Below are 57,671 nucleotides of genomic sequence, written 5' to 3'. Positions count from 1 at the left end.
GGTCAGGATGAGCAGCGGGCCCGAGCTGACCAGCGCGCCGGCCAGCGAGGCCAGGGCGAAGACGGCGAGGGCGATCAGGAAGACCTTGCGGCGGCCGAGCAGGTCCGCGGTGCGCCCGCCCAGCAGCAGCAGGCCGCCGTAGCCGAGGACGTAACCGCTGACCAGCCACTGCAGGGTGGAGGTCTCCAGGTTGAGTTCGGTACCGATGGAAGGAAGGGCGACGCCGATCATCGACACGTCGAGGCCGTCCAGGAACAGCACGATGCAGAGGGTGATGAGCATGCCCCAGAGCCGAATTGGCCACTGCGAGGAATCAGCGGCGACCGCTGATGGGCGGAAGGTCTCGGTGGAAGTCACGAGAGAGGACAGTACATGCGCACGCATCAAATGCACAAGCATTTAATGCGCTTGCATGATTTGCGGTGACGCACTAAGATGGCGGCCATGCCGAAGTCGACAGCGCCTGTCGCCTCGTCCGTGGATCTCACGCATCCCACGGGCCTGGTGAGTGAGTGGCGCGATCTACTGGCCCGGCACGCGACGACCTCGTGCGCTCTCGAAAAAGAACTGCAAGGACGCCACAACCTCGGGCTCAGCGAATTCGAGACCCTGGACCGGCTCATCGATGCCGGCGGGGAGAACTACAAGATGAGCGATCTCGCCAACGACATCCACCTCAGTCAGAGTGCGTTGTCGCGTGCGGTCGCCCGCTTGGAGAAGGACGGGCTGGTGGCACGTTCGCTGTGTACCAACGATCGCCGCGCGATCTTCGTCTGCCTCACCGACAAGGGCCGGGAGCTGCACAAGCAGGCCGTGCCGACGCATCGCTCCGTACTGGAGCAGGTACTGCACTGAAAGCCGCAGGGGCCGAGGGCGATTGCCCCCGGCCCCTGCGCTTCGGTCCTACACCGACGCGCGGATCGTCTCGATCATGGGCAGCGCGTCCACGGCGATCGAGGTGACCGCGGTGAAAGCCTCCCGGTAGCGCTCCACATCGGGCTCCTTGTCGAGATACGACGACCCGGTGAGCGCCTCCACGTACACCACCGGCGGTTCGGTGGGATGGCCTGCGGCGCCGGGGAATTCGAGCAGCACGAAGCGCCCGGCATCCATGCCGTGGTGATACCCGCAGTCCGCCGGGACGATGCGCAGCCGCACATTGGGCAGCTCGCCCAGCCGGCGCAGCCGCTCCAGCTGCCCCACCACCACCTCGTCGCCGCCGATGCGATGCCACAGCACCGCCTCGGAGATCACCACATCCACCTGCAACGGCGAATCCGGCCGGGACAGCAGGGCCTGGCGCGCGGTGCGCACCCGCACCCGGCGGTCCATCTGCTCGGCAGTGATGCCGGGGTACGCGCCCGCCAGCACCGCGCGCATATAGCCCTCGGTCTGCAGGAGTCCGGGAATCAGCTCGTTCTCGTAGGTGGTGAGCCGGGCCGCGGCCTCCTCGAGACCGATATAGACCTCGTAGCCCTCGTCGATCACATCGCTGAACTCGGTCCACCAGCCACGCGCCTTGGTCTCCCGGGCCAGCGCGGTGAGCGGGGCGATGGCGTCCTCGGGCGCGCCGTAGATCCGGCACATGGCCTCGACGTCCAGGCTGCGCAACGACGTCTGCCCGGTTTCGATGCGCCAGATCTTGGCCTCGGACCATTCCAGCCGCTGGGCGGCGACCCGCGTCGTCATGCGTGCGCGATTACGCAGGTCACGCAGTTGCCGGCCGAGCTGTCGCCGCGGCATGGTGGATCCGGTAATCCCCTGCGGTAGTGCCATCAATCCCCCTGATACCAGTGTGCGATTCGCATTGTTGCACAGGAGAACTCAGCGATCCATGCACGCGCGAAGCAAACCAGTGGATATGATGCCCGCTTTGCGTACCCTTATTTCCGGGACGACCGGCGGCGGAAGCGCCAGAACTGCACCGCCTGAACGTCTTTGGACAACTGATTGACAGGTTCCGCCACATCGGAAAGCGCCTGGAAGAGATCGTCGGCCATATCCGAGATGTGCTCCACCCGGGAAGCCAGCCGGGAGGCGTTCAGGACGAATTCCAGCAACAGGCGCACCACGGCGGCGATGGTCAGCCCCAGCGGGATGGCGAACACCACCGCGAACAAGATGCCCAGCACCATCGAAACCCGCCACAGCAGTACGGTTCCCGTGATCGGGATCGCGAAAGCGCCTGCCAGACCGAGCAGATAGGCCAGCGGCAGCAGCGTGCGGGTGGCGGAGCGGTGGAACTGCACATCCAGCAGCGCGCGGGCGGCGTCCACGCTCCAGGATCCGAAAGCGCCTGGGCTGGCGAAGGGTTCGACCGGGGTCTCCTCCTCTTCACCCTCCTCGGCGGCGCGCCGGGACATGCGCCGGGTCGCGGATTCCTTGAAGGCGGCCCACCGGCCCTCGGCCTCGAACTCCTCGAACTCCTCGAGTTCCACTGTGTTCCCGCCCGATTGGTCGGTCATGCCGACGCGCTCCTCTCCCACAGACCTTTTCGGCCGTGTGCAGTCTCACCGGTTCCGCCGCACGGCGGCAGAGTGGCGCGGTGTGTTCTAGAACACTTCCCGGATTCGCCGGGCCCAATCGCGGGCCCGCGCGGCGCGCGCGTCCCGCTCGCCCGGGCGCGCGTTATCGCAGGCAGCGGGCGCCGCGCAGCGATCTCGGCGCAAATGTGACACCGACCCGAACGGGTCGAGCGGTCTGCAAGATGTCTCGACATGCCACGCAATCGGACTGATTTGAAAAAGAACGTGTAACGCTCCGAACCGCTCGTACCGATACCCCGCACAGAGCAGGACAAAGATCTACCGGGGAATGGAGAAACCAGTGCGTACGACGCTTTCGTCAGCCGTCAAGGAATCTGCGCAGGAGTACATCCAGCGTGGCTGGACGGTCAACGAAACCGCCAACGGCATCTGCCTGATCACCGACGAGCAGATCTCGGGCATCGAGGTCACGGGCGACACCGCCGCCTTCATCCGTCGGTTCCTGCGGGCCAACGACCTCACCGGTCCGATCATCGAGATTCCGGGCGCCGAGCGCCGCGAGATCCACCTGGTGACCGGCCTGAGCAAGGCCGCCATGGCGATCGAGGCGCTGCGCGCCGCAGGGGCTGTTGTGCACACCGACGGCGCGGGCATCCCGCTGCCGCCGACTCAGCTCTCGGCCGCCGGCGCGGCCTGCTGGGGCGTGGCCCCGCACGAGGCCCGCTGGGTGCCTCCGGTCGTGGCGATCGCCGCGGCTGTCCGCGCTGCCGCCAAGGGCGCTCCGCAGGCGGCTCGTATCGCCTCCTGATCTCCAGCTCTGAATAAGCGATAAAAACCGCGAGTGCTCCCCGGCACCCGCGGTTTTGTCGTATCCGATCGAAAACGTTGCGAATTCATGGACTTTGCACATGAATTCGGAACGTTTGTTTTCTCATGCGCTGCGCAGCACGCGCAGGGCGCGAGAGTGCGGTTGCGCGACGGCCCTTCTCGGAGCGCGCGCGGCGGGCATCGGCGTATGGCCGAGGACGCGCGCTCGGGCCGCGCGGCGGTTGGCGACGCCGAGCTTGCGCAGGATGGCCGAGACGTGGTGGTCCACGGTGCGCACCGACAGCACCAGGTAGTCGGCGATCTCCGCGTTGGTGAGGCCCGCGCACACCAGATCCAGCACGTCCTGCTGGCGTTCGGTGAGTCCGGGCAGCGGGCGGGCGGAATCGCCGTCCGGGGCGGGCCCGGCGACCCGCACGAACAGTCCGGGTTCCCCGCCGATGGTCAGCGCCACCACCGATCCGGTGCCGGCCGCGACGTCCGCCCGGGCCGTCCGCAGTGCGTCGAGTGCTTGTGTCCGTTCCAGAAACCGCATACGGCAAGCCTGGTCGCGACGGCGGCCGGGGTCTGTTCGCGCCGACACGCGAAATGTGTCAGCACGCCGACACTTACCCGGCATTGATGCGGAAGTGTTTCACCTCCGGGGCCGACGCGCGATCATTGGTTATGACCCATGCCACGGACAGCAGCCGGAACCTGCTGCGCACCTGCCCGCTGTGCGAGGCGGTGTGCGGGCTCGAACTCACCCTGGACTCCGGCGACCACATCAAGTCGATACGCGGCGACCACGCCGATCCGTTCAGCCGGGGGTTCATCTGCCCGAAGGGAGCCACCCTCGGACACCTGGACGAGGACCCGGATCGACTGACCGCCCCCATGATTCGCGATCGTGCGAGCAATACCTGGCGGGCCGTGAGCTGGGACGAAGCCTTCGGGGTGATCCGCGAGCGGCTGCCGCAGGTGAGCGCCGCGTACGGGAATCAGGCGGTCGGGCTGTACCTGGGCAATCCGAACGCGCACACCATCGCGGGCGCGCTGTACGTGCCGCTGCTCATCCGCGCGCTGGCGACCCGAAACCTGTTCTCCGCCAGCACCGCCGACCAGATGCCGAAGCAGGTGTCCAGCGGGCTCATGTTCGGCGATCCGCTGACCGTGGCGGTGCCGGATCTGGATCGCACCGACTATCTGCTCATGCTGGGCGCGAACCCGCTGGAATCCAACGGGTCACTGTGTACCGCACCGGATTTCCCGGGCCGACTGAAAGCGCTGAAACAGCGCGGCGGCCGTTTCGTGGTGGTCGACCCGCGCCGCACCCGCACCGCCAAACTGGCCGACGAGCACCTGTTCATCCGCCCCGGCAGTGACGCCTACCTGCTCTTCGGCATCGTCCACACGCTCTTCGCCGAGAACCTGACCACGGTCCGCGTCGGCGTCTCCGGTCTCGACGAACTACGCGCCGCCGCAGCGCCTTTCACCCCGGAGGTGGTGGCCGGGCGCACCGGCGTGCCCGCCGAGACGGTGATCCGCCTGGCCCGCGAACTCGCCGCCGCCCCGACCGCGGCCGTGTACGCCCGCATCGGCACCTGTACCGCGGAGTTCGGCACGGTCGCGCAATGGCTGGTCGACGTGATCAATGTGCTCACCGGCAATCTGGACTCCCCGGGCGGCGCCATGTTCCCGACCGGCGCGGCGCTCGGCATCGTCCGCACCCGCCCGTTCCGCACCGCCCGCTGGACCAGCCGCGTCCGCGAACTACCCGAGGCCATGGGCGAATTCCCGGTGGCCACCCTGGCCGACGAGATCCTCACCCCGGGCGAGGGGCAGATCCGGGCCATGGTCACGGTGGCGGGCAATCCGGTGCTGTCCGCGCCCAGCGGCGCGCGCCTGGACGCCGCCTTCGCCGACCTCGAATTCATGGTCAGCGTGGACCGCTACCTCAACGAGACCACCCGCCACGCGGATGTCATCCTGCCCCCGCCGCGCATCCTGCAAGCCCCCCACTACGACTTCGCCCTGCTCAATTTCGCCGTCCACAACTACGCCCGGTACTCCCGCCCCCTGGTGCCGCTGCGCGAGGGTGAGATGTCGGAGGCCGAGGTGATCGCCCGCCTGGCCCTCGCGGTCTCCGGCCAGGAACCCCAGGAGGGCCTGGATCCGCTCACCGTCGTCGACGAGATCGTCATCGCGGGCACGCTGCACAAGGCCGGACTCTCCGACCGCCGCGCGGAACTGCTGGGCGAGAACACCACCGAACAGCGCATCGATCTGATGCTGCGCCTCGGCCCCTTCGGCGAATGGGCGGGCGGAGCGCAAGGCATGGCGGCGCGGGCCCTGAACGAGACGCCGAGCGACGCGGCGGGCGATGGAACGCTGCCGGGCGGCCTCAATCTGCAAGTGCTGCTGGACAATCCGCACGGCGTGGATCTGGGCCCGTTGCAGTCCCGGTTGCCGGGCGTATTGTTGACGGCATCGCGGCAGGTGGAGCTGGCGCCGGCGCAGTTGCTGGAAGACGTTGCGCGGCTGCGGGATCGGCTGGCGGCGGAGGCTCCGGAGATGGTGTTGGTGGGACGGCGGCAGCTGCGCTCCAACAACAGCTGGCTGCACAATGTGCCGCCGCTGGTGGGCGGGTCGAATCGGTGCACGCTGCACATCAATCCGGAGGACGCGCTGCGGCTGGGATTGAACGGCCTGGCCGTGGTGAAGTCGGCGGCCGGAACGGTGACGGTGGAGGTGGAGCCGACGGCGGACATCATGCCGGGCGTGGTGAGCCTGCCGCATGGCTGGGGCCACGGCGACAGCACACAGCAGGTGGCGCGCGCCCACGCGGGCGTGAACGCCAATGTGCTGACCGATGATTCGCTGGTGGACGCGCCGTCCGGGAATGCCGTGTTCAACGGCGTGCCGGTGACACTCTCGCCCGCCTGAACCAACCCGATCAGGGGGAGACGAACGCATGTCGGCGATTCGGGTCGCGCTGTGGGCGGTGCATGTGGCACTGCCCGCGGCGGGTCTTTGGCTGTTGGTGTCGCATCCGGATCTCGACCACGAGTTCCAGCATCGCGGCCTGCATTTCTGGTTGATCCTCGGTGCGGCCGCGGTCTCGCTGGCGCTGGGCATCCTGCTGCTGCGCGCGGCCCGCGCCCACCGGGATATGCGCCTGATCCTGGTTTCCCTGGTGTTCCAGCTGAATTCGGGTTTCCTGGGCCTGCACGCGCTGGCCACCCCCGGGGTCATCCTGTCGACTCCGAACGTGGGCTTCACGGTTGCGGTTCCGGTCGGTATGGTGCTGGGCGGGCTGGCGGCATTGGCTTCGGTGGTGGAATACGGGCCCACCGCGCGGGCGCACCGGTTCACCGAACTCCTTGCCGCTCTGCCTCTCACCTTGATGACGGTCTGGGCACTGCTGTCCCTGACCAGGGTGCCGCCCTTCGACGCGGTCCCCGACCCGTCGGAGGCCCAGGGCCCGCTGATCGCCGCGGCTTTCGTCGGCGCGGCCTGCTACCTGGTCGCGGCCGGTTGCTACATCTGGATCTACCTGCGCAACCGGGCCACGGTCCTGCTGTCGGTACTCACCGCGTTCATCCTGCTCGCCGAGGCCCTCTTCGCCGTCGGCTTCGGCCGCAGCTGGCGGGTGTCCTGGTGGGAGTGGCACGTCCTGCTGGGCGTCGCCTTCGTCCTGATCGCGGTCAGCGCCCACCTCAGCTTCCGCCGCGAAGGCTCCGCCCGCGGCCTGTTCGACAGCATCACCCAGCGCAGCACCCTCGCCGCCATTCAGCGCGATTACGCCCGCGCGCTGGAGGAAATGGTGTCGGCCCTGGACCAGCGCGCCACCGGCGGCATCGCGGCCGAAGATCCGCTCGGCCCCGCCGCCCAGCAGCTGGCTCGCCGTTTCGGCCTCACCGAACGCCAGGTGGCCGTCCTGCAGCAGGCCGCCCAAGCTCTCGGCAACGAACGCGAGCAGGTGCGGCGACTGGGCGCGCTGGTGGCGGTCGGCGAGCGCGCCAACGTGATTCGCGGCGAGAACCAGCTGCTCGCCGAGATTCAACGCCTGGCCGGCTTCGCCTTCGACCAGGACGTGGTCCGGATCGGCGTCATGCGCGGCGGCCACCTGGTCTTCGCCGACGGCGGTTCCCCCAATCCGGCCGCGTTCGCATTTCCGCTGCTGGTCAAGGGAATCCAGACCGGCATCCTGGAACTGGCCCGCCCACCCGTCGGAACGCTGGGCCCGGCGGAGCACGCGGTGGCGCGATCGTTCGCCGCCCAGGCCTCGGTGGTCCTGGAGAACGCCCGGCTGTACCAGCAACTGGACGGCCTGTTCCGCTCGTACATGTCCCCACAGGTCGCGACCGCACTATTGGCCGACCCCTCGCAAGCCGGACTGGGCGGCGAGGTGCACGAGGTCAGCGTGCTCATGGCGGACCTGCGCGGTTACACACCGTTCGCGGAGAAGGCCGGACCGGTACAGGTCATGCGCATGCTCAACACCTACTACGGCGCGATCGTCCCCGAGATCCTCGCCGAGGGCGGCACCGTGGTGCAGTTCGTCGGCGACGCGGTGATGGCGATCTTCAATGCCCCGGTGCGCCAACACGATCACGCCCTGCGCGCGGCCCGAGCCGGCCTGGCCCTGCAACGCGCGACCGCCGCCGTCCGCGAAACCGCCCACGGCGAATGGCCCATGTTCCGGGTGGGCGTGAACACCGGCCCCGCCATCGTCGGCAATGTCGGCGCCCGCGAGATGCGCAACTTCACCGCCATCGGCGACACCACCAATCTCGCTGCCCGCCTGGAGGGTTTGGCCGAACCCGGCACGGTGGTGGTGGGCCCGCTGACCAGGCACCGCCTGGGCCCCCGAGCCGAGGTGGAGAACCTGGGCGACTTCGACATCAAGGGCAAGAGCCGCCCGGTAACCGTGTACCGCCTCACGGCCCTGCGGTGAAGGGAGGACACCCGTAATGGAATTCGAACTGCTGGAAGGCCTTTCACCCCAGGAACGCCGCCAGTTCATCGCCGCCTGCACGCCGCGCAAGTTCCGCCGCCGCGACATCGTCTGCCACGAAGGCGACCCCGGCGACTGCGTCCACCTCATCACCTCCGGCCGCCTGGTGGTCCGGGTGACCACGCCCCTGGGCCACACCGCCACCCTCACCATCCTCGGCCCCGGCGAAATGTTCGGCGAACAAGCGCTTTTGAGCCCCGACGCCCGCCGCACCGCCACCATCGTCGCCGTCACCGACGCCCAGACCCTCACCCTCAACCGCACCCAGCTCGAACGCCTCCGCGCCGAACACCCCCAAGTGGAACGCTTCCTCACGACGTCCTTGGCGGCCCAGGTCCGCCGCCTCTCCGCCGCCGTCCTGGAAGCCCTCTACCTCCCCGTGGAAACCCGCGTCCTCCGCCGCCTGGCCCACCTGGCCCGCGTCTACGGAGACGAGAACGGCGCCCCACCCGAAGTCCGCCTCACTCAGGAAGACCTAGCCTCCATGGCCGGCACCACCCGCGCCACCGCCAACAAAGTCCTCCGCGACCTGGAAGAACTGGGCATAGTCCGCCTAGGCCGAGGCACCATCTACGTCCTCGACCAACCCCGCCTGAACCGCCGAGCCCGCTGACCCCCCTCCCCGGTTGCCTCGGCTCGAAAAGTCGACAACGGCCGGAACGACGCCGGAAGGCGAGGTAACGGCTCCCAACTGGGGGACCACAGTCGGGGACGGCAGGCGAAACGACCCCACTATTTCGATTCATCCCCCAGGGTGCGATATCCGGGGTGCACACCCGGCGTGAGCTGCTGCGCCGCAGCAAGTTTGGTGAGCAGCGCCGCGAACTGATCGTATTCGGTATCGGTGAGACTTTCGAAGAGTGCGGCTTCATGAGCCAACGCCACAGCGGCCAGGCTGCCGAGCTTCTTGCCACCTTCCGGCGTCAGATGCAGCTCATGATTACGCCGATCGGTGGCGCTCCGACGACGTTCGATCAGCCCCTGCTTATCCAGCGGATCGATGAGAGCGACCACCCGGCTCGGAACCACTCCTAGTTCAGCCGCGAGCGAGCGCTGACTACGCCCCGGCTCGGTGGCGATCATCCGCAGAATCCCGACTTCCGGTGGCGTGAGCCCGATTTCCGCGACGCGTTCGGCGAACCGCTGCGCCGCGAGTCCCCCGAGCTGCGCGAGCTGGAAGGCCGCCGCGCGCATAGGCCGATCCGGTTGCGGCGCACCCGGTTCCACCGGCGGCAGCCAGGCCGGCCGCTCCGGATGCGGGTTCCGGACCCCCTCTTGCTCAGCTTCGGTCACGGGATTATCGTACACATCAGGAAATCGTTCACTCAACAGAACGATTCACTTCTGAGAATGGATAGCCATGGCCATCACAGCCGCATCCCCGCTCGAACGCCCCGCCCGCTCCCTCGAACCACCGCTCGGCGCACCCGGTGCGGCGGCGGCCGGGCTGTTCGTCGCGGGACTCGTGATCAGCACTGTTCGCGCCGGTGGGAGCCCGTTTCCGTCGCCGTTCGGCACGGCGGGAGACGCGCTCGTCTATTTCCGGGATCACCCCGCTGCCGTTCGGACCGGCGCGGTGCTGCAATATGCGGCCGCGATTCCACTGGCCCTCTACGTGGCGGCGGCCGTCACCCGGCTGCGGCGCTATGGCGACGACTTCGGCACGGCGCTCGCCACCATCGGCGGCGTACTCGCGACGGTGTTCCTGCTCGCCTCGGGCGCGGTCAGCTGGGTGCTCACGGTGCCCGAGGTGACCGCGGACCTGAGCACGGTGCGCGCTGTCCACACCCTCGCCTTCCTGCTCGGCGGCCCGGCCAATGTGATGACCACCGGCCTGCTCATCGCCGGGATCGCCATCGGCGCTCAGGCCCGGAACATGCTCGGCCCGTGGCTGATCCGTATCGGGTTGGGGATCGCGTTCGTTGCCATGCTGACCACCATCGCCCTGACCTTCACCGGTGCCGCTGTCCTGCTGCCCATCGCCCGCTTCACCGGCATGGCGTGGCTGATCGTCGCCGGATTCCGGCTTTCCCGCGCGTAATTCCCTCCCCCACAGCACCATTCAGGAGTAGTCATGAACCTCGATCTGACCGCCAAGATCGTCCGCTTCCAGAAGCCCGAACTGTCCCTGCCGTACTTGAACGGAATCGACGAAGCGCACCTGGCCGCACTGTTCGGCTTGGAGGCCGACGAGTACCGGGCGCTGCGCGCGGAGCTGGATGCCCAGGTGCGCGCCGCGGCCGCCGACCTGCTCACCGAACCGGAGTTCGCCGAGCTGGTGGATCGGCTGCCGTTCGCCCCCGGCGCCCGCGTGGTGGCGCTCGGCGAGAGCAGCACCGCGGATCGCCTGTCCTGGTTCGAGGTCCTGCGCCATCTGCTGGAACTGCGCCGCCCCGGCGACCGCATCACGCTGACCAATCTCGCCGTTTCCGGAGCCACCACCACGCAGGTTCTCAAGTCCGCGGGCGCGCTCGGCTTCCATCGACCCGACTGGGTGCTGTGCCAGCTGGGCGGGAACGACGCGCAGCGCCTCGGCCCCGACGGCCCGCGCGTGGTCAGCGCGGACGAGACCGCACGCAATTTCGGGCTGCTGCGCGCCCAGGGCGGCGACGCCCGCTGGGCCTGGCTGACCCCGACCGATATGGACGAGGCGCTGATCGCGGAGTTCCCGCCGTTCCGGGCGAACGGAATCAGCTGGCGGGCAAAAGATCACGAGGAGACCGCGGCCGCGCTCGACGCCCGGCCCGAAGTCGTGATCGATACCTTGACCGTCACCCATCCGGCACCCGAGCACCGGCTGTTCGAATCGGACGGCGTACATCTCACCCCCGCCGGGCAGATCGCCGTGGCGCGGGTCGTCGTGGCCGAACTCGCGCTGCTGGACTGAGGGAAAACCGATGCGAATCAAAGCGATCGCCCTCGGCGCACTGATCGCGGCGGGCGTCTGCGCCACCGCCACGGCGGCCCCGCCCGAACCGAGCACAGCCGCCGGCCCCGGCATCGGCTTCACCGCCACCACCATCGGCGATACGGCCATCATCACCCTCGATGCGGGCGCGATCGAGCTACACGACGACGTGCTCACCCTGGAGACCGCCGGCCACCGGGAACTGGCGCGCGCCGAAATGTCCTTCCGGGTGGACGATTTCACCTTCCCGATCGCGGCCGAGATCACCGGCCGTACCGCCACCCTCACCCCGCTGCTGGATCGCGAACACGCCGTCTACTCCCCTGTCGCGCTGCCGTTCGAGGATTCGGCGGGATTCCAGACGCCGTATCAGCGCGAGACCGCCGCCTGGAATCGCCTGATCGGCACCGTCGGACTGGGTGTTTCGATGGGCGCCCTGGTCGGCGGGCTGGGCGGCGCGGCGGTCGGCTGCGTGCTCGGCGGCATCGCGGGCGCGACGGTGGCGGCCGGCACCATCGTCGGCCTGTTCGGCCCATTCCTGCCCGCCGCGGTGGCGGGCTGCCTGGGCGGCATCGTGGCCGTCGGCGCATTGGGCACGGTGGCGGGTCAATTACTGGTGGCGGCGCCGGTCGCGGTGCTGGCCGCGGTCCAATACTTCGCCACCATTTCCGCGCCCATGTGAGTGATGATCGACGTTCGCTAGGGGGATGACACCCGGCAACATCCGGACAAAGTATGCAAAAAGGACTTTCCAGGATTGCGAAAACGCCCCGCCCCCTAGGGAACTCACCGACCCCGTGCCCGAACTGGTCGGCAGCATCCCCATAGCTAAGCGACGAAGGTCCCTTGTGAAAGATTTCATCCGGGAGGATCCTCGCTCGGGAAGCTTGGACCTTCGCCAGTCGACCGCCCCCTCACCAGGGACGATGCGACGGTTCACGCATTCGCCACACGAAAATAGTTAAACCGTATAGCATTTCGGATGGCCGAGATTCGTGGCCGAGCCTCTTCCATCTGGTGTTCAGCTACCCAAGGGGTGCACGATGCCCGGTCTCAGAAACGGCAGCGACGGCGAACGCGAACTTCAGCAGCGTTACGGCACCGAAGAACGGGCGGAACGCTTCTATCAAGATCAAGTCCGGGAACGCCTGAACGAGCACATGATCGAATTCATTCGCCGGATGGATATGGCTTTCATAGCCACCGCCGACAAACACGGTGAATGCGATTCCAGCTTCCGCGCCGGCAAGCCGGGTTTCCTGCACGTCATCGACGAGCGCACCGTCGCCTATCCGGAATACCGGGGCAACGGCGTGCTCGCCTCGCTGGGCAATCTGCTCGAGAACCCGCACATCGGCATCCTCATGATCGACTTCGTGCGCGATCTCATCGGCCTGCACATCAACGGCACCGCCCGCATCGTCGACGACACGCTCATGCGCCGCTGCGTGCCCGACCTGCCGCCCGACGAACGCGGGCGCATCCCCGAACGCTGGGTGGTGGTGGATGTGGAAGAGGCGTACATCCACTGCCGCAAGCACATCCCGCACCTGGTGCCCGCCCAGCGCGAGAGCCGCCAGTGGGGCACCGACAATGTAAGGGCCAAAGGCGGGGACTACTTCCACGCGAAGGAAGAGTCCCGCACCCTCGTCGACTCCTGACCCACAACGAACTCATGCCCCCGCCCAGGGGCGGGGGCATGTTCTCGCATCGACGGAGTCAGTGGATCTTGAAAATCACAGCCCGCTGGACGATGAAGTTGATCACGGTGGCGGTGCCCTGCGCGACGCAGAAGGCCAGCCAGATCCGCCACCATTCATCGGGCAACGCGTAGTAACAGACCTGGTTGATGCCGACCTGGATGGCGAAGGTCACCGCATAGAGAATGACGACGGCGATGAACCGCTTCCGGCTCGGCTCGGCCTTGAACGTCCAGCGCCGATTGATCAGATAGGCCGTCGTCGTCCCCGCGATGAAGCTGATGGCCTTCGCCACCGGCAACGGCACGCCGAAAACCTTGAAGAGCAGCGTGTACAGCCCGAAGTCCACAATGGCGGATAGCCCGCCGGTGACGCCGAACCGAATGATCTGGGTCTTCAGATCGACATCCGTACCACCCGGCTCGTCGACGAGGGGCAGCTCGGGCGGGAGGGGCAGATGCGGTTCCGCGGTCACAAACTCCAGAGGGTAGCGCCCTGGACCAAGCACACAAGCCGCGGAACGGTTATGCCTGTAGCCTCTATCCCGATGTCCACGAAAGCTCAGACCACCACGGAAGCCGCCGCTAGCCCGGCGAGCGATGGTGCGGACTCAGCGTCGACCGGCTCCTTCGAACTGCCGACGCGGACTCGCACGCTGACCGGATGGGGTCGCACCGCACCCACCACGTCCGAAGTCCTCTCCACCAGCGACCCCGAGCTGATCGCCAAGGCGGTCGCCATGGTCGCGGAGGACAACGACTCCAAGCCCGCGCACCTGCGTCGCGGCGTCATCGCGCGCGGCCTCGGCCGCTCCTACGGTGACCACGCGCAGAACTCGGGCGGCCTGGTCATCGACATGCCCGCGCTCAACCGCATCCACCGCATCGACCGCGATTCCCGCCTGGTCGACGTGGACGGTGGCGTCAGCCTGGACCAGCTCATGAAGGCGGCGCTGCCGTTCGGGCTGTGGGTGCCGGTGCTACCGGGCACCCGCCAGGTCACCATCGGCGGCGCCATCGCCTCCGATATCCACGGCAAGAACCACCACTCCGAGGGCTCGTTCGGCAATCACGTCCGATCCATCGATCTGCTGACCGCCGACGGCAAGGTGCAGACGATCGGACCGAAGAAGAACGCCAAGCTCTTCTGGGCGACGGTCGGCGGTAATGGCCTGACCGGCATCATCCTGCGCGCCACCATCGAAATGGCGCCGACTGAGACCGCGTACTTCATCAACGACGGTGTCAAGACCAGCACGCTGGACGAGACCATCGCTGCGCACAGCGACGGTAGTGAAGCCAACTACACGTACTCCAGCGCCTGGTTCGATGTCATCAGCCCGCTGCCGAAGCTGGGGCGCGCCACCATTACTCGCGGCCGACTGGCCAAGGTGGACGAGTTGCCCAAGAAGCTGCGCAAGCGACCGCTGAAATTCGATGCGCCGCACCTCATGACGGTGCCGGATATCTTCCCGAACTTCACCATGAACAAGCTGACCCTGTCGGCCGTCGGTGAGGCGTACTACGCGATGGGTGGCAACTACACCGGCAAGGTGCAGAACCTGACGCAGTTCTATCACCCGCTCGACATGATCTCGGAGTGGAACCGGGGCTACGGCTCCAACGGTTTCCTCCAGTACCAGTTCGTGGTTCCCACCGAGGCGGTCGATGAATTCAAGCGAATCATCATCGATATCCAGGCGTCGGGCCACTACTCGGCACTGAATGTTTTCAAGCTGTTCGGCCCGGGTAACCCGGCTCCGTTGAGCTTCCCGATGCCGGGCTGGAACATCTGCGTGGACTTCCCGATCAAGCCGGGTCTCAACGAGCTGGTCTCCAATCTCGACAAGCGGGTGCTGGAATTCGGCGGCCGGCTGTACACCGCGAAGGATTCCCGGACGACCGCGGAGACCTTCCACAAGATGTACCCCCGGATCGACGAGTGGATCAAGATCCGCCGAAGTGTCGATCCCACAGGCGTTTTCATGTCCGACATGGCGAGAAGGCTGGAGCTCCAGTGATCAATGCGGTAGGGAACCCGCAATCCATTCTGCTGCTGGGCGGCACCTCGGAGATCGGTCTCGCGATCTGCGCCGAGTACCTGAAGAAGGGCCCCGCGCGCGTCATCCTGGCCGCGCTGCCGGGTGATCCGCTGCGCGAGGACGCCGTCGCCACCATGAAGGCGGCGGGCGCGTCCGAGGTGCAGGTCGTCGACTTCGACGCGCTCGACACCGAGAGCCATCCGAAGGTCATCGAGCAGGCGTGGGCCAGCGGCGATGTGGATATCGCGGTGGTCGCGTTCGGCATCGACGGCGACGGCGAGATCTTCTGGCAGGACCAGCGCAAGGCCGTCATGATGGCCGAGATCAACTACACCGCCGCGGTTTCCGTGGGCGTGCTGCTCGGCGAGAAGATGAAGGCGCAGGGGTACGGCCGGATCCTGGCCATGTCCTCGGTCGCCGGTGAGCGGGTGCGCCGCTTCAACTTCGTCTACGGCTCCACCAAGGCCGGCCTGGACGGCTTCTACCTCGGTCTCGGCGAGGCGCTGGCGCCGTTCGGCCCGCGCGTCACCGTGATTCGCCCCGGCATGGTGCGGACCAAGCTGTCCGCGCACGCCAAGGAGAACGGGCTCACCGTCGACAAGGAAGACGTGGCGGCGATGGCCGTGGCGGCGTCGCAGAAGGGCAAGGAGATCGTCTGGGTCCCCGGTCCCATCCGCTTCGTGATGGCGATCCTGCGGCACGTGCCGCGCCCGATCTTCCGGCGGCTGCCCGTCTAGGCGGAATACGACAGCAATGCAGAGCGGTGGCCGACCGGCCACCGCTCTTCGCATATCCGGGCCGCCCGCGCCGCTGCGGGCAGACCCGGTATCCGGGGTGCGCCCGGTTAGGCTTCGCAGCGGCAGACGGTCCATCGAAGCGAATCCGGAGGCGGAGAGCGAATGAGCGAGCGGGAATCGGGCGGCCGGGCGGCGGTGCTGATGCGGCAGGCCGGCGGGGCGCTTGGTGAGGCCGTGCTCGCGGCCGTCGTCGCGGCGGTGGTGGCCGGGATCGGGCTGGTGGCGTTCGGGCGGGTCGATTGGCCGGCGTTCAACTCCTCCAATGTGACTCGCGCGCTCACCACGGTGGGGCAGGTGGCCGCGCTCGCCATGCTGGTGGGGGCGATCGTGCTGATCCGGCTGCGAACGTGGCCGTGGCTGGCGAAACTGCTGTCCTGGGGCGGGATTTCGGCCTTCGTGACCGTCACGCTGGGGATGCCGCTGGCAGCCACCAAGCTCTATCTGTTCGGTATGTCCGTGGACCAGGAGTTCCGGACGCAGTACCTGACGCGGCTGACGGACTCCGCCGAACTGCACGACATGAACTACGTCGACCTGCCGCCGTTCTATCCGGCCGGCTGGTTCTGGTTCGGCGGGCGCTTCGCGAGCCTGACCGGTATGGCCGGCTGGGAAGCCTTCAAGCCCTACGCGATCCTGGTGCTCGCGGTCGCGGCCGTGGTGGCACTCGTACTGTGGTCCAACCTGATTCGCGCCGACTGGGCGGTCGCCGTGGCCGCCGCCACCACCGCCGTGACGCTGGCCTACGGTGCGCCCGAGGCCTACAGCGCCGTACTGGTGCTGCTGCTCGGACCGGCGCTGCTGCTGGCCTGGGGCGCACTCTACCGGCCCGCTGAACTGGCCTTGCCGACCGTGCTCGCCGCGCCCGGCGTCGACGCGCCCGAATCCGCACGAGGCGGCGAACGGGCCACCGCGGGCGGCTGGGGTGCGGTCATCGGCGCGGGCCTGTTCCTGGGCGTGGCCGCGACCTTTTACACGCTCTACTTCGGCCTGGCCGTGTTCACGGTCTGCCTGATGGCGATCATCGCGGCCGGGCTCATGCTGCGCGAACGCGTGGGAGCGCTGCGCACGCAACGGCATCGGGATGCGGCGGCGCGCAGCACCGCGGGCGGGCAGACCGGCGACGCGCTGACACCGGGTGTCCGGGTTCCCGGGGTGTGGGCGGTGCTGCGGCCGATGCTGGCGCGGCTCGTCGTGATGGGCCTGGTGGCCGGGCTGATCTCGTTGACGGTGTGGACGCCGTTCCTGCTCGATTTCCTCAGCGGCAAGGCGTCTTTCGCGGGCGGGTCGGCGTTCCACTATCTGCCGGAGTCGGGTTCGCGGCTGCCGCTGCCCATGTTCGAGTTCTCGCTGGTCGGGGTGTTCTGCCTGGTCGGGTTGATCTGGCTGGTGGTGCGGGCGGGGAGTTCGCGGCGGGCACAGGCGCTGGGCATCGGGGTGCTGGCCGTTTATCTGTGGTGCCTGCTGTCGATGCTGGCCACCGCCGCGGGGACCACGCTGCTCGGGTTCCGCCTGGAGGCACCGCTGTACGCGCTGCTGGCGGCGGCCGGGGTGTTCGGGTTCGTGGAGGGCGCGCGGGCGATCTACCAGGTGCTGAACGAGCCGGCTCGATTCCGGGTGGCTGCGGCGGCGGTGGCCGTGGTGGGCGCGGTGGCGTTCGCGCAGGAGATTCCGCACGTGCTCACCAACGAGATCAATACCGCGTACACCGACACCGATGGCAATGGTCAGCGCGCGGACAAGCGGCCGCCGTCGGCGGTCTCGCACTACGCGGCCATCGACGCGAAACTGCGGGAGCAGACCGGGCGGCCGCGGGACGAGACCGTGGTGCTCACGGCCGACACCAGCTTCTTGGCCGTCTACCCGTACTACGGATTCCAGTCGCTCACTTCGCATTACGCCAACCCCCTCGCGGACTTCCCGGGCCGGGCGGCGGAGATCAAGCGCTGGTCGCAGCTGAAGACGCCCGCGGAACTGGTGGCGGCGCTGGAGCATTCGCCGTGGCGGGCCCCGGACGCGTTCCTGTTCCGGCGCTCCGGTGACGAGTACACGCTGCGGCTGGCCGAGGACGTGTACCCGAACGATCCGAATGTGAAGCGGTACACCGTCGCTTTCCCCGAGTCGCTGTTCGAGGACCCGCGCTTCACCGCGACGGAGATCGGTCCGTTCACCCTGGTGGTCCGCAAGTGAACACGAAAGTCTCGACGAGATAACGAGACAAGGATCACTTATCCCCAGATTTCGGTCGATTTCTGGGGATAAGTGCAAGTTTCTGTGGATAACTCAGACACTTACCAGCGCAATCTCAGTGGAACCCGGTAGCGTGGGCCGCTGGTTGTAACGGCAAGGAGTTATTTGTGACACAGGGGTGGGAGGCCGACCGCGTCGAAACCGACTCGGCGGTAAAGGTTCTCGATCGAACCATAACAACGGAAACCTCACCCCCACGGCTCAACACGCCGCAGCGGGTGCTTCGGCGCGTCCGGAGCGCCAGAACCGACCTGATCATCGCCACCGGCTATCTGTCGCTGGCCGTGCTGGTGCTGTCCGGCCAGTGGCTGCACACCGACCGCGGCTATCTCATCAAGAGCGGCCAGGACCAGACCATGTGGGAATGGTTCTTCGCCGTCACCGCGCACCGCATCGCGCACCTGGAGAACCCGCTCGGCACCGTCCTGCAGAACTATCCCGACGGCGTGAACATGATGGCCAATACCGCCATGTTCGGGGTCGGCGTGCCGCTCACCCCCGTCACCCTGCTGTTCGGCCCGACCGTCACCTTCGTGCTGGTGCTCACCCTCGGCCTGTTCGGCACCGCCTTCGCCTGGTACTGGCTGTTCTCCCGCGAGGTCGTGCAGTCGAGGTTCGCGGCGGCCATCGGCGGCCTGTTCTGCGGGTTCGCGCCGGCCATGATCTCGCACGCCAACGCGCACCCCAACTTCGTGGTGCTGATGCTGTTGCCGCTGATCGCGCTCCAGGTCATCCGGATGGCCAAGCGCGCGGGCACGACCCCCGAACGGCGTAAGGCGCGGCGCAATCGCGATGCCTTCATCCTGGGCCTGCTGGTCGCCCTGCAGATCGCGCTGGGCGAGGAACCGCTGCTCATCTTCGCGCTCGCCTTCGGCCTGTTCGCGATCGTCTACTACCTGCACGCCCCGCGCGCCGGGCTGCGCGCGCTGCGCACCATCACCCCGACCGTGCTGCTGGCGGCGCTGATCACCATCGCGTTCACCGAGATTCCGCTGTGGTGGCAGTTCTTCGGGCCGCAGTCCTACCGTTCCATCGACCACGGCCCGATGGGCAACGATCTCAAGGCGCTGTTCCAGTTCCCGTCCGAATCCCTCGGCGGGCTGGTCTCGCACGGCCAGAACGTGAGCATCAACGCCACCGAGGAGAACTCCTACTTCGGCTGGCCGCTGCTGCTGGTGCTGCTGGTCACCACCGTGCTGATGTGGCGTGTACGCGTGGTGCGGGCCGCCGCCGTGGTGATCGTGTTCTTCACGGTGCTGTCGCTGGGCTCCACGCTCATGATCGGCCGGCACGATACGAAGTTCGCGCTGCCGTGGAAGTGGCTGGAAGAGGTGCCGCTGCTGAATTCGGTGCTGGAGTCGCGGTTCACCATGGCGGCCATCCCGGCCATCGCGCTGATCCTGGCGGTGGCGACGCAGCGGGCGCTGGAGTACTGGCGGGCCTCCGCCACGGACTGGCGGCCGCTGGCGTGGTTCGCCGCGCTGGCGTTCACGCTGCTCACCATCACGCCGACGATTCTGCCGGTGGTGCAGCGCGCGCCCACCCCGGACTTCTTCGCCGACGGCACGGTGCGGCAATACGTTTCGGGCGGATCGGTGGTCATCGCGCCGCCGCCCACCCCGCCGGACGCGCGGGCGCTGCGCTGGCAGGCCGACGCCGACTTCCAGTTCCCGCTGGCCGGAGGGTATTTCGTCGGGCCGACGGGGGTGGACAAGAAGGGGCGCTACGGTCCGGACGACCGGCCGACCGCCAGCCTGCTCATCAAGGCGCAACAGGCCAATCGGGTGCCGGTGATCGACCAGGCCGCCAAGGATCAGGCGTGGGCCGATCTGCGGTACTGGCGGGCCGACGTGGTGGTGCTGCCGCCCACCGACAACCGCGACACGCTGCGGCTCACCGTCGACCAACTGCTCGGCTTCCCCGCCAAATACGTTGACGGCGTATGGGTGTGGGACGTGCGCGGGCAGATCTAGACGGTCGAGTGGCACATGACCGTGGCGACACGCCGTCGCGGCCCACGGTCATGTGCCACTCGCTATTTCAGCGGGGCACGGGCCAGCCAGTCGGTGAGGACGCTGTCGATGGTGTGGCCGGGCCAGCGGAGCAGTACCACGAAGCGGGAACGTGGATCGCCGTCCGGGAAGGTGACGGCGGTGTAGATGCGGCGGGCTTCGTTGTCCTGGTCGGTGGCCGGGTTGACCGCCGGGGTGGTGGTGAGGGTCAGTTCGCCCGCCACGTCGGGATGGGTGCGTGTCTGAGTGGCGGCGTTGCCGTTGAAAAACAGGTCCGCGACGGATCTTCCCGGCCGAGTGCCGAAATCGTAGAGGTCGTAACGCATTTGGCCGCTGTTGTCGTCGGCATTGCAGACGACGCGGCGGGAGCCCTGGGTCGCGGGGGCCTCCGTGGTGGCGGGATCGCGTTTCTGACAGGTCGCGCCCTGCCAGCCGACCGAGCGGCCCGCCGCGGAGAGCTGGCCGACCAGGCTGGGGAAGGCCTGGGCGATGGCGTCGTGGTCGCCCCAGGACTTGGCGACGTCCTCGGCGTGGGTGTACGTGATCAGCCCGCTCACATCGGTTTTGCGGCTGAGGCGGCCGTCGGACAGGAAGTTGAGGGTGGTGGGGGCGTTGGCGCGGCAGGCGTTCGCCGGTTCGCGGGTGACGATCTGCGATTGGCCGATGAGGACGCGGTCGCCTTCCGACGGGACCTGATCCAGGGGCGCGGCGAACTCGCAGTGGAACGGGGAACCGTTGGGGAGTACGCCGTCCACGATGCTGGACATGATGGAGTCCTGGGGTTTGCCCTGCTGGACCGTCAGGCGGTAGTTGGTCTGGCCTTCGGTGGCCAGCCAGGTGCCGAGGAACTTTTCGGGGACGGCCCCGCCGGCGGGGGTGCTCGTGGTGTCGCGCTGGGCGAGCGCGATGCCGACACCGGCCGCGATGACCGCCGCCGCGACGACGGGGATGAGCGCGCGACTGCGGAACAGGCGCTGCCAGCGCGGTTTCCGGCTGCCGCCGATGGACCAGGCCGAGCCGGGGCGCGAGGGTGTGGGTGGAATGAAGCGGGCGGGTGCGGTGACCGCGACCGCCGGATCGGAGTAGTAGGCGGCCAGGGCGGCGTCGGTGAATTCCACGCAGGTGGGATAGCGGTCCTCCGGGTCCTTCGCCATGGCGCGGGCCAGGATGGGGTCCAGGGAACTGGGTAGCTCGGGGCGAACTTCGCTGACACGCAACGGATCTTCCTGCGTGTGCGCGTGCACCCAGCTCAGCGGGTTGTCCGCCTTGAACGGCCGGTGGTCGGTCAGCAGCACGAAAAGCGTGCAGGCCAAGGAGTATTGGTCCGAGCGCGGTCCGACCGGCTTACCCGACACCTGCTCCGGGGACGCGAAAGCGAAAGTGGCGGAGATATTTCCGGTCTGGGTGAGCTTGGTGGTCTCGTCGCGCAGGCGGGCGATGCCGAAGTCGGTGAGCAAGGCCCGCTCCGGCCGACCGCTGTCCGGTTCCGCCACAAGGATGTTGGACGGTTTCACATCGCGATGCAGGACGCCTTTGCCGTGCGCGTAGTCCAGCGCGCCCGCTATCTCACCTCCGATCCGCAGCGCCCGGTCTGCCGAAATCCCGTGCAGGTCAGCGGCATCCACCCCGTCGATGTACTGCATGGATATCCACAGCTGATCCTCGGCGACCCCCCGGTCGAAGATCTGCACGATATTCGGATGGTCGAAGTGCGCGGCGATCTCCGCCTCGCGCTCGAAGCGACGCCACACAGCCTCTTGACCTGTGTATTCATCGCGTTTCAAGATCTTCAACGCGGTTAGCCTCGGCAGGCGTGGATGCCGCGCCGCATACACGACGCCCGAACCCCCGGCACCAATCCGCCGCTGAATCACATACCCGGCAATAACTTCGCCGGGACGCAGCTCGGTCATGGTTCCTCTTCGTCTTCCGGCCCGGCCCCTCGCCCAGTACGGATACCAACCATCCTGACGGACATCCGCCGGGACGGCCACCGCCCGTCTGCAGAACGGGAAGGAAAGCTCGGGGGCAGCCCCCGAACCCCCGGCAGGGATTCGGACCCAGCTGGACAACTGATCTCGTGAGATGCGGGTAACTCACCGGGTACGCCCGAAATCGGCGTCGCGCGAAAACGCAGGCACGCGTGCGAAACCGGCCACGCCACCCGGCCGTGCGCAAGAGTCGCGGAGAGGCGGATTAGTGTCGGTGCTCGTGCGCGAAGACACCCGAGCGTTTCACCGACTCCGCTTCATCGCCCTGGTATCCGGGCTTCTCGGATTCCTGCTGGCGGTGATCACGCCGATTCTGCCGGTCGAGCAGGATCGGCCGGTCTTGACCTGGCCGCAGGGGGATTCGGCCAGTGTGGAGGCGCCGCTGGTGTCTTATGTGCCGCTGGACCTGGAGGTTCGGCTGCCCGGTTCGATGTGGGCGGGGACGGATCCGGCGAAGAGCACGACGGTGTTCTCGACGGTGCCCGCCGCTTCCGGCAAGGCCATCGACAAGGGGCTGGTGGTCAAGCTCGAGGACGATCCCAAGCAGGGGCGGGTCGTCTCGGTGCTGGTGCGCAATATTCCGCTGCTGTCGGTGCCGACGGCGAAGATGCAGGACGGCGCGTGGCTTTCGATCACCTCGGATTCGGCGCGCACCCGGGTCGAGGCGGCCGGGGTCGCGGGTGAGCCCGATGCCGTCATCGGGGAGGTGGCGGGCGACAGCCGGCCGCAGGTGGTCGGGGTGTTCACCGATCTGGATCGGCAGCAGATCCGCGAGGCGCACGCGCGGATCGACATCGATGCCCGATTCAGCACCACGCCTTCGTGGTTGAAGCGGCTGGCCATCATCGGCGCGGTGGCGTTCACGCTGAACGCGCTGCTCGCGCTGCACCTGATGGACACCACCGACCGGCGACGCGCCCGGCGCTTCCTGCCCGCGCACTGGTGGCGGATCAGCCTGGCCGATGTGACGGTGCTGGGCACGCTGGTGGTCTGGCATTTCATCGGCGCCAACACCTCCGATGACGGCTACATCCTGAATATGGCCCGGGCCTCGAAGGATTCGGGGTACATGGCCAACTACTACCGCTGGTTCGGCGTCGCGGAGGCCCCGTTCGGCTGGCCGTACGAGGTGCTCGCCTGGATGACCCGGATCAGCGATGCCAGCCCGTGGATGCGGCTGCCCGCGCTGCTGGCCGGCATCACCTGCTGGCTGGTGATCAGCCGGGAAGTGCTGCCGCGCCTGGGCGCCCGGGTGCGCCGCGACAATGTGGCGATCTGGACGGCGGCGCTGGTGTTCCTGGCGGCCTGGCTGCCCTACGACAACGGCCTGCGGCCGGAACCGCTGATCGCGGCGGGCGCACTGCTGACCTGGTGCTGCATGGAACGCGCGATCGCGACCGGCCGCCTGCTCCCGGCGGCGACGGGCGTGCTGATCGCGGCCTTCTCACTGGCCGCCGGGCCGACCGGATTGATCTGTATCGCGGCCCTGGTCGCCGGCTCGCGTCCGGTGCTCCAGGTGATCCTGAAGCGCGCCAAGACCGGACCGGGTTCGGCCGTGCTGCGCTACGGCGCGCTGCTCGCCCCGGGCATCGCCGCCGGCACCCTGGTCATCGTGGTCGTCTTCGCCGACCAGACCCTGGCCTCGGTCATGGAGGCCACCCGCGTCCGCACCCTGGTCGGGCCGAACGTCGCCTGGTTCGACGAACGCACCCGCTGGGACGCGCTGCTCTCGCTCTCCCCCGACGGCTCCCTGGCCCGCCGCTTCGGCATTCTCGCCATGCTGCTGTGCCTGGGCGTATGCGTCATGGTCATGCTGCGCAAGAACGGCCGCATTCCGGGCACCTCGCGCGGGCCGTCGGCGCGCATTCTCGGCATCGTGTTCATGTCGCTGTTCCTCATGATGTTCACGCCCACCAAGTGGACGCACCACTTCGGCGTGTACGCGGGACTCGCCGGTTCGGTGGCGGCGCTGGCGGCGGTCGCGGTGGGCGTCAACGGGATTCGCTCGCCACGAAATCGGACATTGTTCACGGCGGCCGTGTTCTTCCTGCTGGCTATCACCTTCACCGGGTCCAACGGCTGGTGGTACGTCTCCAGCTACGGCGTGCCGTTCTACGACAAGGCCCCGCTGGTGGCGGGCAAGGGCTTCTCCACGCTGTTCCTCGGGCTGGCGGTGCTGAGCCTGCTGTTCGCGCTGTGGCAGCACTATCGCGAGCCGTATGCGAAGGCCACCGCGCCACGCAAGTTCGACAAATTCGCCACCATGCCGCTCACCATCGCGGCGGCGGTGCTGGTGCTGTTCGAGGTGCTGTCGCTGGCCAAGGCGGCCGTGACGCAGTACCCGGCGTATTCCATCGCCAAGTCGAATATCAAGTCGCTGGGCGGGGATTCGTGCGGTCTCGCCGACGACGTGCTGGTGGAGACCAATACCGAACAGTCGCTGCTGCATCCGTGGACCGGGTCCGACGCGGACGGGCTGTCCGCCGAGAACACCGGCTTCACCCCCGACGGCGTCGCCGCCGACCTCACCGCCGACGCCGAGGAAACCACCACCGGCAGCGCCAATTCGGTGAACGAGGACTCCAAGAACAAGACCACCAACACCACCGGGGCGGGCACCGGCGGTGGGACCACCGAGCAGACCGGCATCAACGGGTCGAGCGTGGCACTGCCGTTCGGGCTGAACCCCGCCACCACGCCGGTGCTGGGCAGCTACACCGACGAAGAACAGAAGGTCGCCACGCTCACCACCCAGTGGTACCGGATGGATCTGAGCGACAGCGTGCGCAACGACCCCGCCTACAAGGTGCTGGTGGTGACGGCGGCCGGGCGGATCAAATCGTTCAACAAGGACGGCGTCCAGACCTATGGACAGGATCTGTTCGTCGAATACGGGACGCGGGACGCCGACGGGAACATGAAGGACGTCGGGCGGATCCGGCCCATCGATATCGGCCCGAATCCGTCCTGGCGGAACCTGCGGGTGCCCTTGGACCAGATTCCGGTGGGGGCCAACTCGGTTCGCCTGGTGGCCAATGACGCCGACATCACCCCGCGCCAATGGCTGGCCGTCACGCCGCCGCGCCTGCCGCAGCTGAAGACGCTGAATTCCCTTGTCGGCGATCAGGCCCCGGTGCTGGAGGACTGGCATGTGGGGCTGGCGTTCCCGTGCCAGCGGCCGTTCGACCACAAGGACGGGGTCGCCGAAGTGCCGGACTGGCGGATCCTGCCCGACCGGGTCGGGGCCGACGCCTCCAACGCCTGGCAGGACGATATCGGCGGCGGACCGCTGGGGTGGACCGGGCTGCTGTTGCGGTCCAAGACCATTCCGTCCTATCTGAACGACGACTGGGGCCGGGACTGGGGATCGCTGGAACAGTTCACGCCGTGGGTCCAGGCCCCGGCGGCACAGCTGGAGGTGACGGTGGAGACCCGATCGGGCCTGGCCAAGGACGCGCCGATCCGAGCCAGGTAACCGCAGTCCGACCTTTGGTTTCCCCGGCGGCGCGGCACGCATCTCGGTATGCGTGCCGCGTCGCCGTAGTGAACAGCGCCACTGAGGGCTGGGGGCTATACGATCAGCAACCGTGTCCGACGCCTCCGCAGTGCTGACGAAGCCGCCGCAACCGGCTACTCCCCCCGCGTCCCCGCGCGACTTCCGGATCGCCAAGACGATCGCCATAGTCGCGGGTCTGCTGGGCGCGTTGTTCGCGCTCGCCACCCCGTTCCTTCCGGTGCAGCAGACCACCGCGGCGATCAACTGGCCGCAGCACGGGTCGTTGCAGAGCATCGATGCGCCGCTGATGTCGCAGGTGCCGCTGAGTCTCGACGCCACCATCCCGTGCAGCGCTGTGCAGCAGCTGGATCCGCGCGGCGGCATCCTGCTGGCAACCGCGCCGCCGCAGGGCAAGGGCGCGGATCTGGAGGCCATGTTCGTCCGGGTGTCGGGCGAGTCGGTGGACGTGCTGGATCGCAATGCGGTGGTGGTGTCCGCGCCGCGCGAGCGGATGAGCGAATGCTCGTCGATCGTCATCACCTCGGACAGCGACAAGACCTACGCGCGCTTCGAGGGCCTGACCCGCACCATCGAGAAGCCGACGGCCGACGGCGGCCGCGAGCTGGTGACGGTGCCGGTCGAAGGCCAGCTGGGCGGCGATCTGCGGCCGCAGGTGGTGGGCGTCTTCACCGATATGAAAGGCGCGGTGCCGGAGGGTCTTTCGTTCCACATGGACGTGGACTCGCGCTTCTCCTCCACGCCGACGCTGATCAAACTGGTGGCGATCATCGCCGCCGTGCTGCTGACGCTGCTGGCCATGGGCGCGCTCGGCGTGCTGGACACCAGTGACGGGCGCGGGCACCGGCGCATTCTGCCGGCGCACTGGCTGAAGCCGACCTGGGCGGACGGCGGCATCATCGGCACGCTGCTGCTGTGGCATTTCATCGGCGCCAACACCTCCGACGACGGCTACATCCTGACCATGGTCCGGGTCGCCCCGCACGCGGGCTACATGGCCAATTACTTCCGCTGGTTCGGCGTGCCGGAAGCGCCGTTCGGCTGGTACTACTACGTCATCCAGGCGTTCTCGGAGATCTCCACCGCGAGCCCGTGGGTGCGAATTCCCGCGCTGCTCTGCGGCATTCTGTGCTGGCTGGTGATCAGCCGCGAGGTGGTGCCGCGGCTGGGCAACGCGGTGTCCAAGTCCAAGGTGGCGCTGTGGACCGGCGGGCTGGTGTTCCTGGCCTTCTGGCTGCCCTACGACAACGGCCTGCGCTCGGAGCCGATCGTGGCGCTGGGCGCGCTGCTGACCTGGGTTTCCATCGAACGGGCCATTGCCACTTCACGATTGCTGCCCGCGGCGGTGGCGGTCCTGATCGCGGCGTTCACGCTGGCGGCCGCGCCGACCGGTCTGATGTGTGTGGCGGCGCTGCTCGCCGGCATCCGGCCGCTGGTCGCGATCGCGGTCCGGCGGCGCAAGCAGTTCGGTGACGTGGCGCTGCTGGCGCCCATCGCCGCGGCCGGAACCCTGGTCCTGGTGGTCGTTTTCGGCGACCAGACCTTCTCCGGGATCATGGAGGCGAACCGGGTACGGCAGGCCACCGGGCCGAATCTGGCCTGGTACAAGGATTATCTGCGGTACTACTACCTGTTCGTGGAGACCGTCGACGGCTCGCTGTCGCGGCGCTTCGCCTTCCTGGTCATGATCCTGTGCCTGATCACCACCATGCTGGTGCTGCTGCGCCGGCGGCAGGTGCCGGGCATCGCCTCCGGTCCGACCTGGCGGCTCATGGGCGTGGTCTTCGGAACCATCTTCTTCATGATGTTCAACCCGACCAAGTGGACCCACCACTTCGGCGCGTACGCGGGCATCGCGGGTTCGCTGGCGGCGGTGACGGCGGTCGCCGTGTCCGCCACCGCATTGCGCTCCCGGAAGAACCGGTCGGTGTTCCTGGCCGGGCTGCTGTTCACCCTGGCGCTGGCCTTCTCCGGCATCAACGGGTACTGGTACGTGTCCAGCTACGGCGTGCCGTGGTTCGACAAGCGGGTGTCGCTGCACGGCGTGCAGTCCAACACCATCGTGCTGCTGCTGTTCGGCCTGGCGCTGGCCGTGGTCGCCTGGCAGGGCCTGCGCGAGGGCTACGCCAAGCCGCTCGCCAACGGGAAGACCCAGCGCGGCAAGCGGATCCGCAAGTTCGCGGCCATCCCATTGACCGTGGTGGCGGCGCTCATGGTCATGTTCGAGGTGCTGTCCATGCTCAAGGGCGCGGTCTCGCAGTACCCCGCGTATTCGCTGGGCCGCTCCAACTTCGACGCCATCACCGGTCAGAGCTGTGGGCTGGCCAATGACGTGCTCGTCGAAACCGATGTGAACAAGGGCAATCTCACGCCCATCGCCGATCCGGCGCATCCGCCGCAGGGCGGCGATCCGCTGGCCGGTGAGAACCCGGTCGGCTTCTCCCCCAACGGCGTTCCCGAGAAGCTGGACGCCGACGCCGTCGAGGTCAAACCCGGCACCGGCAATACCTCCACCCAGACCGTGGGCCCCGCCTTCGAGGAGGGCCAGAACGCCGGCACCGGCGGCGGCAAGGGCGCGGAAGGCGTGAACGGTTCCACCGTCGCACTGCCCTTCGGCCTCGACCCCGCCACCACCCCGATCATGGGTTCCTGGCAGGACGGCGTGCAGCAGCCCGCCACCCTGACCTCCAGCTGGTACGGGCTGCCCGCGCGGTCGGACGACTCCCCGCTCATCGTCATCTCGGCGGCGGGCCGGGTGCTGTCCTTCGACTCCACCGGCAATATGACCTACGGCCAGACGCTGGTGGTGCAGTACGGGCACAAGAACTCCGACGGCACCGTCACGGAACTGGGCGAATACCGTCCCCAGGACATCGGCCCGGCCCCGTCCTGGCGCAATCTGCGAGTCCCCTTCTCCGCCTTGCCCGCCGAGGCCGACGCGGTCCGCATCCACGCCGTCGATCCCATCCTGATCGGCGACCAGTGGCTGGCCTTCACCCCGCCGCGCGTCCCCAAGCTGCAGACCCTCAACGACTACCTCGGTTCCGAGCAGCCCATCCTGCTGGACTGGGCGGTCGGCCTGCAGTTCCCGTGCCAGCGCCCCTTCGATCACCGCTACGGCGTCGCCGAGGTCCCGAACTTCCGCATCCTGCCGGACCGGCCCCTGGCCATCAGCTCCACCAACACCTGGCAGGCCGAGGAATTCGGCGGCCTGCTGGGCTTCAGCGAAATGCTGGCCTCCTCCAAAACCATCCCCACCTACCTGAACGAGAACTGGGACCGCGACTGGGGCTCCCTCGAGCAGTACACCCAGCACTACCCGGACGCCGATCGCTCACCCGAGATCGAGACCGGCACGGCCACCCGCTCCGGCCTCTGGTCCCCGGGCAAGATCCGCGCCTCCTGATCCCGCTCAGCCCCTGAACGAGTGGCCGTCCACGAAACGTGGACGGCCACTTGCTTTTCCGATGACCTCACTGCGAACGGGTACCCCTTGTGCGGACGAGCCCCCGGCACCCGGAAGGATGGACACCATGGTGAATGTTCAACTCGGCGATGTGGCGACCTGGTACGACGTGCACGGTGACGGTGAGCCGGTGGTGCTGTTGCACGGGTCCTTCGTCGATTCGCGAATGTTCGCTCCCGCCATGGAATCGCTGGTGGGGCGGTTCCAGGTGTACAAGACCGATCGCCGGGGGCATGGGCGCACGCCCGATGTCGAGGGGCCGCTGTCCTACGAGGTGATGGCGGACGATCTGATCGCGTTCCTGGAGAAGGTGGTGGGCGAGCCCGCGCATCTGGTCGGGTACAGCTCCGGCGCGAATGTCGCGCTGCTGGTCGCGCTGCGGCGGCCCGATCTGGTCCGGAAGCTGGTGCTGATCAGCGGGAACTTCCATCACGACGGCTTGCTGCCGGGGGTGCTGGAGAGCTTCACCAGCGCAGCGGCGATGGAGCATCTGGGCGGGCGGTACGGCGAGGTCTCCCCGCAGGGCGAGGACCACTTCCCCGTCGTGGTCCGCAAGATCGTCGAAATGGAGCGGGTGGAACCGGCGCTGACCACCGCGGACCTGTCCGGTCTGCGGGCGCGCACCCTGGTCATGGCCGGGGACGACGATGCCATCGCGGCGGAGCACACGCTCGCGCTGTATCGCGCGATTCCGGACTCCGAACTGGCCATCATCCCCGGCACGTCACATCTGCTGGTGATGGAGAAACCGGCCGAGGTCTACTCCCTGGTGGCCGGCTTCCTCACCAAGGATCCGGTGCCGACGCGCCAGCCCATTCGCCGCGCCGCGCACTCCTGACCGGTTCGCATCGCCTCAGCCGTCGATGTGGGCGATCCATTCGTATACCGGAAGACTGCCCTCGGGGGTGTCCTGCCAGCGTGGCGTCACCTTGAAGCGCTCGTACCCACCCCCGAAAGCGACCCGCAACTCTATGCCCGGCGGGGTAATCGGCACGATCCGTTGTTTCAGGCCGTCCGGCCCGCCTTCGAGCAATGCCTTCGGTGAGCTACTCATAGCTGAAGGCTCTCACATTCGGTCCGGACGACCGATCGATTCGGTGTAATCGGCGAGCCGCAGCGGGTGCGTCAGAGCGGCAAAAGGTGGTGTTTACGGGGGTTGCGCGGGATCTTCTTGTCGCGCAGCAGGTGCAGGGCGCGGCGGATTTCCAGGCGGGTGGTGGCGGGGTCGATGACGGCGTCGATATAGCCGCGCTCGGCCGCGACCCACGGGGTGGCGATGGTGGCGTTGTAGAAGTCGATCATCTGCTGGCGCATGGCCGCGCGCTGCTCCTCCGGAGCCGCCTCCAGCGACTTCGCGCCGATCAGGCTGACCGCCGATTCCGCGCCCATGACCGCGATGCGGGCGGTCGGCCAGGCCAGGTTCACATCCGCGCCGAGCTGCTTGGAACCCATGACCGCGTAACCGCCGCCGTAGGACTTGCGGATCACCACGGTGACCTTGGGGACGGTGGCCTCCACGAACGAGAAGATGAACCGGCCGCCGCGCTTGATGACGCCGATCTTCTCCTGTTCCACCCCGGGTAGGAAGCCGGGGGTGTCGACGACGAAGACCAGCGGGATCTCGAAGGCGTCGCAGAGCCGGACGAAATGTGCGGCCTTGTCCGAGGCGCGGGCGTCCAGCGCGCCGGCGTAGACCATCGGCTGATTGGCGACCACGCCGACGGTGCGGCCGTCCACCCGGGCGAAACCGCAGATCACGTTCTTGCCCGCGGACGCGCCGAACTCGTGGAACGCGCCGTCGTCGAAGATGCGGATCAGGATCTCGTGCATGTCGTAACCGGCATTGTCGGCATCCGGCACGATGCCGTTGAGTTCCAGATCCGATTCGGTGAGTTCGGGTTCCAGCCCCGGATTCACGATGGGCGGCAGCTCCTGGCAGCTGGACGGCAGATAGCTCAGGTACTCGCGCACCCATTCGAACGCCGCCGCCTCGTCCTTGGCGACATGGTGGATATTGCCGTACTGCGCTTGGGAATTCGCGCCGCCGAGCTCCTCCAGCGACACGTCCTCGCCGGTGACCTCGCGAATCACCTTGGGACCGGTGACGAACATGTACGCGGCCTCGGTGGCCACCACCACATCGGTATTGATGGGCGCGTAGACCGCGCCGCCCGCGCAGCTGCCCAGGATCATGGAGATCTGAGGCACCAAGCCGGACAACGGTTCCTGCCGCCGGCCCAGTTCGGCGTACCAGGCCAGCGAGGTCACCGCCTCCTGCACGCGCGCGCCGCCGGAATCGTTGATGCCCACCACCGGGCAGCCGACCTTGGCCGCGAATTCCATGATGCCGGCGACCTTGCGGCCGAACATCTCGCCGACCGAACCGCCGTAGACGGTCTGGTCGTGCGAGAAGACGGCGACCGGACGACCGTCCACCAGGCCGTGGCCGGTGACCACGCCGTCGCCGTACAGCGCGTTCTTGTCGCCCGGATTGCGAACCAGCGCACCGATTTCCACGAAGGTGCCCGGATCGAAGAGCATATTGATCCGGTCGCGGGCGGAAGGGATGCCCTTGCGCGCCCGCTTCGCGATACCCGCTGCTCCTGCCGGTTCCCTCGCGACGTCCAGCTTCTGTCGCAGGTCGGCGAGTTTCCCGGCAGTACTCACTGGTCCCCTTTCGGCTGAAAACCTACTTTCGCAGAACCTGTTTCGCTGTGGAGCTATTTCGGATGCGTGTCGATCTCGGCGAGCTTCTTGGTGAGATCGGCCCCGATGGTCGCGATACGCGGTTCGTCGATGATCTGGAGGTGGTCGCCCGGAATGTGGATGATCTCCAGATCCGGAATGTGCTGCTCCCAGCCGCCATTGGGCAGACGCTCACCGAAACGCGGTTCCAGTTCGATGATTCCGTCGTGGTAGCGGTCGGCCAGGTAGAGCACCACGTGACCTTCGTAACGCAGCGGCGACAACCGGTAGAGCTCACCGCCGTCGATGAACGAGGTGCGCTGATGTTCCAGCACACCGCCGGGGATGTCGACGCCCGCGAACTTGACCAGCTGCATGACGATATCGATCTGTTCCTCGTCGGAGGCGGCGGCCAGCTCTTCCAGCTGCTCGTCGTCCAGTTCGCCCTCGAAGCCATAGGTCTTCTTGGCGAAGTTCTGGAACCGGCGGATGCGCGCCACGCGCTCCTCCGGGGTGTCGACGTGCGGCTGCGACGGCAGCGCCACATCGATCAGGCCGACCACGCCCACATCGTGGCCGTCGGCCCGCATCAGCTCGGCCACCTTGAGCGCGAACACGCCACCCAGCGACCAGCCGTACAGCACGTACGGGCCCTCCGGCTGCCGCTTCAAGATCTCCGGAATGTACTGGCGCGCACGCTCTTCGATGGAACCGTCGACCCGCTCGAACCCGTACACCGGGGTGCTCGCGGGCAGTCGCTTCACCAGCGCGTCGTAGGCGAGGGTATTGCCGCCGGAGGCGTGGAAGACGAACACCGGCGTCGCGGTGGAACCGGCTTCCCGTGCGCGCAGGGTGCGCACGAAGCCCTCCACGTCATTGCCGTGCTCCTGGTAGGAGGCCACCAGCTCGGCCAGCCGCTCGATGCTCTTGCAGGCCCGCACTTCCTCGGCCGGGATCTCGGCCTGCACCCGCTCGGACAGGCGGGCCACCAGCTTGGCGAAGGTGTCCTCGTCCAGTTCGGGCAGCGCGTTGAAGATGCCGCCCGCCGACTTGCCGGTCACCAGCGCCCAGGTGGCGAAGGCGAGGCGTTCGGGGGCATTGCGCGGCGGCACATTGTCGGCGTCGGTTTCGGCGATCGGCGCGGACGCCTCGTAGTCGGCGGTAACCGCTTCCGGCGCAGCCGCTTCGGTGATCTGCTCGGCCTCGGCCACCGGATCGGTGGTCTCGGTCTGCGGCAGCGCTGTGTCAGCCTGCGGCGACGCGGTCTCGGTCTTCGGCAGCAGCGCGGCCGGATCGCCGCCGGCCGCCATGGCGGCGCGGGCGGCCGAGACGAAGTCGGCGTCGACGGTGATGTCCTCACCGGCGGCCTGGCGCGCGGCGATCTCGTCCAGCTGATCGCGATGCTCGATGGCGTAGCGCAGCACCTTGCCCACCTCGAGCAGGCTGGCGTCGCGGACCGCCTGCAGCTGCAGCTGCGGGATGTCGAATTCGTATTCGACGCGGTTCTTGATGCGCATGGCCATCAGCGAGTCGAGCCCCAGCTCCATGAGCGGGATCTCCATCGGCAGGTCCTCCACGGCGTAACCCATGGACTCGGCCACGATGATGCCCAGCCGCTGCTCGATGGTCTGCGAGCCGTTCGGGTCCCAGCGCTCACCCGGAGCGGCCTCGATGACCGCGACCTCGGCGGCCGGAGCGGCGGCGATCGGCTGTGCCACAGCGGATTCCGGCAGCGGCGCGCCGGAGGTGACGACCGCGTCGAACAGCGGCCGGAAGGCATTGCCCTCCTTGGCGTGCACCGACACCGACGCGCCGCCCGGATGCGGGGTGAGCGTGGTGGTCAGGGTGCCCGACAACGGCAGCGCGAGATGCGCGACCGAGGCGCCGACGGTGACGTCCGAAAGCACCTGCGCCGCAGCGGCGTGCACCAGCGCGGTCAGGTCGGTGACGGCGCTCGCCTGCACCTCCCAGACGTGGCGGCCGTCCGGCAGCGCCACATGCGCGCCGGGGACGCGGGTATTGCTCGCGCCGCCGCCGAAACCGCCGGATGCCTTGGGCCAGTACTGCTTCCGCACGAACGCGGTGCGCGGCACGTCCGCGTAGCCGCCGCCCGCCGGCACCAGCGAGGGCAGGTCCACGTAGTGGCCGTTCACGTACAGCTGGGCCAGCGCGGTGATGATGCCCGCGGCTTCGTCTTCCTTGCGCTTGAGCGTCGGGATGAGCGCCGCGTTGTGCACCCCGGCCGCGAAGGTGGTGCCCATGACCTGCATGAGGGCCACCGAGTTCGGGGCCAGCTCCAGGTAGGTAGTGATGCCGGTGTCCACGGCCTGCCGGATGGCATTGGTGAAGTACACCGAGCCGCGCATATTGGTGACCCAGTAGTCGACGTCGTGCACCGCGTCGTGACCCGCGCGGAAGACGCCGTCCTTGCGGACCGTCGAGTACAGGTCGTGCTTCGGCTTGGTCGGCTCCAGACCGGCCAGCTCCGCGGCCAATTCACCGAGCAGCGGATCCATCTGCGAGGTGTGCCCGGCGCCGCGGGTCTGCAGCACGCGCGCGAACTTGCCCTCGGATTCGGCCCGCGCCACGATGGCGGCGACCTGATCGGGCATGCCGCCGATGACCGTATTGGTCGGCGCGGCATAGACCGCCACCTCGATATCGGGGAATTCGGTCTCCTGGAGCTTGGCGACCTCCTCGGCGGAGTACTCCAGCAGCGCCATATTGCGGACCTGATCGTCGGTGATCATGGCCTCGCCCTCGCCCATCAGGCGCGAGCGGGCGCAGATCACCCGGACCGCGTCCTCCAGCGGCAGGCCGCCGGAGATGTACGCGCCCGCGACCTCGCCCTGCGAGTGGCCGACCACGCCCTCCGGCTGTGCGCCGTGCGCGCGCAGGATGGCGGCCAGGCCGACCTGGATGGTGAAGGTGCCGACCTGGCCGGTGCCGATGTCCCAGTCCTGGGCATCGTCGAGAATCATTTCCTTGACCGAGTAGCCGGCCTCGTCGAGCACCAGCTCGTCGACCTCGTCCACGGCCTTACGGAAGATGGAGTTCTCGGTGTAGAGCTGCTTGCCCATCTTGCGGTGCTGGGCGCCGAAACCGGCCATCACCCACAGCGGTCCGCGAATGGACGGGGAGTCGGCGGTGAACACGCCGGTGCCCGGCTTGCCCTCGGCGATCGCGCGCAGCCCGGCGACGGCCTCTTCGTGCGTCTTGGCGATGACCACGCCGCGCGAGCGGCCGTGATTGCGCTTGGCCAGCGACCGCGCCACATCGGCCAGCGGAGTCGCCTGTCCCGCTTCCGATTCCAGCCAATCGGCCAGATCGGCGGCGGCGCGGCGGCGGCGCGAGGGCAGGTAGGCCGAGACCGGGAGGATCAGCGGCAGCGGCTCTTCGCGATTGCCCCATTCGGGTTCCGGCGCAGCGGCTTCCACGATGCGCTCGGCTTCGGCGATGACGCCGGTGGTCTCGTTGTCGAGGTCGTCGCCGGCCTCGTCCGCGGTGTCGGCGACGGGAGCGGCGGTGGCGGGCACGTACTCCTGGACGACCACGTGCGCGTTGGTGCCGCCGAAACCGAAGCCGGAGATGCCGATGGTGGCCTTGCCGCTGTAGCGCGGGAATTCGGTGGGCTCGGCGACGACCTTGAGGTGCGCGGTGTCCCACGGAATGAACGGGCTGGGGTTGGCGAAGCCGAGGTTCGGCGGAATCACATTGTGCTGCAACGCCATGATGACCTTGGCGAAGCTGGCCGCGCCCGCACCGGACTCCAGGTGACCGAAGTTGGTCTTGGCCGAACCGAGCAGGGCGGGCTTGTCGTCGTCGCGGCCGCGGCCGACCACGCGCGCGAGGGCATCCGCCTCGATGGGATCGCCCAGCGCGGTGCCGGTGCCGTGCGCCTCGATGTAATCGACGGTGGACGGGGCGATTCCGGCGTCCCGGTACGCCCGGCGCAAGCATTCGGCCTGCGCGTCCGGGTTCGGGGCGAGCAGACCGTTGGAGCGGCCGTCGTTGTTGACGGCCGAGCCCTTGACCACCGCGTAGATGGTGTCGCCGTCGCGTTCGGCGTCGGCCAGGCGCTTGAGCACCACCATGCCGCCGCCCTCGGAACGGACCATGCCGTCCGCTTCGGCCGAGAACGCCTTGACGCGACCGTCCTTGGCGATACCGCCGTTGGCGTCGAAGCCGAGCGAGGCGGCCGGGGCCAGGATCATGTTCACGCCACCGGCGACGGCCAGATCGGCTTCCCCGCCGCGCAGCGCGCGCACGCCCTCGTGCACCGCCACCATGGTGGAGGAGCACGCGGTGTCGACCGAGACCGACGGGCCGCGGAAGTCGAAGAAGTAGGAGACGCGGTTCGGGATGATCGACGAAACCGAGCCCATGATGCCGTAGGCCTCGGCGGAAGCCGGGGTGCCGGGTTCGGCATTGCCGACGCCCATGGCGGCCAGCATCATGAAGTCGTTGCCGGTCGAGCCGATGTACACGCCGACCGGTTTGCCCTTGAGCTCGTTGGCCGGAATCCGGGCGTGCTCCAAGGCTTCCCAGGTCAGCTCGAGCGAAAGTCGCTGCTGCGGATCCATGCGCTCGACCTCGACCGGCGAGGTGGCGAAGAACTCCGCGTCGAAGCCCTTGATGACTTCCTGATCCAGGTAACCACCCTGGACATTCGACTTCTCGATGATGTCGTCCAAGCGCGGGTCGCCCCGGAACTCGTCCCAGCGGCCCTCGGGTAGGTCGCGGACGCCGTCACCGCGGTTGATCAGGAATTCCCAAGTGGATTCGGGCGTCTCGCCCGCACCCGGCAGCCGGGTGGACAGCCCGACGATGGCGATATCGTGCGCCTCGTCCGGGTGGAATCCGGCGGTGTAGAACGACTCGTCCACCGATTCGACCGGAAGATCCGGTTCCCCGTTGATGATTCGCTCGGCCAGCGACGCGATGGTCGGGTGCTGATAGACGACGGTGGCATTGAGCAGCACGCCCGTGAGCTCTTCGATGTCACCACCGAGCGCGAGCGCATCCCGCGAGGCCAGCCCGAATTCCTCCATCGGCCGGTCCACGGTGATGTTCTCGAGCGGCTGCCCGGTCGCGTCGGCGACCCACTTGCGCAGCCACTCCCGCAGTTCCGGCACCGTCATGTCCGCACCCGTGGGCGCGGATTTCGGCGCGGCTTCGGCAGCCGGAGCGTTCTCGGTCGTGTTGGTGGGGGGCATGCCCTCGTTCTCAGCCATCAGTCCTCAAGCTACCTGTCTGCGTAGAGTGCGCGGCAGTGAATCGGTGGTGATTCAACGAATGGCGCGAGCCGCTGCGGGCTCGCGCCATTCAACCGATGAGACTTACGCCTCATTCCTCGTCTGGTGCATCGGGGAAAGCTTGCTGCGTGTAACCACCACGCAGTGTGCCTTCCAAGTACGCCGCCTTGCAGGCACGACGCGCGATCTTGCCACTGGAAGTACGGGGAATCGAGCCCGCGGGCACCAGCAGGATGTCACGCGCGGTGACGCCGTGCCGGGAGGAGACCGCCGCGCGCACCGCGTCGGCGATGGGCCCCGGATCCGCCTTGCCGGCGCCCGGACCCCGCTCCGCGACGATAACCAGCTGTTCGCTGCCGTCTTCCTCGTCGAACGTCAGACCCGAATGGCTGTCCTGCGCAAACACTTCGGCCGGCAGCTGGTTGGCCGGGACCGCGAAGGCCGCGACGAAACCGGGGCGCAGCGCCTTGGAGGCTTCCTCGGCGGAGAACTCCAGGTCCTGCGGGTAGTGGTTGCGGCCGTCCACGATGACCAGGTCCTTGACCCGGCCGGTGATGTACAGCTCGCCGTCCACGTACACGCCGTAGTCGCCGGTGCGCAGCCAGTTGCCTTCGGCCGGAACGCCTTCGGCGTGGCTCTTGCCGTCGGTCAGGCGGCGGGTGAGCCGGTTCCGGAAGGTCTTCTGGGTTTCCTCGGCGCGACCCCAGTAACCGATGCCGATGTTGTTGCCGTGCAGCCAGATCTCGCCGACCTCGCCCTCGGGGAGCTCGCGCGCGCCCTCGGGATCGTCGACGGTCTCCGGGTCCACGATGGCGCCCCACTGCGAGAGCGCGACGTAACCGCAGGACACCTGTGCGATGGAGTTGGGCGCGCCCTGCTCCACCTTCACGATGCGGCCGGCATTGAGCTCGGCGCGATCGACGTAGATGACCTTGGCCTCGTCCTCGTGCCGGGTGGCGGAGACGAACAGGGTCGCCTCGGCCATGCCGTAGCAGGGCTTGATGGCGGTCTTGGGCAGGCCGTACGGGGCGAACGCCTCGTTGAACTTCTTCATCGACTTGGTGGTCACCGGCTCGGAGCCGTTGATCAGGCCGATGACGTTCGACAGGTCCAGCGCTTCGCCCTGCTTGGGCAGGCCGCGCACGGCGGCGTGCTCGAAGGCGAAGTTCGGTGCGGCGGCGAAGGTTCCGGCGCCGTCCGATACGGCGGCGAGCTCGTTGATCCAGCGCGCGGGGCGGCGGACGAACGAGGCGGGCGACATGATGGTGATGTACTTGCCGCCGACGGCGGGCAGGATCACGGTCAGCAGACCCATGTCGTGGTAGAGCGGCAGCCAGGTGACGCCACGCGAGTTCCAGTTCAGATCAAGGGCGTTGACCATCTGGAGAACGTTCGTACCGACCGCTCGGTGCGTAATTTCCACACCGGCGGGCACGCGTGTCGAACCCGAGGTGTACTGCAGATACGCGATATCGTCGACCGCGATATCGGGGCGGATCCACGACTCGCCCACGCTGTCCGGAATGGCGTCCACGGCGATGATGCGGGGACGCTGCGCGGCGGGCAGCGACCGGAAGAACTGGCGAACCCCGGCGGCGGAGGAGCTGGCCGTCAGGATCGCCGCAGGCTCACAGTCGCCCAGCACCGCGTGCAGGCGATCGGTGTGACCCGGCTCGTCCGGATCGAACAACGGCACCGAGATGGTGCCCGCATAGATGGCGGCGAAGAAGGAGATCACGTAGTCCAGGCCCTGCGGAGCGAGGATCGCGACCCGATCGCCCCGCTTGGTCACCTGCTGCAGTCGGGCGGCCACCGCGCGCAGCCGGGTGCCGAACTGACTCCAGGTCAGATCCTGATACTCACCGTCGCGCTCGCGTGAGTAGTCGATGTAGCGGTACGCCAAGTCATCGGCGTCGTTACCGTGGGTGTGCTTCTCGACGTAGTCGACGAGGGTGCTGCCCTCGGGAATCGTGATGTTCCCCGTTTCGTCGAGGTAATCGTCGAAAGTCTCGTCCATTCCTTCTTCTCCTCCGAGGCACACGCGGCGGCATACGGCGATTGTGCCGCTGTTACCTGTGAGGCCCCGACTCTCTTTCGCCCGCGGGAGCAGCTCCATGCGAGAACCGACCTGCAGAATTCGTTTGCGGTCTGCGCGGTGACCGTCTATTGGCTAGATGTTCTCAAACCAGAGACATGTTACAGAGGAGTAGATCGGCCATGCTTCGGAGCGGCCGAACATCTCCCAGCTCACAGTCTCGTCTGAAGCAAAGACCGACGCGAATGCCTCCAAATGGGTGGGTGGGAACCCACAAACGACACAACAAGGACATGGATGTGAGTTGAAGCACCTCCCGACCTCGGGGGGTGTCGCAACCCGGAGCACTTTACTAGGTGACCCTGAAACTGGGGGGTCGGAAGGTGTCTGATTGCCCTCCGCTGCGCTCCGGGCGGGTTCGCGGCCTCTATGTCTCGTTCTTCCTTCCCTCCGCTCCCCCGCTTCGCTCCTCCGCTCCACTCAGTCCAGAACGAGACGGCCGCGAACTTCTCGAGTTCGCGGCCGTGAGCAGAGCGCCGTTTTCACGAGTGCGCGGGATGGGGTGCGTTCTCGATGAGTCCGCTAGCCCAGTTGACGGTCCACTGGGTCGCGGTGGTGCCGTTCTCGTCCACCACGAAGCCGTTGTAGAGGCTGTGCACCGGGTTGCCCGCGGCGCGGACCAGGGTGCCGAGCGAACCGAGGATATTGGCCGGATTCAGTGCTGCCGCAGGCGAATCGCAGATGAGGTCGCCGGTGGCGCAGATGGTGTAGGTGCGATCGGCGAGCGAGCCGTAGCCGCCGCGCGGTCCGGTCATGGTGATGCCAGGGACGTTCAGGCCTTTGAGCGCGACCTCCGCGCCCACCCCGGCCGGGGAGGCGCCGATCTCCAGGGCCTTGCCGTCGCCGCCTTCGTCCCGGCGGCCGTCGGCGATGGTCATCACACCGAGTACCTGCTGCGCCGGCACCGGCCCCTTGTTCGCGCCGATCTGGGCCGCGAGATCGCCGGCGATCACCGCGCCCTGGGAGAAACCGGCCAGCACGTAGGTGGTGAGCGGGCACTTCTTGTACGTCTCGGCCAGTTTCGCGTTGGCGCGGTCGTACCCCTCGGAGCGGCTCTTGTTGTAGGACGCCTGCCCGTCCGGCGGAATCGCGATCGGATTCGAGAACTGCGCCACGTACGGCACCGTGTAGACCTCGAGCCGCTGCTTGTCGAACTTCTCGCGCACCGGGTTGGAGATGTTCAGCATCAGCGACGCGGGGTTGGCGGTCGGGTTGTAGGGGTCGTCATTGCTGTTCGACTCCCAGGTGCCGGGCACGGACAGCATGAAAACGTCCGGGCAGTCGGCGGATTGCGAGGTCGGCGGCTGCTCCCCGCCCGGCTTCCCGGGCTTGGGCAGGTGGAGCCGGCCGGCCAGCAGGTACCACAGCAGCAACGCCAGAATGATCACGATCACGATCACGGCGATGATCAGCAGGCAGCCTGCCGGTTTGGACCGGCGTCCGGAGCGGCGCGTCGACATTCGTCCCTACTTGCAGTAGCTACTGGAGGCGACTTCGTAATAGATCTTGCCCGCCTGCTCGACCGGCATCTTCGACTCGTCGAAGCTCGGATCGGAACCGGCGATGGCGGTCACGTACGTGATGATCTGATCCTCGGGCGCATTGCCCGCCTTGCCCTGGCACACCAGATTGCCCGCGGTGAGGGCGATATCGGTGGAGGCCGGGGTGATGCCCTTCTTCTTCAGCTCCTCCAGGAACGTCTTGTCCTTGTCGGTGAGCGGAGTGGCATTGCTGGGGGTGGTCACGTACTGGCTCGGGACCGGCTGCGGGCGCTCGACCGGGGCCGGGCTGGTCGGCGCGGCGGCCTCCGAGCTGCCGGACTGGCCGCCGGACGGGGCCTCGGCGGACGGGGTGGCGGGAGCGGACGCGGCTGCCTTGGACGTGGTCGGGGCCAGCGTGGGCGTGCTCTTGGCGGTCGAGTCGTTATTGCCGCAGGCGGCGAGCAGGCCGACGGCAGCCAGGGTGGCCACCACGCCGACAACCTTTCCACGGGTCCGATGCATTTATTCGTTTCCTTGATCTGTCTGCGGGCACAAGGTCGGACCCCAGGCTAGCGGTAACCGCTCGCGACGTCCCGGGCTCACAAACGAACCTCATCGACTTCTCAGCGTCCGGCACGCCCGTTGTGCTGGCGGGTCGCCTCAGTTGTTGGGCCGCACTTCAGGACCGAGTGCGGGGATGGGGAGGGGGAAGCCTTCGACCGGTTCCGGGGCGGCGGGCGTGGGAGCCGCCTGCTGTTCCGGCTTCGCCGCGGGGCGCTGTTCGGGCTTGTTCTCCACCGGTTTGGCGTCGGGTTTGGGGTCGACGACGCCGGGGAGGGCGATCGGCTTGCCGTCGTGAGTCAGGGCCTGGGGCTTGCCGTCTCGGACCACGATGGAGCCGAACTGGAAGGTCTGCTGGACGCCGCCGGGGACCTGGGTCTCGTCGGCCATCGGGAAGCCGAGGTTGCCGTTCTCGAAACCCAGTGCGCCCCAGGCATCCATGATCGGTCCGTTGCGCACGCCCCAGGCGCCGGAGAGCGGGCTCCAATAGATATTGCCGTTCTCGAAGGCGCTGTAGCGGCCGAAGTCCTTGAGCGGCTGCTCGTCCGCGACCGGGAAGCCGTACGGGCTGTTCTCGAAACCGAGCGCGGAGTACTTGCCCAGGATCAGGCCCTGCACCAGATGCGCGCCGGTCTTGGGGCTGAAGTACATCGGCCCGTTCTCGAAGCCCTGGACCACGCCGTCCCGGCTCGGGGTGCGCTGTTCGAGTCCGGTCGGATAGCCGGCCGGGCTGCGCTCGAAACCCTGTTTGCCCCAGGCGTCCAGAACCGCGCCGCGCACCGCCTGGGCGCCGGTCTGCGGGGTCCAGTAGATGGATCCGTTCTGGAAGGTCTGCCAGCGCCCGCGGCCGTCGGGCAGGCCGCCGTCGCCGGCCGTCGGGAAACCGAGACCGCTGGCCGCGCCGTTCAGGCCCGCGTAGCTGCCGCCGATGGCCCCACCGGTCGGCTGGGCGCCGGTGGCCGGGGAGAAGAACACCTGCCCGCCCCGGAAGTCCTGCGCCACACCGTTGTTGACGGGGTATTCGCCGGTCAGGCAGTCGCCGAGCCAGTTGTTGGCCTGTGCCACACCGGCGATGGCGCCGCCGAGCGTGCACTGCCCCGCGGTGGCGTCCACGCCGAGCGCGGCGGCGGTCTGCGGCCAGGACTGGCGCATTTCGAAGTCCCAGTACGGCCAGGTGTGAGTACCGGACGGGCGGTAGTTGACCTGTACCGGAATATTCAGCTTGTTCAGCTTGGCCACGAAGTTCTGGGTGCTCAAGCGGGACAGCACTTCCAGGCCCATGCCCGCGTAATTGCTGGTCAAGCCGGGCAGATCACCGGGCGGATCGGTGGCGCCCGCGGTGCCGCTGCCGCTGGAGACGTACAGGCTCAAACCCCGCAGCTTCTCGGCCAATTCGTAGGGGTCGTGCTCTTTCCACGCGTCGTTGCCGGGCGGGCCGAACATGGCGGTGGAGTCGAAACCGCCGGCGTCCTTCATGGCGAAATTGACCGCCTGCGGCATGCCGAGCGTGGTGAGGGTGAGAAAGCCGGAGTAGGAGGCGGCGTGCTTGACCCAGCCGGGATTGCGGGCCGCGAGCATCATGGCCGCGCTGCCGCCCATCGAAAGCCCGGCCACCGCACGCTGACTCGTGGCGCGCCACTGGCTCTCCAGCAGCGGCGGCAATTCCTTGGTGAGGAAGGTTTCCCACTTGTAGTTGCGGCCGTTGTTGGGCTCCAGCCAGTCCGCGTAGAAACTGGACTGACCGCCCACCGGCAGCACCACCAGGGTGTTCTTGTCGGCGAACCAGCCGGCCGCGCCCGCGTCCTTGGTCCAGCCGTTCTCGTCGTCGGTGGCGCGCAGGCCGTCGAGCATGAAGAGCACGGGGTACCGGGCGTCGGGGCGGGAATGCCAGTCCCGGGGCAGCAGCAGTTGCACCTCGACCGGCGCGCCGGTGGCGGGCGAGTTCACCCACAGCGACACGCGGCGGTCATTGAGCCACTGCGACTTCTGCACCGAGGCGGGGACGCCCCCGGTCTCGGGGGCGGCCGCGACCGGTCCGGCCGCGACGACAGCGCCTGCGGCCAGCGGGAATACCGCCGCGAGGGCGGCTATCGCGCCGCGCCGGCGCGCCCTTCTGGTCCCACGAACAACTCCAGCCACACAAGTGTTGTACCCCCGATCGGCCGCGGTTCCGGGTAGGACGCGCGGGAATCGGGGGCACTACAGCAAACGACCAGTTTTCAAGATCGGCTAGGCGACGCCCAGCGCGGCGAGTATCTCCGGGCGCGCCTGCTCCAGCTGATCCTGCCAATAGCCCCAGGAATGGGTGCCGTTCGTCGGCAGGCTGTAGTGCGCGCCGATGCCGAGCTGATTGAGCCGGGCCATGAACGAGACGGTATTGACCATCGACAGCGCCTCGAGGGCAATGGCATTGACGGTATTGAAGATGCCGACCGGACCGTCCGGATTGTCGTGCGGTCCGGGAATGCCCGCCGCCGCCGAGATGTACATGGGCAGGCCGCGCAGCTGCGGAGCGAACACGAACGGGTCCATGCGCAGCCACTGCGGGCTCCACGGCCAGGCCATCGAATCGACATTGAAGCGGCCCGCGTCGAGCATGGCGATGCGGATGGCCTCGCGCATACCGGGCGCGGAGATGTTGAGGTAGCCGGAGAACGAGGAGGCGTGCTTGAACTGGTCCCGGTGGTAGGCGGCCAGCGCCAGCGCGGCCGAACCGCCCATGGACAGGCCGGCCACCGCGTTCTTGGTGCGGGAGACGCCGTACCCCTCGAGGAAGGCGGGCAGTTCCTCGGTCAGGAAGGTCTCCCAGCGATAGGTGAACTTCTGGCCGTTGCCGCTGGAGGGCGCGCGCCAGTCGGTGTAGAAGCTGGACTGGCCGCCGACCGGCATCACCAGGGTGACATTGTCCTCGGCGAACATCTTCAGCGCGTTGGTCTCGAAGGACCAGGCGTTGAAGTCCTCGCGGGCGCGCAGGCCGTCGAGCAGATACAGCGCCGCGTCACCGCCGTGCCGGGCCCACTGCACCTGCACCTTCACCGGTCCCATGCTGGAGGGGACCATCAGTTCCTCGAAACCGCCCTCGGCCGTGCGATGCACGGGGGCGTGCGCCGGCAGGGCGAGCGCCGGGGCGGCGAGAACGGGCAGGGCGACAATCGCCGCGGCGGCCATGAGCGCGCGCCGAAAAACCTGTGATGCCATGAACATGAGCTCCTGAACCGCAGGGAAACGACACCATAGTGACCGGGCGTCACGGGACCCGGTGCACTTTACCGGTGCAGGAGCGATAACTGGTGGGTATCTACGTCCGAATGGCGTGTATAGGCGTTCAGCCCAGCTGAATTTCGGCCTTTCCATCCCGGAAGACAATGCGGCCGTGCTGGAATTTCTGTTCCGCTCCGCCCGAAATAGGAGTTTCGTCGGTTGTCGGAAAGCCCAGTGCCCCAGCGGGTCCCGCCGCACCCTGGTACGCACCGCCGATCAGGCCGCCCAGCGCGTGCGCGCCGGTGGCCGCCGACCACAGCACCCGGCCACCGCTGAAGTCCTGCGCCACGCCGCCCGCCTGCGGGAACTCCACCGTGAGACAGTCGCCGAGCCAGGACTTCGAAAGCGCCACCGGCAGAATGGCTCCCGCCGCGGCGCACTCGGGCTTGGCCGCCTCGACGCCCAGCGCGGCGGCGGCCTGCGGCCAGGACTGGCGCATCTCGAAATCCCAGTACGGCCAGGAATGAGTACCGGACGGACGGTAATTTACCGAGACCGGAATGCTCAGTTTGTTGAGTTTGGCGACGAATTGCTGGGACGAGAAACGCGCGAGCACTTCGAGCGCCATACCCATCCAGTTGGTACTGACGCCGGGAATACCGGCCGGAATGTCGTGCACGCCAGCCAGCCCGCTCCCACTGGAGACGTACAGGCTTGCGCCCTTGAGCTTTTCGGCGAGCGCGTACGGATCGTGCGAGGCCCATTCGGCATCGGTGGCCGGGCCCCACATGGCGTCGGAGTCGTAGCCGCCGGCGTCCCGCATCGAGTACTGGACGGCCTGCGGCATACCCAGGGTGGTGAGGGTGAGCAGACCGGAATAGGAGGCGACGAACTTGGCGAAGCCGGGATTGCGGCTGGAGAGCGTCATGGCCGCGGTGCCGCCCATGGACAGCCCCGCCACGCCGCGCACATTGGTGGTGCGCCAGTCCTTGTCCAGCAGCGGCGGTAATTCCTTGGTGAGGAAGGTTTCCCACCGGTAGGTCTTGCCGTTGTTCGGCTTCTTCCAGTCCGTATAGAAACTGGACATACCGCCGACCGGCAATACGACAGTGATGTTCTTGTCGGCGAAGAACGCCTGCGCGCCCGCGTCCTTGGTCCAGCCGCTCTCGTCGTCGCCGGCGCGCAGCCCGTCCAGCATGAGCAGCGTGGGAAATCTGCTGTCCGGCTTACTGTTCCAATCCCGGGCCAGCAGCAGCTGGACCTGGATCTGCGTACCCATCGCGGGTGAATCCACCCACAGGGCCACCCGTCTGTCGCTCAGCCACACCACTTTTCGAATCGCGGTGCTGCTCGGCGCGGTCGCCGGTCCGGGTTCCGCGGCCGCGGTGGTGCCGCCGACCAGGACCATCGAAGTGACTGCCACGAGCGTCGCCATACCGGCACGCCCGAGCCTCCCCCATCTAACACATGCCACACGTGTCACATTAGTTTTTGTACTCCGCCACGGCGAATCATGGGGCGCTACAAGGGAACCGGTGGTGAGCAACTCTCGCGACCCTCAGGGGCTGCGCCCCCGAACCCCCCGGAAATGGCGGTGAACGAAAAACACCGGCCGCCCCGTTATAGGGCGGCCGGTGTCGAATCACGGAACCGTTATCAGGCTCCGAGCGCGTTCAGGATGTCCGGACGCACCTTGACGAGTTCCTCGGCCCAGTACTTCCACTTGTGGGTACCGGTGCCCGGGAAATCGAACCGGGCCGGAATGCCGAGCGAGCTCAGGCGCGCCTCGAAGGCACGGGTGTTCACGATCGAGAGGGCTTCCAGGGCGATCGCATTGCCGGTGCCGAAATCGAAACCGTCGTAGCGGCCCGGGATTCCGGTCGACGAGGAGATGAACATGGGCAGGCCCTTGAGCTGCTGCGCGAACACGAAGGGGTCCATGCGCAGCCACTGCGGGCTCCACGGGGCGGCCATCGAGTCCACGTTGTAGCGGCCGGCGTCGAGCATGGCGATGCGGATGGCCTCGCGCATACCGGGCGCGGACAGGTTCAGGTAGCCCGAGAACGAGGAGGCGTGCTTGAACTGGTCCCGGTGGTAGGCGGCCAGCGCCAGCGCGGCCGAACCGCCCATGGACAGGCCGGCGACCGCGTTGTTGGTCTTGGAGACGCCGTAGTTGGCCAGGAAGTTGGGAAGTTCCTTGGTGAGGAAGGTTTCCCACTTGTAGGTGTACTTCTGGCCGTTGGTGTTGGAGGCCGAGGCCCAGTCCGTGTAGAAGCTGGACTGACCGCCGACCGGCATCACCACGGTGATGTTGTCCTCGGCGAAGGTGGCGAGGGCATTGCCCTCGTCCGGGTTCGACCAGGCGTTCTTGTCATCACCGGCGCGCATGCCGTCGAGCAGGTACAGCGCGGAGGTGCCGCCGTACTTGGCCCACTGCACCTGCACCTTGATCGGTCCCATGCTGGAGGGGACCATCAGTTCTTCGAAACCACCCGCGGGCGCGCGATGCACCGGGCTGAACACCGGAGCCGCCGACGCGATCGTCGGGGTCGCCACCATTGCGGCGGTCGGGATGGCCAGGGCCGCGGCACCCGCGGCGAAAAGTCGTGTGCGCCAGCCGGTGTTGCCGCGACGCAGTCCTGTCTGGGCCCCCTCCGGCATGGCGGACCTGCCGAAACGCATGGATACTGCTCCTCATCTGCTGCTGTGCATTAAGTTGTTCGTCCACGCGCGTCCGAGCCTGTAGAGGCTGCCTATCCGGACACGCGCGTTCGATACCCGCTGCGAATCCCGACAGTCCGAAGCGAGCTGCGCCACCAATGCGGCACTTGCGCTCGCTGGAGACTATTCGACCCCGTAAGGGGTTGGCAAGGTGCTCCATTCGGATGGCGGAAATCCACCGGTGCGCAAGCAGCCGAAATGGTGGCGTGACCATATCGTGAATCGCGAGCAGGCGCGCGGTAACCGGAAAAACCTTGCAGTGAGGGAAGTTTCACACTCGATTCAACCGAGATTCGCACTCAGGTCGGGAAGCATCTTGAAGACCTGGTCCTGCCAGTACTTCCAGGAGTGCACGCCCTCCGGGGTGTAGTCGAACACCGCATTGCACGGGCCGAGCGACTCCATCCGCGCCTGAAACGCCCGGGTATTGGCCAGCGCCACCGTCTCCAGCCCGGAGGCATTCGTCAGGTTGTAGGCGTCGATCGGCGTGATCACCACATCCCGGGTGCCCGGTATCCCGTTTCCGGTGGAGATCCACAGCCGGGTGCCGTTCTCGCGCAGCCGCGGCGCGAAGACCAAAGGATCATTGCGGAGCCACAATTCGCTCCACGGCGGGCCCCACATGGCGTCGATGTTGTAGCCGCCCGCATCCAGCAGCGCCGCCCGCAATGCCTCGCGCATACCAGGCGCCGAAATATTCAAATAACCGGAATACGATGCGGCATAACGGAACTGATCCGGGTGATAGGCGGCGAGCACCAGCGCCGCCGAACCGCCCATGGACAGGCCGAGTACGCCATTGCCGTGCGGGTTGAATCCCAGCCGGGCCGCCATCGCATTGCGCAGATCCCTGGTCAGGAAGGTTTCCCAGGCGTATGGGACAGTTTGGCCATTGGTATTACTGGGGGCCACCCAATCGGAATAGAAACTGGACTGTCCGCCGATCGGCATCACCACATTGATGTTCCACGCGGGCAGCACCCGGGAGATATCGGTGTCGATCTCCCAGCCGGAGAGATCGTTTCGGGCGCGCAGGCCGTCCAGCGCGTAGACCACGCGCTGGGTATTGCCGTCGTGGGCGCGGAAGATCCGCGTCTTGATCGGGCCCATGCTGGAATCGACCCAGAAATCGTGGCCCGCCGGATCGAACGAGGCTTGCGCGGGCGCGGCCGCCACGGTAAAAGCCAAGGGGAGCGCCAGTGCGCCCACCCCCACGGCCACCCAGCGCCGCAGCCACCCCGACCACTTTCCGCTTACTCGCGCCGACCGCATCGCTCGCCTTCCGCCGATCATCGTTGACCGCAACCGAAATGCTCAGGACTTCCGCTCTTCTATAGGCGCTCGTCCGGGGCCGGTCCGGCAGGCCACGCCGGAGATGCCGAAACGTGACTTGCGTCACGTTTCATGGCGATTCGCTCTCACTATCAAGAGAGATCAGGCTCACTGGTGAGTCACTCTCGGCCGGCCCCATCTGGACCGTCGTCCAGGTGCGAAACATGATTCCCGGCAATCGGACCCGATCGGTGTGGCATCCTCGCGGATATGTCGACCCACCTGCTCGTATGCCTCCCGTTCGCCGGTGCGGGCGCCTCGTTCTATCGCAATGAACAGGCACCCGCAGGGGTCGATCTGTTGCCGATCCAATTGCCCGGCCGCGAGGAGCGTTTCGCCGACGACGGGTATCCCGATCTGGCCGCCGCCGTGGCGGATATCGCCGCGCAGGTGCGGCGCAGCGCCGCGCCCGGGCAGCGCGTCCTGCTGCTCGGGCACAGCTTCGGCGCGATCCTGGCCTTCGAAGTGGCCCGGACCCTCGGCTCCGTCGTCGACCACGTGTACGTGAGCGGATCGCCGGACCCGTGGAATCCGCGCGCCGAACGCGCGGCCGGGCTGACCGACGACGAATTCGTCGCGCAGGTCGAGACTTTCGCCGGCTACACCCATCCCACGCTCGCGCATCCGGAGTTGCGGCAGATCATCCTGCCCGCGCTGCGCAGCGACGTGGCCATGCACGAGTCGTATCTGGCCGCACCCGACGCGGTCATCGCGGCGCCCATCACCGCGCTGCGCGGCGCCGACGACGTGCTGGTGGCGGAGGCGGATCTGAACGGCTGGAAGCGGGCGACCACGGGGGAGTTCTCGCTGCGAATGTTTCCCGGGGGGCACATGTATCTGGCCGACGGCTTGACCGAAACCCTGGAGTTCATCGCCGCGGCGGCGCGCGTCTCCCATGGCTGATGCGGAACATCTGGTCGCACTGGTCACCGGTGCGGCCCGCGGTATCGGACGAGCCTGCGCGCTGCGGCTCGCCGAAGCGAATTGCGCACTGGTACTGACGGATATCGGCCACGACGCCCCCGGCGTGCCGTATTCGCTCGGATCGGAAAGCCAGCTCGAGCACACCCGGCAGTTGTGTCTCGACGCCGGCGCGGACGCCGAACTGCTGCTCGGCGACGTCCGCTCCGAAGCCGATGTCGAAGCCATGATGAAGCTGGCGCTGCACCGCTTCGGGCGGCTCGACGTGGTGGTGAACTGCGCGGGCATCGTCGGCCCCTCCGGCAAGGGCGTCGACCAGGTGTCCGAACAGGATTGGGCGACCATGCTCGACATCAACCTGACCGGTCCCTTCCGCATCCTGTCCGCCGCCGCGCGCATCATGAAGCCGCAGGGTTCGGGCAGCATCGTGAACATCGCCTCCACCGCGGGGCTGGTGGGCTACCGCCACTTCGCCGGTTATGTCGCGTCCAAACACGGCCTGGTCGGGCTGACCAAGGCCGCCGCGCTGGATCTCGCCCCGCACGGCATCCGGGTGAACGCGGTATGCCCGGGCTCCGTACACGATTCGGCCGAACTCGAAGGCCGCATGCTGCGCGAGGTCGCCAACGCCCTCGACCTGGACGGCGACACCGAACAACTGTTCCTGCGCGATCAACCTTCGAACGCGCTCGTCGACGCCGCGGATATCGCCGAAACCGTCGCCTGGCTGGCCTCGGGCCGCAGCCGCAGCGTGGTCGGCGCGATCATCACCGTCGACGGCGGCTTCACCTCCCGATGATCGCCCCGCGCAGAGAAGGCCGGCCATGACGAAAACGCACCCCGCCCGCGCGGCCGTCGGCATCGCGGTGCGCCTACCCGCCGCGCCCACCGACGAGGAACTGACCGGCCTGGTCGCCGCCACCCTCGGATTACCACCCGCGGAGTTCGGAACCTGGTGCCGCAGCGTACCTTTCGATGCCGCCTCCGCCCCGGCCACGAAGCTGCTGCGACAGCAACTGCGGCACACGCTGGCAGGCGACCAGCACGCCAGGCTGACCTGCACCCGCTACCCCGACGGCACAGCGGACGTCCTACTGCTCTCGGCCACGGACCCGCGCCCGATGCTGGCCGAATTCGACCGGCGCGGTGCACAATCCATCGCCGCCCTCGCGGAAACCACTGGCGCGCATATCGATCTCCCCTGGGGCGCGGATCACCAGAGCGACGAACTGGCCGCCGCGATAGTCGCGACACTGGCCCGCTTCCTGGACACCTCGACGCTCGGCGTACACCTGCGCACAGCGAACGAACTGCTGGAATCCACGGCCCGGTCCGGCGACTCGGCCGGTGGAACCGCCTACGCCGCATGCGAAATCGACGGTCGCGGATCGCTCAAGGACGTGGTGTCGCGATTGGCTGCGGCCGAAGTACCGGCGGCGGGCGACGAGCCCGGCCGAGCGCTGCGGACGGTACGCATCACCGACTACACCACCGCACCGGCGCTCTACCTACCCGGCGCGGAATCGCCGCGCGACTTCGACATCGTCATCCGGCCCGTCGCGTCGCCGGACGCAGTCGGACCGGTCGGGAATGCCGACCCCATCCAGCTCCGCACCGACACCACCGAGCCTGGTGCGGATCCATACGCCGTCCGCCACAGTGCGGACTCGGGAGCCGTGCGGCTGTGGGTGCGCGGTCCGGCCGGGGAATCGGCGGAACGGCTGGAGCTGCTGGCGCGGGCCTTCGCCCACGTCTACACGCAGCTTCGGCAAGCCGGACCGGACCTGGCCGTCCGCGATCTCGAGTTCGCCAAGACTGCGCCTTTACCTGCGGAATTCGTTGTGCCTACGGCGGCAGAGCGGGTGGAGCGGCGGGTGGTGGGGCATGCTGTGGCGCGGCCCGACAGCGTCGCCGTGGTGCACGGGGGCGAGGTCATGTCGTTCCGGGAGTTGGACGAGTTGTCCGACACCGTTGCCGGTGGGCTGCTGGAGCTCGGGGTGCGGCCGGGGGATTTCGTGGTGGCGGCGGCGGTGAAGTCGGCGCGGTTGTTCGCGGTGATGGTGGGGATCTGGAAGTGCGGTGCGGCGTATGTGCCGGTGGATACCGAATTTCCGGTCGAGCGGGTGCATTACATCATCGAGGATTCGAAAGCTCGGGTCGCAGTGGTCGAGCCGGGGCTGATGGAAGCGCTGCCGGACGGTACCGCGGCGGTGTCGATCGCGGAGCTGGTGAGCGGGACGCCTGTTACACCTGAACTGCCGCAGCACCTTTCGGGCGAGTCGCCCGCGTACGCCATTTACACGTCGGGCACAACCGGACGGCCCAAGGGGACGGTCATCGCGCATCGCAGTGCGCTGGCTCTGATCGATGCGCTGACCGTGGAATACGGACTTACGCCCGCTGATCGCTGGAGCGTTTTCCATTCCCCCGCCTTCGATTTCTCGGTGTGGGAGATCTGGGGCGCGTTGGCCACCGGCGGCGCGGCGGTGGTCGTGGACAAGGACACGGCGCGTGATCCCGCGAAATTCCATGCGCTGCTGCGGGATTCCGGCGTCACGGTGCTGAATCAGACGCCGTCGGCCTTCGCGCATCTGGTGCATCAGGATGCCAAGGCGCCACTGCTGGAGGCGCTGCGGCTGGTGATCCTGGGCGGTGAAGCCTTGCAGGGCGGGAGTGCGTCGGCGTGGCTGGACCGCTATCCGGAGCGGCGCTGCCGGTTGGTGAACATGTACGGCATCACCGAGACCACCGTGCACGTCACGATTCAGCCGGTCACCAAGCAGGTCGCGTTGCGGGCCCCGAGCTCGGTCGGCCGGGACATACCCGGTTGGCGGACCGCGGTCTTCGGTCCGGATCTGCGGCCGGTCGCGCCGGGCTTTCCCGGCGAGATCTTCGTCGCCGGAGCGGGTTTGGCGCTCTACTACTCCGGCAATCCGGCGCTGACCGCCACCCGGTTCGTGGCGGGGCCGGACGGGCAGCGCTGGTATCGGAGCGGGGATCTGGGCCGGGTGCGCCCGGACGGGACGCTGGAGCATCTGGGGCGCATCGACCACCAGATCAAGATCAACGGCTATCGCATCGAACTGGACGAGATCCGCAACAGCATCCGGCGGCAGCCGGGCGTGCGCGACGCCATCGTGGTGTGTAATGCCAACGGCCGCTTCGCGACTCCGCGCCTGGACGCCTACGTGGTCGGCGATCTCGACCTCGCCGAACTGCGCGGCATGGTGGAACGCACGCTGCCCGCCTACATGCGCCCGGCGACCTACACGCCGCTGCCCGCCATTCCGCTCACCACCAATGGCAAAGCCGATACCGCGCGACTGCCGGATCCGCTCGCCGAGACCCGCCCGGCCGCCGCCGAAACGATCACCGAGATCATGAAAACATCAACGGCACAATCGATTCTGGCTTCGGCATGGCAGACTGTGCTGGGGGCGGAACCGAAGCCCGAGGACAATTTCTTCCTCTCGGGGGGCAATTCGCTGGCGGCAATCCATCTGAGCACCGAGCTGTCCGACAAAGGACTGCCGATGCAGTTGATGCTGCTCTACAAGCACCCGGTATTCCGGGACCTCGCCACCGTCCTCGACAACTGAAATCCGAACAATCGCAAGTCAGAAAGACAGGTCCACCATGATGGAAGTACTCGGCGTCCTCTTCAACCTCTTCGGACAGGGCGTGGGCATCATCTCGAACGGGTCCGCCGTCATGCAGAACCAGCGCTGACGCACCGATCGCACGGCGTCGGCCCCGTCCTCCGGGTCCGTCAGCCGATATTCGCGGACAGGTCCGGGATCATCCGGTATGCCTCGTCCTGCCAGTTCGTCCAGGCGTGCAGGCCGTAGGGCGGGAACGAGTAGACGACGTTCTGCGCGCCGAGGGTGCTCATGCGGACCTGGAAAGCACGGGTATTGGCCAGCGCCAAGGCTTCCAGCGGCGCGCCGCGGATCAATCGATCGGCGGCCGCGCCGAACGGGATGTCGAGATCCTGCTGCATGGGCAGACCGCTGCCCGCCGCGATCCACAGGCGGGTGTTGTTGGCGATCAGCGTCGGCGCGAACACGAACGGATCCATCCGCAGCCACTGCGGACCCCACGGCGGGGCCATGGAATCCACGTTGTAACCGCCGGCGTCGATCATGGCCGTGCGAATGGCCTCGCGCATACCGGGCGCGGAGATGTTCAGGTAGCCGGAGAAGGAACCGGCGAAACTGAACTGATCCGGGTGGTAGGCCGAAAGCGTCAGCGCCGCACTGCCGCCCATCGAGAGCCCGAACACGCCGTTGCGATACGGGTTGAAGCCCAGCCGATCCTTCAGTGCCCAGCGCAATTGGTTGGTGAGGAAGGTTTCCCAGTCGTACCGGTAGCTCTTGCCCGGTCCCCCGCCCAGCGCCTCGGTCGCGCCCGATCCGGTATTGGCCGCCGAGGAACCGGCGCCCGCCGGAATGCCGAAGAACGAACTCGGCGAATTCCAGTCGGCGTAGAAACTCGACTCGCCGCCGACCGGCATCACCACATTGATGTTCCAGGAGGTCAGCACCTGGGCGACATTGGTGTCGTTCTCCCAGCCGTTGAGGATCTCAGTGGCGCGCTGGCCGTCCAGGGCGTAGACGACGCGATTGGTATTGCCGTCGGCCGCGCGGAAGACGCGGGTCTTGATCGGCCCCATCACCGGGGAGTCGACCCAGAAGTCGAATCCGGACGGGTCGAAGGCCGCAGCGGCGGGTGGCGCTTGATACGCCGTGATCCCGGTCGGCAATAGCAGCGCCGCTGCCGCTATGCCCAATACCGCGCGTTTGACCCCACTACACCGCATCGACCTAGCCCTCTCGTCTGGAGCTTGGACACCGACCCTGCAGAACTGATCTTCGGTACAGAACGAGTATCGGACGCCCATCTCGGCGTGTTCAGCGTGTCGCCACCCGCGAGTCGGGTTGGAGATGGAAAAGAGGCCCCGCGCTCGAAGCGCGGGGCCTCTTCTATAGAGGTTTCGGAGCAGAGCTCCGCCGGGTTGGGTCTAGCCGATGTTCGCCGACAGATCGGGAACCATCCGGTTGACCTCCGCCTCCCAGTTCTGCCAGTTGTGCACACCGGTACCCGGGAAGTCGTAGGTCACGTTGTTCGCGCCCAGCGTCGCCATCCGGACCTGGAAAGCACGGGTGTTGGCCAGGGCGAGAGCCTCCAGCGGCACACCCTGGATCACCGACATGACGCCGGTGACGTCGCCCGCGCCCGGCACGCCGCTGGCCGCGGAGATCCACAGGCGGGTGTTGTTGTTCTTGAGGATCGGCGCGAACACGAACGGATCCATGCGCAACCACTGCTGGCCCCACGGCGGCGCCATCGAGTCGACGTTGTAGCCGCCGGCGTCGATCATGGCGATGCGCATGGCCTCACGCATACCCGGCGCGGAGATGTTCAGGTAGCCGGAGAACGAACCCGCGTAGCTGAACTGATCCGGGTGGTAGGCGGCCAGGGTCAGCGCGCCGGAACCACCCATGGACAGGCCGAACACGCCGTTGCGGTTCGGGTTGAAGCCGAGGCGGTCGCGCAGCGCGTTGCGCAGGTCCTGGGTGATGAAGGTTTCCCAGGTGTAGCGGTAAGACTTGCCCGGGCCGCCGTCGAACATCTGCAGCGCGCCCGAACCGGACGAGGAGCCGGTGCCCGACCCCGAGGCCGAACCCGAGGAGGAGCCGGCGGGCAGGTTCAGCAGCGCCGAGGGCGCGTTCCAGTCCGCGTAGAACGAGGACATGCCGCCGATGGGCATGACGACATTGATGTTCCAGCTGGTCAGCAGCTGCGCGACATTGGTGTCGATTTCCCAGCCGTTGAGGTTCTGGCCGGCGCGCATGCCGTCGAGGGCATAGACGACGCGAGAGGTATTGCCATCGGCCGCGCGGAAGATTCGCGATTTGACCGGGCCCATGGACGCGGAGTCCACGTAGAAGTCGAATCCTGATGGGTTGAAGGCCGCGTGTGCGGCTCCGGCTCCTGCCACCGACACCCCGAACGGCAGCATCGTCGCCAAAGCGACACCCAGCACCGATCTCTTGAGCCAACCGCTGCGGGATCTCAGACGTCTCTCGCCTCGCATGTTCTGTCCGGCCTTTCCTGTCGTTCTCTCACGCTGTTCCGGTCGTGTGCTCGTGACCACGGGCCGGAGGTCTCGGGGAGCCTATCGTGTGATGGCTAACGGGGCGTTATCAGATCGAGACAATAGTGACCCGCGCCACTCCGGTTCGGAAAAGTGGCGCAGACCTGCGGCTGGATACAAACCGAGGGACAAATCCCGCTTGTCGAATCTCGTCGAATCCATAGCGCCGGGGCATCAGCCGATGTGCGCGGAGAGGTCGGGGAGCATCTTGTAGAGCTGCGCTTCCCAGTTCTTCCAGTTGTGCACACCGAGCGCCGGATAGTCGTAGGTGACGTTCGAACCGCCCAGACTGGCGTAGCGGGACTGGAACGCCTTGGTGCCCATCAGGGATACGGCTTCGATGCCCATGCCCTGCAGGGTGGACATATTGAGCGCGTCGCTGGAGGTCGGCAGGCCGCTGCCCGCCGAGATCCACATGCGAGTTCCATTGGCCTTCAACTTGGGTGCGAAGGTGTAGGCGTCCAGGTGCTGCCACTGGGAGGTGGTCTTGGCCATGGACTCGACATTGAAACCGCCCGCGTCGAGCAGGGCGACGCGGACCGCATTGCGCATGATCGAGTCGGAGAGGTTCAGCGCGCCGGAAAACGAACCGGCATAGCAGAACTGGCCCGGGTAGAAGGCGGCCAGCATGAGCGCGGACGAACCGCTCATGGACAGGCCGAAGACGCCGTTGCGAGTCGTGCTGAAGCCCAGGCGATCCCGCAAGCCGGCCGGGAGTTCCTTGCTGAGGAAGGTCTCCCACTTGTAGGCGTAGGACTTGCCGGGGCCGCCGGCCAGGATCTGCGAGGAACCCGAATTGGTCCGGCCGGCATCGGTTCCGGCGGAGCTGCCCAGGAAGGTGCTGGCCGCGGCCCAGTCGGCGTAGAAGCTGGCCTGGCCGCCGACCGGCATGACCACATTGATGTTCTGTTTGACGAGTTCGCGCGAGACCTCGGTCTCGATCTCCCAGCCGTTCAGGTCGTCGCGGGCGCGCATACCGTCGAGCGCGTAGACCACGCGGTTCGTATTGCCGTCCGCCGCACGGAAGACGCGGGTCTTGATCGGTCCCATGGTCGCGGAATCGACATAGAAGTCGAAGCCGTCGGTATTCAGCGCCGCGCGCGCGGTGCCCGGGAAGGCCAACGCTCCGGCCAGCAGCGCCGTGCCCGCGAGCGATCCTTTGAGCAGTCCGCGCCTCGTGATCGCGCGTGCGCCGATCGACTGTCCCCCACCATTCACAGCTGCGCCCCGCATCCTTCATCGGCCTTTCGTCTGTTGCGACAACCTTTGCGGCACAAGATCACTCGAGCCGTCAAGAGATGTGTCCGCGAATGGTATCGCGGAAGATATGCCTTGGCGTTACCGAATCGAGACAGGAGCAGGAAAGCTGCGGGACAAACCGTGACAAACCTGTCAAACGTCCTTACGAACAAGGCAACCCCGCACCCGAGGGTGCGGGGTTGCCAATGTTCTACCCGATCTAGTTGCCCGGCAGGGTGGGATCCACCAATTGGCAACGCTCGATCTCGTATTTCGGCACCCGGTCGATGCGGTACTTGGCGAAGTCCAGGGATTGCTGGACATTGTGCCGCCAGCGATCGAAGGTCAGCGGCGCCCGGGTGGAGGCCAGTAGATCCTGGGTCGCGGGGCAGGACAGGGCGACTCGCGCCTGCGCCGTCCACCGGTCGTCCAGGTACCAGGGCATCCACGGATGCTTGTCCACCATGCCCGCGTCCACGACCACCCAGTCCGGGTACAGGTTCTTGTCGTGCCCGATGCGGCCGTCGGTGAGCCGTTCGGTATGCGCCGCAAGCGGATACGCCAGGCCCATCTGGTCGATGACGCGCACGTCCAGCGGCACGTTCATCGAGGTCATGCCCAGGTTCAGGAAGAACACCGTATGTCCCGCACCGCCGTCCGGGATGGGCTGCGGCGGCGGCGCGACGTACCAGAACATGAACGACGGCGAATTGAGCAGCAGGCCGCCGTCCGGGGTTTCGGCGATGTTCTTGACCATGGCCCGCATGCGCGGATAGTCCAGGTAGTCCTCGGCGCGAATCGGGTGATCGTGACCGGTGTTCAGCACGTAGTACACGCGCTCGTCCACGATGCCCGTCGAACTGATCTTGGTCCCGGTCTTGATGGCCGTGGTGTTGGCCGCGAACAGCGCCCATCCGGCGGTGCCCAGGAACGCCGCCAGTACCACCGCGAAAACCCAGTCCGGCTTGCGGTTCTCGGGCAGCCGCAGCGGAATCACCGCGACCGGGAGAATCAGGCAGAACAGCTGCGGCAGCAGC

At 67.5% G+C, this 57,671-nt stretch carries 40 protein-coding genes and 1 pseudogene (2 of these 41 running past the window's edge); 19 read left to right on the top strand and 22 right to left on the bottom strand.

Going from position 1 to position 57,671, the window contains the following annotated elements; translation table 11 throughout:
• Positions 1-384, bottom strand: the 5' end (the start) of a protein-coding gene (locus tag NY1_RS25325) for an MFS transporter (RefSeq protein ID WP_218028422.1). It extends 1,113 nt beyond the left edge of the window; the window shows 384 of its 1,497 coding nt (coding positions 1-384); it begins with the start codon at positions 382-384; its stop codon lies off the left edge, out of view.
• A gap of 60 nt (positions 385-444) precedes the next feature.
• Between NY1_RS25325 and NY1_RS25320 the strand changes: the two genes are divergently transcribed.
• Entirely contained in the window at positions 445-855 is a 411-nt protein-coding gene (locus NY1_RS25320) for a MarR family transcriptional regulator (RefSeq protein ID WP_067718408.1), read from the top strand.
• Between the two features lie 48 nt (positions 856-903).
• Here NY1_RS25320 and NY1_RS25315 read toward each other — a convergent pair whose 3' ends face one another.
• Together NY1_RS25315 and NY1_RS25310 are read right to left on the bottom strand one after the other, a co-directional pair.
• Complete coding sequence (locus tag NY1_RS25315) at positions 904-1,776, bottom strand: helix-turn-helix domain-containing protein (protein WP_067718228.1); 873 nt, start codon at positions 1,774-1,776, stop codon at positions 904-906.
• 107 nt (positions 1,777-1,883) lie between these two features.
• A complete protein-coding gene (locus NY1_RS25310; RefSeq protein ID WP_067718226.1) occupies positions 1,884-2,465 on the bottom strand; it encodes a DUF4282 domain-containing protein in 582 nt (193 codons plus the stop codon).
• Between the two features lie 349 nt (positions 2,466-2,814).
• On the opposite strand from NY1_RS25310, the gene NY1_RS25305 reads away from it, so the two are divergent.
• Positions 2,815-3,294 (top strand): hypothetical protein, encoded by a 480-nt coding sequence (locus NY1_RS25305; protein ID WP_157762472.1) that lies wholly within the window; start codon positions 2,815-2,817, stop codon positions 3,292-3,294.
• A gap of 123 nt (positions 3,295-3,417) precedes the next feature.
• Here the strand turns inward: NY1_RS25305 and NY1_RS45415 are convergent, their stop codons facing one another.
• Complete coding sequence (locus NY1_RS45415) at positions 3,418-3,846, bottom strand: helix-turn-helix domain-containing protein (protein WP_067718224.1); 429 nt, start codon at positions 3,844-3,846, stop codon at positions 3,418-3,420.
• A 131-nt stretch (positions 3,847-3,977) separates the two neighbouring features.
• On the opposite strand from NY1_RS45415, the gene NY1_RS25295 reads away from it, so the two are divergent.
• From NY1_RS25295 to NY1_RS25285, 3 genes are read left to right on the top strand one after another with little or no spacing between them, the layout of a single operon-like run.
• A complete protein-coding gene (locus NY1_RS25295) occupies positions 3,978-6,236 on the top strand; it encodes a molybdopterin-dependent oxidoreductase (RefSeq protein WP_067718221.1) in 2,259 nt (752 codons plus the stop codon).
• A 28-nt stretch (positions 6,237-6,264) separates the two neighbouring features.
• Positions 6,265-8,250 (top strand): adenylate/guanylate cyclase domain-containing protein, encoded by a 1,986-nt coding sequence (locus NY1_RS25290; protein WP_067718218.1) that lies wholly within the window; start codon positions 6,265-6,267, stop codon positions 8,248-8,250.
• Between the two features lie 16 nt (positions 8,251-8,266).
• Positions 8,267-8,923 carry a Crp/Fnr family transcriptional regulator gene (locus NY1_RS25285; protein ID WP_067718215.1) on the top strand — a complete coding sequence of 219 codons (657 nt, stop codon included), beginning with the start codon at positions 8,267-8,269 and terminating at the stop codon, positions 8,921-8,923.
• Between the two features lie 119 nt (positions 8,924-9,042).
• On the opposite strand, the gene NY1_RS25280 is transcribed toward NY1_RS25285, so the two are convergent.
• Positions 9,043-9,504, bottom strand: a complete 462-nt coding sequence (locus NY1_RS25280; RefSeq protein WP_067718403.1) for a MarR family winged helix-turn-helix transcriptional regulator — start codon at positions 9,502-9,504, stop codon at positions 9,043-9,045.
• A 166-nt stretch (positions 9,505-9,670) separates the two neighbouring features.
• Here NY1_RS25280 and NY1_RS25275 point away from each other — a divergent pair, with 166 nt between their 5' ends.
• From NY1_RS25275 to NY1_RS25260, 4 genes are all read left to right on the top strand, one after another.
• Positions 9,671-10,351: a hypothetical protein gene (locus tag NY1_RS25275; RefSeq protein WP_067718213.1), complete on the top strand. Its 681-nt coding sequence runs from the start codon at positions 9,671-9,673 to the stop codon at positions 10,349-10,351.
• 33 nt (positions 10,352-10,384) lie between these two features.
• Positions 10,385-11,197 (top strand): SGNH/GDSL hydrolase family protein, encoded by an 813-nt coding sequence (locus NY1_RS25270; protein ID WP_067718210.1) that lies wholly within the window; start codon positions 10,385-10,387, stop codon positions 11,195-11,197.
• Between the two features lie 10 nt (positions 11,198-11,207).
• The gene (locus tag NY1_RS25265; protein WP_067718207.1) at positions 11,208-11,900 is read left to right on the top strand and encodes a DUF8020 domain-containing protein; all 693 of its coding nucleotides are present in this window, start codon (positions 11,208-11,210) and stop codon (positions 11,898-11,900) included.
• A gap of 361 nt (positions 11,901-12,261) precedes the next feature.
• A complete protein-coding gene (locus NY1_RS25260; protein WP_067718205.1) occupies positions 12,262-12,879 on the top strand; it encodes a pyridoxamine 5'-phosphate oxidase family protein in 618 nt (205 codons plus the stop codon).
• Between the two features lie 58 nt (positions 12,880-12,937).
• Here NY1_RS25260 and NY1_RS25255 read toward each other — a convergent pair whose 3' ends face one another.
• On the bottom strand, positions 12,938-13,393 hold the full coding sequence (locus tag NY1_RS25255) for a GtrA family protein (protein ID WP_084535318.1): 456 nt from the start codon (positions 13,391-13,393) through the stop codon (positions 12,938-12,940).
• 72 nt (positions 13,394-13,465) lie between these two features.
• On the opposite strand from NY1_RS25255, the gene dprE1 reads away from it, so the two are divergent.
• The 4 genes from dprE1 (at position 13,466) to NY1_RS25235 (ending at position 19,976) form a co-directional block, all read left to right on the top strand.
• The gene (dprE1, locus tag NY1_RS25250; protein WP_084535317.1) at positions 13,466-14,938 is read left to right on the top strand and encodes a decaprenylphosphoryl-beta-D-ribose oxidase; all 1,473 of its coding nucleotides are present in this window, start codon (positions 13,466-13,468) and stop codon (positions 14,936-14,938) included.
• On the top strand, positions 14,935-15,696 hold the full coding sequence (dprE2, locus tag NY1_RS25245; RefSeq protein WP_067718202.1) for a decaprenylphospho-beta-D-erythro-pentofuranosid-2-ulose 2-reductase: 762 nt from the start codon (positions 14,935-14,937) through the stop codon (positions 15,694-15,696). The genes dprE1 and dprE2 overlap by 4 nt, the downstream gene beginning before the upstream one ends.
• A 201-nt stretch (positions 15,697-15,897) precedes the next feature.
• Complete coding sequence (locus NY1_RS25240; protein ID WP_067718395.1) at positions 15,898-17,943, top strand: arabinofuranosyltransferase; 2,046 nt, start codon at positions 15,898-15,900, stop codon at positions 17,941-17,943.
• A 167-nt stretch (positions 17,944-18,110) separates the two neighbouring features.
• On the top strand, positions 18,111-19,976 hold the full coding sequence (locus NY1_RS25235; RefSeq protein WP_067718199.1) for a glycosyltransferase family protein: 1,866 nt from the start codon (positions 18,111-18,113) through the stop codon (positions 19,974-19,976).
• Positions 19,977-20,038: 62 nt separating this feature from the next.
• On the opposite strand, the gene NY1_RS25230 is transcribed toward NY1_RS25235, so the two are convergent.
• Complete coding sequence (locus tag NY1_RS25230; protein ID WP_084535316.1) at positions 20,039-21,928, bottom strand: serine/threonine-protein kinase; 1,890 nt, start codon at positions 21,926-21,928, stop codon at positions 20,039-20,041.
• A 298-nt stretch (positions 21,929-22,226) separates the two neighbouring features.
• Between NY1_RS25230 and NY1_RS25225 the strand changes: the two genes are divergently transcribed.
• The 3 genes from NY1_RS25225 (at position 22,227) to NY1_RS25215 (ending at position 29,824) form a co-directional block, all read left to right on the top strand.
• Entirely contained in the window at positions 22,227-25,481 is a 3,255-nt protein-coding gene (locus NY1_RS25225) for an arabinosyltransferase domain-containing protein (RefSeq protein WP_067718392.1), read from the top strand.
• Positions 25,482-25,593: 112 nt separating this feature from the next.
• Positions 25,594-28,926, top strand: coding sequence for an arabinosyltransferase domain-containing protein (locus NY1_RS25220; RefSeq protein ID WP_067718195.1), 3,333 nt, complete (start codon positions 25,594-25,596; stop codon positions 28,924-28,926).
• Positions 28,927-29,053: 127 nt separating this feature from the next.
• The gene (locus NY1_RS25215) at positions 29,054-29,824 is read left to right on the top strand and encodes an alpha/beta fold hydrolase (protein WP_084535332.1); all 771 of its coding nucleotides are present in this window, start codon (positions 29,054-29,056) and stop codon (positions 29,822-29,824) included.
• Between the two features lie 15 nt (positions 29,825-29,839).
• On the opposite strand, the gene NY1_RS25210 is transcribed toward NY1_RS25215, so the two are convergent.
• From NY1_RS25210 to NY1_RS25160, 11 genes and pseudogenes are all read right to left on the bottom strand, one after another.
• Positions 29,840-30,040: a DUF5988 family protein gene (locus NY1_RS25210; protein ID WP_067718190.1), complete on the bottom strand. Its 201-nt coding sequence runs from the start codon at positions 30,038-30,040 to the stop codon at positions 29,840-29,842.
• A gap of 71 nt (positions 30,041-30,111) precedes the next feature.
• The gene (locus NY1_RS25205; protein WP_067718187.1) at positions 30,112-31,653 is read right to left on the bottom strand and encodes an acyl-CoA carboxylase subunit beta; all 1,542 of its coding nucleotides are present in this window, start codon (positions 31,651-31,653) and stop codon (positions 30,112-30,114) included.
• Between the two features lie 53 nt (positions 31,654-31,706).
• Complete coding sequence (pks13, locus tag NY1_RS25200) at positions 31,707-36,905, bottom strand: polyketide synthase Pks13 (protein ID WP_084535314.1); 5,199 nt, start codon at positions 36,903-36,905, stop codon at positions 31,707-31,709.
• A gap of 112 nt (positions 36,906-37,017) precedes the next feature.
• Positions 37,018-38,943, bottom strand: a complete 1,926-nt coding sequence (fadD32, locus tag NY1_RS25195) for a long-chain-fatty-acid--AMP ligase FadD32 (protein WP_067718184.1) — start codon at positions 38,941-38,943, stop codon at positions 37,018-37,020.
• Between the two features lie 560 nt (positions 38,944-39,503).
• Positions 39,504-40,481, bottom strand: coding sequence for a cutinase family protein (locus NY1_RS25190; RefSeq protein ID WP_067718180.1), 978 nt, complete (start codon positions 40,479-40,481; stop codon positions 39,504-39,506).
• A 6-nt stretch (positions 40,482-40,487) separates the two neighbouring features.
• Positions 40,488-41,024 carry a DUF732 domain-containing protein gene (locus NY1_RS25185; RefSeq protein ID WP_067718177.1) on the bottom strand — a complete coding sequence of 179 codons (537 nt, stop codon included), beginning with the start codon at positions 41,022-41,024 and terminating at the stop codon, positions 40,488-40,490.
• 138 nt (positions 41,025-41,162) lie between these two features.
• Positions 41,163-43,202, bottom strand: coding sequence for an alpha/beta hydrolase-fold protein (locus NY1_RS25180; protein WP_084535313.1), 2,040 nt, complete (start codon positions 43,200-43,202; stop codon positions 41,163-41,165).
• A gap of 90 nt (positions 43,203-43,292) precedes the next feature.
• Entirely contained in the window at positions 43,293-44,261 is a 969-nt protein-coding gene (locus NY1_RS25175; protein ID WP_084535330.1) for an alpha/beta hydrolase, read from the bottom strand.
• Positions 44,262-44,427: 166 nt separating this feature from the next.
• A pseudogene (locus tag NY1_RS25170) lies at positions 44,428-45,699 on the bottom strand (alpha/beta hydrolase-fold protein); the annotation flags it as partial.
• A 221-nt stretch (positions 45,700-45,920) separates the two neighbouring features.
• Entirely contained in the window at positions 45,921-46,925 is a 1,005-nt protein-coding gene (locus tag NY1_RS25165; protein WP_439956038.1) for an alpha/beta hydrolase, read from the bottom strand.
• A gap of 342 nt (positions 46,926-47,267) precedes the next feature.
• On the bottom strand, positions 47,268-48,257 hold the full coding sequence (locus tag NY1_RS25160) for an alpha/beta hydrolase (RefSeq protein WP_233434468.1): 990 nt from the start codon (positions 48,255-48,257) through the stop codon (positions 47,268-47,270).
• A 270-nt stretch (positions 48,258-48,527) separates the two neighbouring features.
• On the opposite strand from NY1_RS25160, the gene NY1_RS25155 reads away from it, so the two are divergent.
• The 3 genes from NY1_RS25155 to NY1_RS25145 are packed head-to-tail and all read left to right on the top strand — an operon-like array spanning position 48,528 to position 52,837.
• Positions 48,528-49,220 (top strand): thioesterase II family protein, encoded by a 693-nt coding sequence (locus NY1_RS25155; protein WP_067718166.1) that lies wholly within the window; start codon positions 48,528-48,530, stop codon positions 49,218-49,220.
• Complete coding sequence (locus tag NY1_RS25150) at positions 49,213-50,037, top strand: SDR family oxidoreductase (protein ID WP_067718164.1); 825 nt, start codon at positions 49,213-49,215, stop codon at positions 50,035-50,037. Before NY1_RS25155 ends, NY1_RS25150 begins: the two co-directional genes overlap by 8 nt.
• A gap of 25 nt (positions 50,038-50,062) precedes the next feature.
• Positions 50,063-52,837: a non-ribosomal peptide synthetase gene (locus NY1_RS25145; protein WP_067718161.1), complete on the top strand. Its 2,775-nt coding sequence runs from the start codon at positions 50,063-50,065 to the stop codon at positions 52,835-52,837.
• A gap of 170 nt (positions 52,838-53,007) precedes the next feature.
• Here NY1_RS25145 and NY1_RS25140 read toward each other — a convergent pair whose 3' ends face one another.
• The 4 genes from NY1_RS25140 to NY1_RS25125 all read right to left on the bottom strand — a co-directional run.
• Entirely contained in the window at positions 53,008-54,057 is a 1,050-nt protein-coding gene (locus NY1_RS25140; RefSeq protein WP_067718158.1) for an alpha/beta hydrolase, read from the bottom strand.
• A gap of 201 nt (positions 54,058-54,258) precedes the next feature.
• On the bottom strand, positions 54,259-55,335 hold the full coding sequence (locus tag NY1_RS25135; protein WP_067718156.1) for an alpha/beta hydrolase: 1,077 nt from the start codon (positions 55,333-55,335) through the stop codon (positions 54,259-54,261).
• Positions 55,336-55,569: 234 nt separating this feature from the next.
• A complete protein-coding gene (locus tag NY1_RS25130) occupies positions 55,570-56,613 on the bottom strand; it encodes an alpha/beta hydrolase (protein ID WP_267888442.1) in 1,044 nt (347 codons plus the stop codon).
• Between the two features lie 241 nt (positions 56,614-56,854).
• On the bottom strand, positions 56,855-57,671 hold the final stretch of the coding sequence (locus NY1_RS25125; protein WP_439956036.1) for an arabinofuranosyltransferase AftB family protein. 1,148 nt of this gene lie beyond the right edge of the window; the window shows 817 of its 1,965 coding nt (coding positions 1,149-1,965); its start codon lies beyond the right edge, outside the window; it ends in the stop codon at positions 56,855-56,857.

The sequence above is a fragment of the Nocardia yamanashiensis NBRC 100130 genome (assembly GCF_001613325.1).
GTDB lineage: Bacteria > Actinomycetota > Actinomycetes > Mycobacteriales > Mycobacteriaceae > Nocardia > Nocardia yamanashiensis.
Note: the sequence above shows the minus strand (reverse complement) of the source record. Positions and strands in the feature narration are given on the sequence as shown.

Bases quoted from the DNA above. Each gene is read 5' to 3' on its own strand.
- NY1_RS25175 (WP_084535330.1), bottom strand. From the start codon at position 44,261: ATGGCATCACAGGTTTTTCGGCGCGCGCTCATGGCCGCCGCGGCGATT.
- NY1_RS25320 (WP_067718408.1), top strand. From the start codon at position 445: ATGCCGAAGTCGACAGCGCCTGTCGCCTCGTCCGTGGATCTCACGCAT.
- NY1_RS25140 (WP_067718158.1), bottom strand. From the start codon at position 54,057: ATGCGGTGTAGTGGGGTCAAACGCGCGGTATTGGGCATAGCGGCAGCG.
- NY1_RS25150 (WP_067718164.1), top strand. From the start codon at position 49,213: ATGGCTGATGCGGAACATCTGGTCGCACTGGTCACCGGTGCGGCCCGC.
- NY1_RS25265 (WP_067718207.1), top strand. From the start codon at position 11,208: ATGCGAATCAAAGCGATCGCCCTCGGCGCACTGATCGCGGCGGGCGTC.
- fadD32 (WP_067718184.1), bottom strand. From the start codon at position 38,943: ATGGACGAGACTTTCGACGATTACCTCGACGAAACGGGGAACATCACG.
- NY1_RS25270 (WP_067718210.1), top strand. From the start codon at position 10,385: ATGAACCTCGATCTGACCGCCAAGATCGTCCGCTTCCAGAAGCCCGAA.
- NY1_RS25145 (WP_067718161.1), top strand. From the start codon at position 50,063: ATGACGAAAACGCACCCCGCCCGCGCGGCCGTCGGCATCGCGGTGCGC.
- NY1_RS25165 (WP_439956038.1), bottom strand. From the start codon at position 46,925: ATGCCGGAGGGGGCCCAGACAGGACTGCGTCGCGGCAACACCGGCTGG.
- NY1_RS25230 (WP_084535316.1), bottom strand. From the start codon at position 21,928: ATGACCGAGCTGCGTCCCGGCGAAGTTATTGCCGGGTATGTGATTCAG.
- NY1_RS25185 (WP_067718177.1), bottom strand. From the start codon at position 41,024: ATGCATCGGACCCGTGGAAAGGTTGTCGGCGTGGTGGCCACCCTGGCT.
- NY1_RS25310 (WP_067718226.1), bottom strand. From the start codon at position 2,465: ATGACCGACCAATCGGGCGGGAACACAGTGGAACTCGAGGAGTTCGAG.
- dprE1 (WP_084535317.1), top strand. From the start codon at position 13,466: ATGTCCACGAAAGCTCAGACCACCACGGAAGCCGCCGCTAGCCCGGCG.
- NY1_RS25135 (WP_067718156.1), bottom strand. From the start codon at position 55,335: ATGCGAGGCGAGAGACGTCTGAGATCCCGCAGCGGTTGGCTCAAGAGA.
- pks13 (WP_084535314.1), bottom strand. From the start codon at position 36,905: ATGGCTGAGAACGAGGGCATGCCCCCCACCAACACGACCGAGAACGCT.
- NY1_RS25315 (WP_067718228.1), bottom strand. From the start codon at position 1,776: ATGGCACTACCGCAGGGGATTACCGGATCCACCATGCCGCGGCGACAG.
- NY1_RS25290 (WP_067718218.1), top strand. From the start codon at position 6,265: ATGTCGGCGATTCGGGTCGCGCTGTGGGCGGTGCATGTGGCACTGCCC.
- NY1_RS45415 (WP_067718224.1), bottom strand. From the start codon at position 3,846: ATGCGGTTTCTGGAACGGACACAAGCACTCGACGCACTGCGGACGGCC.
- NY1_RS25285 (WP_067718215.1), top strand. From the start codon at position 8,267: ATGGAATTCGAACTGCTGGAAGGCCTTTCACCCCAGGAACGCCGCCAG.
- NY1_RS25240 (WP_067718395.1), top strand. From the start codon at position 15,898: ATGCGGCAGGCCGGCGGGGCGCTTGGTGAGGCCGTGCTCGCGGCCGTC.
- NY1_RS25190 (WP_067718180.1), bottom strand. From the start codon at position 40,481: ATGTCGACGCGCCGCTCCGGACGCCGGTCCAAACCGGCAGGCTGCCTG.
- NY1_RS25155 (WP_067718166.1), top strand. From the start codon at position 48,528: ATGTCGACCCACCTGCTCGTATGCCTCCCGTTCGCCGGTGCGGGCGCC.
- NY1_RS25260 (WP_067718205.1), top strand. From the start codon at position 12,262: ATGCCCGGTCTCAGAAACGGCAGCGACGGCGAACGCGAACTTCAGCAG.
- NY1_RS25210 (WP_067718190.1), bottom strand. From the start codon at position 30,040: ATGAGTAGCTCACCGAAGGCATTGCTCGAAGGCGGGCCGGACGGCCTG.
- NY1_RS25280 (WP_067718403.1), bottom strand. From the start codon at position 9,504: ATGCGCGCGGCGGCCTTCCAGCTCGCGCAGCTCGGGGGACTCGCGGCG.
- NY1_RS25305 (WP_157762472.1), top strand. From the start codon at position 2,815: ATGGAGAAACCAGTGCGTACGACGCTTTCGTCAGCCGTCAAGGAATCT.
- NY1_RS25275 (WP_067718213.1), top strand. From the start codon at position 9,671: ATGGCCATCACAGCCGCATCCCCGCTCGAACGCCCCGCCCGCTCCCTC.
- NY1_RS25295 (WP_067718221.1), top strand. From the start codon at position 3,978: ATGACCCATGCCACGGACAGCAGCCGGAACCTGCTGCGCACCTGCCCG.
- NY1_RS25160 (WP_233434468.1), bottom strand. From the start codon at position 48,257: ATGCGGTCGGCGCGAGTAAGCGGAAAGTGGTCGGGGTGGCTGCGGCGC.
- NY1_RS25215 (WP_084535332.1), top strand. From the start codon at position 29,054: ATGGTGAATGTTCAACTCGGCGATGTGGCGACCTGGTACGACGTGCAC.